Raw genomic sequence first — 57,671 nt, 5'->3', positions numbered from 1 at the left:
TTACGATCGCGCAACTCTGCTTCCATTTGTTTGCGATCGTTAATGTTTCGTGCTATGGCGATCAGGCCGATAATATTGCCCTGAGCGTCCCGCCAAGGGGCTTTTGTGGTTAAAAAAGAAGTATTCTCTTTACCATTGAAAACCTCTTCTTCGTAGCTTTCAGTAAGGCCTGCTTCCATGATCTGGCGGTCTTTTGCCATTATTGCAACGGCGGCAGCCGGAGGAAGGAGTTCCGAATCATCTTTACCGATAATTTCCTCAATGGGTCTACCGTAAAAGGATTTTGCGACCTCGGAATTAAGGGCAACATATCGGCCTTCCCGGTCTTTAACCACAATTATGTCTGGCGTACTTTCCAAAATAGAGCTCAGCAAGACGTTGCGATCGCGCAGCGCAGCTTGCTGTTGGCGCAGAGCTTCTTCTGCTTGCTTGCGATCGGTAATATCTGTATTAGCTCCAATCCATTCCCGAATTGAACCATCCGCGTTCAGAATTGGTACACCACGACAACTCATGTACCGATATACCCCGTCATGACGGCGCATACGAAATTCAACTTCATAGAGCGATCGATTGGCAATAGCAGTTGACCAGGCAGTAACCATAGACGAGCGATCGTCTGGATGGATAGCCTTGATCCCACCCCCTCCTTTGTAATCATCAAATGTCTGTCCTGTAAATGCACTCCAAGTAGGTTGCTCGATCGCCATTTCGCCGTCGGCATTGCAGATCCAAATAATTTGAGCGCTGGCTTCCATCAAAGAACGAAATCTTTCTTCACTTTGTTTCAGGACATCTTCTGCGATTTTGCGATCGCGAATATCCCGCGTAATAGTGGCAATTCCTATGGGTTCATTAGTCTCTGGATCTTTGATCAAAAATAGGGTGTAATCTACCGCGATGGGTTCACCTGTCACGAAATGTCTGAAGCGGAAATCACTCCGCCAACTTCCCTCTTGCATTATTGCAGGCATAATAAACTGCTGTACAAAGTCCAAATCTTCTGCCATGAAAAAGTCGTTCATGTGTTTGGTTTTGGCTTCGTCCAAACTGCTGAGTCCCACCAAATCCAGACCAGCCTGATTCACTAGCATCGGGCGACCATCCATTGAGGCAACGCCAATAAAGTCACGGCTGTTCTCGATCGTTGTAGCGAGCAATTGCCGTTCTTCCTCTGCTTTTTTGCGATCGCGAATATCCCGCGCAATAGTGGAGATAAACTCGACTTCACCCGCTGCGGTTTTGTGAACGATCAAAACCTGGGAGACTGGAATTTCTTCCCCATCGCATGACAAAAACAGAGTTTCACCAGTCCACCGGCCCTCTCGCAAGGCGGTGGGAATTACTTCGTTGTGGAATTTTGCCGTTGCTGAGGGAGCTAACACAGAATCTATACTAAACGAAGCTCGTGCTTCCTCTGGGGACATCCCCAGCATTTCCTGTCCGGCTTTGTTGAGATAGACGCTATGCCCTGTCGTATCAGAAACTCCTACTAAGTCGGAAGTTGCTTCCAAAATGGCCGTCAGTCGTGCCTGCTTTTGTTCTGCCCGCTTGCGATCGGTAATTTCAATCACAAGGGCACCAACACCAAAAACCAGGTCATTTTCATCCCGCAAAGGATAGTAAGATGCTTGCCAGTAGCGCAGGAGGCCCGGTTGTCTCGGAGTTTCACCCACTACTTCATAGTCGAGAATTGGCTTGCCCGTATCCAGAATTTCTTGCAAAATTGGTCCCAGATTCGCAGCCAATTCTGGCAGCACTTCACACAGCGACCTACCAATATGATCTGCCACACAAATGCCATTGATCTCGGCCATAGCTTCGTTAATTTGGACGTACCGGAGTTGGCGGTCTAAAATCATCAGTCCGGCATTCGCAGCAGCAAAAAAAGCCTCGAAGTGAGCCTGTCGCAATACCTCTGCTGTTGTGCTCTCTTGCTGTGGCGGTTGGGTTTTCTCTGGTGGGAATTTGCTCATGTTGGCTCGTGCATTTCAGCTTTTATTCTAGAACTTCTGTCCAATTGTGCGATCGCAAGGTTTTCGTTGCCTCCAATTTGGGTACTGAATAAAACGTTCAGTAGCGCGACTATTAGGCTTTCAATCTGCGAGATATGTATCCCTTGCGACACTATGTTTTTTAATTATTCGGATGTATCGCCAAGTATTTCTATTTCTCATCAATTCTATTGCTAATCAATCCTATCGGTAGAACATTGATGACAACTTAACCTAGGGAAGCATTTGTCAATCAGTAATTATGCTCAGCCTTTACTCAGGTTTTGGGTGGACAACTTTGATTTGGGCGATCGAGCAATCATGTCTCGCGCCATATTGATGTCCACCTACCCTCAAATCGCCAATTTTCCACTCCTAAACAAGCAATATTTTAAGTAAAATTACGGATTGACAAATGCGATTAAGTTATATTTCGTCCCCCATATCGGTAGAATGCCAAGTATTCTTGAAACGTTATCAATTTTAGCTAGATCCGTTAAATTTTTACTTAGATAATACATAAAACGGACGCAACTGGCAGAGTAATAGCAATATCTCTCCCACCAGTTAAAGTCATTGTAATACTTGGATATTTGACTTGTCCACTTAAAGAGTCATTGAATAATCCCTGCTTAACTTGATAACGGGACTTAAAAAAAAAATAGTGGAGAGTATGATAAACTCGAATCGAGTTAAGGTTCACTAAAGTTACTAGAGCGCTTTAATAATAGATGAGTCGGCTCTCGGAACGCGAAAAAGTGGCACACTAACCCCAGGCCTGCGAAGACCAAGTATCCGAAAAATTGGCAATAGGGATAACTGCGTAGTATGAGGAACAACATCTCTATGTAACGACTTAAGTTTTTTTACCATAAAAATAGGTTAAAATTTATGATAACGAGTTCAGTATTTGATTTTTACATTGGGTACTGAGGACTTTATTTTTTACTCCTCTCCTTAAAAATGACCACACAAAAAACCTTATTCCCGGAATTTAAATTGAATACAATACCAGAAGAAGTGTTGACACAGATATCGCAAATATTTACAGCTACCCTATTTAAAATAGGTGACAATCCAGTATCCCTGCAGTCACTGGTAGAACTAATAGTGTTGTTTATGGCTATCCTTGTCATAGCACGCTCATTTACGAATTTCCTGAAGGAACGCTTGCTAGTCAGACTGGGAATTGACGAGGGAAACAGGGAAGCCATCGCAGTAATTATTGGGTATTTAATAGTAGCTTTAGGAGTAATAGTCGCCATCCAAAGCATCGGCTTCAACCTCGCTTCTTTTGCAGTAGTTGCGGGGGGATTGGGAGTCGGAATTGGCTTCGGAATCCAAGATTTAACAACTAATTTTGTCAGCGGCTTAACGCTGCTTTTAGACAGGCCGGTTAAAGTCGGAGACTTTGTGGAATTAGAAGGATTAATGGGAATCGTCAAAAAAATCTCGATTCGATCGACCATCATCCAAACTACTGAAGACTCTAGCGTCATTGTTCCCAACAGCAAAATGATTAGCAACAAAATTGTTAACTGGAGTTACGAAAATTCCCTACTCTGTCTGCGAGTTCCCGTAGAAGTAGCCGAGAATAGTAACCCCCTGTTAGTGACAGAAACTCTGTTAAATATTGCTTACGCAGAAGCTGGAGTATTGTACGAACCGAATCCGAAAGTATTGTTTGTCGAGTTTGGTGATGATAGTTTTAAATTTGAACTTTTAGTTTGGACGGACAAGCCGACTGAAAGAGAAATAATTAAAAGTTCTTTGAATTTTGCAATTGAATACAATTTCCGCCAGCATAAAATCGAATTTCCGTTCAATGACCGTGAAATTTATTTGCAAAATCCCGAAGTTCTGTTGTCCATGTTTAACAAAAAAGAAACTGCAATTGACCTCCCGAACAGTTACTCAGAAAATGAGCAAAAACCGCCTATTTTTGCAGAGAAACTGAAAAAGCCATCGTCGCTTAGCTGTTTGCTACGAGAGGTGGAATACTTTGAAAACCTGACTGACCTTGAATTGCGGCAATTGATTGAAGTTGGATACCGGAAACGGCTGCGATCGCAAGAATATTTGTTTCACGAAAACGACCCCGGAGATGCTTTTTACATGATTCTTTCAGGTTCAGTCGAAGTTTTTGTAGCAGCTATTGACAAACATCTGAATAACCTCGGTAGTGGTCAGTTTCTCGGTGAACTTTCTTTAATGTTGGGAATCCCCAGAACTGCTTCGGTAAGAGCTTTGGAAGAAACAATTTTGTTTGCCATCAATAAAGAAGGTTTCCAGAAAGTTTTAACTGAACGACCGGATTTATCTGAACAGATTATTAAAGAAATAGTCAAACACAAAGAAGAACTCAGCGAGAGACAGCAATTATTGCGAGAAATGGAATTGGTAGATGCAGCAGAAGAGGATGAAAATCCTGTAGAATGGGTGAGAAAACGGCTAAAAGATATATTTACTGTTTGAAATAATTTCTATGACGCGATTTATTCACGATCTCTTTGCCAAAGAATACCTGGAGGAATTGCTGTCACCGCTCGGAACGGTTAATATCGGCCGCGATGTGGCTTCTGAAGTCCGATAAATCGATGTTTACTTCACTTTCTTCAATCTAAAATCTAAAATCTAAAATCTAAAATCGATCGATGCCCACAGCATCGAAAGCATTGGTAGATAGCTTTAATGCGATACCAGACACAGAGAATTGGATGCAGGGAATTTATTTCTTGGGGGAATCTTTGCGAACTGCAATTGTGGCGATTCACCAGTTGCCAGAAACTCCAGAAACTCTGTGGTTGAGGATTTTGGGCAAAGGGGGAGTGCAGCAAAGGGCTATTTCCCAATTAAGCGCTTTAGCAACAGACGATCCGTTGCGGATTATCGCGCTAGAATTGCTGTATCGGTTACAATCAAATTTATTGACATCCTCCCCGCCGTAAACGGTCGGGGATTCTAAACATCACTGTTTAGGCTTCCTCTTTCCACGACTCGACTTACATTGAGGAGTTGCCTCACCAATGCAGCGGTCGATGTCTCCAGAGGCGTTTAACGTTTCCGTGTGCCCCACGGTACGAAGTCCTAACTCAAGTATGTTGATTGCGGCATTCCAGTCACGTAAGAGTACAACACCGCAATGTTGGCAGCGGTGCGTTCTTTGACTCAAAGACTTTTTGACGATTTCCCCACAGTTAGAACAATTTTGCGAAGTGTAGTGCGGTGGTACAGCAACTGTTACCACTCCAAACACTTTGCCGAAATATTCCAACCATTGACGGAAAGCAGACCATGCAGCATCCGAAATAGATTTAGCTAGCTTTCTATTTTTGACCATATTTCGCACCTGCAAATCTTCGTAGGCAACCAAGTCGCTAGACTGGATTACGCATCTTGCCAATTTCACGGCAAAATCTTTACGTTGTCTACTTACTTTGAGGTGTTTTCTACTTAATCGGTTTCTTGCTTTGGCTTTATTTTTGGAGCCTTTTTTTGTTCTCGAAAGACGCCGATTCAGTCGTTTGAGAGCTTTCTCGGACTTTCTCAGATGACGCGGGTTTTCAATTGTTTGACCGTCTGAATCTGTGTAGAAGTGAGTCAAACCAACGTCCAAACCTAGTGTTTTACCAGTTGGCGTTCTCTTTTCTAGTCGTTCTTGGTCGATCAAAAACTGAACGTAGTAACCGTCGGCTCTACGAACAACACGCACGCGCTTAAGCTGCTTTAATTGGTAGAAGTGCAAGTCGCGAGTTCCCCACAACTTAAAACTTCCGGCTTCAAACCCATCAGTGAAAGTGATAGTACGTCTATCATCCGACAACTTATAGCCTGTTGTTTTATATTCAACAGAGTCGTGCGTCTGATGTTTTTTAAAACGCGGGAAGCCCTTTTTCCCTGGTGTGCTTTTTTTGCAGTTGTCGTAGAACCGCGCAATTGCAGACCAAGCTCTTTCGGCAGAAGCCTGACGCGCTTGAGAGTTGAGTTTAGCAGCCCAAGGAAATTCTTTGGCTAGGACAGCGCAGTAGGCGCTTAACTCGTACTTGCCGATTCCCAAGTTGTCGAGCCAGTATCTCAGACAGCTATTGCGAACGAAGCGAGCGGTGCGGATGGCTTCGTCTAGCCTCTCGTACTGTTGCTTCGTCCCCTCAAGTTTTGCCTCAAATACCAACATAGTTACGCTTGTCGTGTCAGCGTAAGTATAACACAGAAAGCCGTCCTACAAGGACGGGGCTTTAAACCCAATTATTTTAGTAACCGATGCGCCACAAGTATTAGAGCCAGAAGAGCGGGAGTTAATTATGGCCATTGCACCACTTTTTCAACAACAAATACAAGCAGCACAGCAACAAGCTAGAGAACAAGGACTAGAACAAGGACTAGAACAAGGACTAGAACAAGGCCGACAAGAACAACAGCGCTTAATATTAGGAATGAGAATTAAATAACTTGCATTTTTTGTAGGTTGGGTTTCGTTCCTCAACCCAACCTACGAAGTTATTTAATCGACGATCCTTAGAAAACTTTCTGCGAGTTAGATTTGGAGAATTAAGTCCAAAAATGGCACTTTTTCTATCTCCAATATCCAAGTTGGCGGCGGCGGAATTTACAGTGCTGTTGCTGGCAATATCGATGTTAACAGTCGATGAATCTGGGCGGGAATCAGCAGTGAAATTGTTGGCTGAAAGTGTCTTGCAAATACGATCGCCTGAATTGGGCGATCTTCTGCCTGCTGCAGTTACTAATTTATTGGCATTGCCTGTGGCAGAATTGACATTGTTTGTAGAACAACTGCCGCAGTTATCGGCGGAGGAATTGAGGGAAAGGTTAGGAAAAACACCTGACTAAAACCTGCGATCGCAGCCATAAAGGGATCTCGCTCTTTATGGCATTTAAATGATTCTCGAAAAAAAATCCTAGATTTTGTCGCACTTAGGAATTGGACTCCGGCCCTAAAATCAAATGCAGCAGACCATCGATCAGTCGATCGCGCTCCATTGGGATAATCTCTTTACCGTGCATCATTTCCTGCATTAACTGAAAATATACCAAAGATCCGATAAAAATTCGCGCCGTTGCCTCCGGATCGGGCAATTTTAACTCTGGATGCGATGCCAAATATTCCGCTAGCCGCTCGATACCCGGTTTAGCTAAGTTTCTCACAAAAGTCTGCGCGAGCTGGGGAAAACGCCCTGACTCCGCAATCACTAACCTCACAAAATTGAGATATTCTGGTTCCTGGGTCGCCTGATCCAATATAGTTGTGGCAGCGAATCGCAGCGCTACGGCAGGTTCTTCATCCAGCACTGTAAAATGGACTTTTTTTCGCGCCAGTCGCTGTACCAAAGCCGCAAACAATCCCTCTTTATCTTGAAAATAGCTGTAAACCGTGGCTTTGGACACTCCCCCCGTCTTCGCTACCTTGTCCATACTCGTGCCCGCGTAGCCGTGGGCTAAAAATTCTTGCATCGCACCTTGCAGGATTTGCTCGCTCTTGTCACCTCCTGCTGCGTCTGGTTCGATCGGTTTTGTCCTTGCCATACCTTGCTTCTGTAATTTTTATTTGGGAGCTTGACATTATTATACTGAACGGTTTAGTATTAAAAGACATCGTAACTAAACCGTTTAGTTTTATTTTCTCACAAAGAGGTATGTCATGGTACACCAACCAACAGCAGACAGCTTATCCTCAAATCCATCCCTAGTTAAAAAACTCCTAGTTGTGGCAGCAGTAGCAACCCTGGGGGCAGCGGGAACCACAGGCTACACGATCTGGCGATCGCGCATACCCGATCCGAACGCAGTAGCCGCAGCAGCAGCCGTCACAGCATCCCAATTAACAACAGTTACAGCCTTGGGGCGACTCGAACCCAGAGGAGAAGTAATTAAAGTCTCCGCCTCCGGTGCCGCGGAAGGAAACCGGATCGATCGACTTTTGGTCAAAGAGGGAGACAGGGTGAAAACAGGCCAAGCGATCGCAATTTTGGATAGTCGCGATCGCCTGCAAGCCGCCCTCGACCAAGCTCAAGAACAAGTGCGCGTCGCTGAGGCAAATCTAGCAAAAGTCAAAGCTGGAGCCAAAAACGGCGAAATTCAAGCCCAGAAAGCGACTATTAGCCGTTTATCTGCCGATCGCAGCAACGAGATCGCAGCGCAACAGGCGATCGTCAGCCGCCTAGAAGTCGATCGCAGCACCGAAATCGCAGCGCAACAAGCCACAATTGCCCGCATCAGGGCCGAACAGCAAGGGGAAATTCAAACCCAAAAAGCCGCAATTGCCCGTCTACAAGCCGAACTCCGCAACGCCCAAAGCGAGGATCGGCGCTACTCCCAACTGTATAAACAGGGAGCAATTTCCGCCTCAACTAGCGACAGCAAAAGCCTCGCCGCCGAAACAACTCAACAGCAACTCAACGAAGGAAAGGCAAAACTAAATCAAATTCAGGAATCCCGCCAACAGCAAATTAACGAAGCCCAAGCCAAATTAAATCAAATTCAACAATCTCGCCAACAGCAAATTAACGAAGCGCAAGCCAAACTCAGCCAAGTTGAGCAATCTCGACAACAGCAGATTAATGAAGCCGTGGCAAATCTCGATCGCATCGCCGAAGTGCGTCCCGTTGACATAGCAGCAGCCGCCGCCGAAGTCAGTGCCGCCGCTTCAGCCGCCAAACAAGCCAAAGCCAATCTGGATCTAGCTTACATCCGTGCTCCCAGAGACGCCCAAGTCCTGAAAATTCATACGCATCCGGGGGAAAAAGTGGGAAACGACGGCATTGTCGAACTCGGACAAACTCGCGAGATGCTGGCTGTTGCGGAAATCTACGAAAGCGATGTGGACAAAGTACGCCTCGGACAAACCGCCAAAATTACTAGCGATGCTTTGACCGGCGAATTGCGGGGAACTGTCGAACATATTGGTTTGCAAGTGCAGCGGCAAAACATTGTTAACACCGATCCTTCTGCGAATATTGATAGTCGAATTGTGGAAGTAAAAGTGCGCTTAGATGAAGCTTCCAGCCAGAAAGTAGCGGGATTAACCAATTTGCAAGTCAAGGTGGCGATCGGGGAAATTAAGGATTAAGAATTTTTTAACCACAGAGAGCGCTGAGGACACAGAGGAAGAGAATAGAGAGATGAATCATTCTGACTTAATTATTAAAGATTAAGAATTGTTCCAACATCAGGTTGCTGTCTTTAATCCAAAATCCAAAATCTAAAATCTAAAATCCTATGATTGCACTAATCAAACCCTTAGAACAATTAAGACGCAGAACTTCCCTCGGATGGCTGCAACTGAGTCACGACAAAGGGCGAATGCTCGTTGCAGTAGCAGGAATTGCCTTTGCTGACGTTTTGATGTTCATGCAGTTGGGCTTTCAAAATGCGCTTTACACCAGCAATACGCGGCTGCACCAAAGCTTGCAAACAGACTTAGTTTTGATTCACCCCCAAGCGCGAAATTTGATTAATTTGTCTTCCTTCCCCAGGCGCCGATTGTATCAAGCAATGAACGTACCGGGCGTGAAATCAGCCGAACCGCTTTACGTGAAAATTGCTAACTGGAAAAATCCCGAAACTCGGCGCGAAACGTCGCTGATGGTGGTGGGTTTCAATCCGAATCGCCCTGCGTTTGCGCTTCCCGAAGTTAACCAAAATTTGAACGCGATTAAATTGCCGGATACCGTGTTGTTCGATCGAGCTTCTAGGGGAGATTACCAAGGGACGATCGCGCAAATCGATCGAGGAAAAGCTGTTAAAGCTGAGGTAGAGCGGCGCAGGATTAACGTCAGCGGTTTATTCACAGTTGGAGCATCTTTTGCCGCCGACGGTATTTTGATGACTAGCGATCAAAATTACCTGCGCCTGTTTGCGAGACAAAACGCCGCGAGTGTTAATGCCGGATTAATTCAACTGCAACCGGGTGCTGACCCCGTGGAAGTTCAACAAGTTTTAAAAGCATATTTGCCGCCGGATGTCAAGGTATTAACAAAACAAGAATTTATCGATTTTGAGAAAAACTATTGGGCTAAGAATACTGCGATCGGCTTTGTGTTTAATTTAGGCGTCGCGATGGGTTTTGTAGTTGGTGTCATTATTGTTTATCAAGTTCTCTCAACCGATGTCAGCGACCACATGGGAGAATACGCTACTTTCAAAGCGATGGGCTACCGCAATGTTTATTTACTGGGCATCGTTTTTGAACAAGCTCTAATTCTTTCTGTCCTCGGTTTTTTGCCAGGAGTAGGAGTTTCTTTCGGACTTTATTCTTTAACTCGCAAAGCTACAAACTTACCCCTTTATATGACGCTGATTAGAGCATTTATAGTATTACTTTTGAACGTGATTATGTGTACTATTTCGGGAGCAATTGCCACTCGCAAGCTGCAATCAGCAGATCCAGCAGATATGTTTTAAGGGAAAATGAAGAATATCATGTCCTCACGATTAACCATAATATTCCGGTCGGAGCGGGTTTTTGAGATGGTCAATTATTGGCCGGTATTGTTGGTGAACCCGCCCCTACAAAAATCGAGGTCGCTCGACCGGACATGATATAAGTGAGTCTGAAGGACACTAAATCCGGGTTATAAAACACTTTATCATACTCGGTGATTGAAACCTTTCCTACACAAATGAAGTCCGCCTCCGCAGACTAAAAAATAAAGGGGTATTAAAGCTAAATTTGGTAGAAATTCCTGAGTGCCAACATATTTTTTGTCAACTTATTTTCTTCTTTTTACTCGGCTATTTAGGCGATGTAAGCGATGAATCATTCAATCTCAAACCTCAAACCAAGAAGTTATGAATTCTACTACTCTCGACCCGACAACCAACGCCTTACAGATTCCTTCACCTATAATTTCCGCGCACAAACTCGACCACTACTTCGGTCAAGGTCAACTGCGAAAACAGGTACTTTTTGACATTAATCTCGACATTAATGCAGGTGAAATCGTGCTGATGACGGGGCCTTCTGGTTCTGGAAAAACTACGCTTTTAACTTTGATTGGCGGACTGAGATCCGGTCAATCGGGAAGTCTCAAAATTATCGGTCAAGAAATGTGCAAAGCGAGCGCAGACGAATTGGTAAAGGCGCGACGCAAAATTGGTTATATTTTTCAGGCGCACAACTTGCACCGCAGTTTGACGGCGCTACAAAACGTGCAGATGGGTTTGGAAGTTCACGGGAATTTGTCGCGTTCTCAAATGCGCGATCGCTCTGCAAAAATGCTAGAGTTAGTAGGACTGGAACAGCGGATTAACTATTATCCAGATGATTTGTCTGGAGGACAAAAACAAAGAGTTGCGATCGCCCGCGCTTTGGTCAGTCAACCGCAAATTGTTTTAGCTGACGAACCAACAGCCGCCCTGGACAGCAAATCCGGTCGCGAAGTGGTGAATTTGATGCAGCAACTAGCCAAAGAACAGGGTTGTACTATTCTGTTAGTAACCCACGATAACCGAATTTTAGATATTGCCGATCGCATCCTTCACATGGAAGATGGAAAATTAGCCTAATTTTTAAATTTCCGAAGAATAGACATCCTATCTAATCCGTTGACATCGGAATTATTATCTCTCTCTTCTCTTTCTCTGTGTCCTCTGTGCCCTCTGTGGTTTAATCATTTCGATACAACCGGAATAGACATCACCCATAACTACCCCATTTTCAATTTTGGATGTCAAAATTTAATCCAAAATTCCCAAACTCGAATCTAAACTCGTCCTTGAACTTTTGACTAATTGCTAACCACCAATCCTTGCCGGTAAATTCCCAAATTTTGCAGGTACATTGCTTCGAGTTTGGGCATCGACGATTCTACAGAACCACCATAACGGCGAAAAGAAGGCCAGATGTAAGCGAGTTTTCTGACTGCTGGCTCCAATCGACCCGCTTCTATATCTTCTAATGCACCTTTTTCTCGGATTAACTCTATAGCCATCCAATCTTGATTTTCTGGGCTGAAATCGCGGACGCCAAATTTTTTGGCAAATCTGTCCCAAGTGGTGCTGAGAAACTGATATCGCCCCGCTGCGTCGGAACAGAGTTTTTTGCCGTAGCGACGGCCGCACCTCATTTCTCTGGGATGATCTTGAAAGCTGACAAATTTCGTGCCGGTGTACTGGGTGCGGTAGCCGTCGGGGCTAGCGGTTCCTTCGGCGGCTGCGATGGTGTCGAGAAAGGCTTTGACTCGACGTTCGGGGCTGATGTTATCGAGTCTGCTATCGAGTCTGGGCTCTGGTGAATTCTGGGTTGGAGTTTCGGGCGATCGATCGCGATCGATGTTATTCTCTCGTTTGTCTGGTGAGTCGATCGTCGCAACTTCCGGCAGCCGTTTCGGGGCGGGCGAGCTTCCTGCCGAGACCGATTGTCCCCACAGTCTCGGCGTCATTCTACCTAAGAAAAAGCACAAACAGATTAAGAAACCCCAAGAGAGTTGAAAACGAAGGCGTTTAGACCGATTCCGGCGCAGAACCGGCCACCGGTGAAGGGGGAGTGTTGCGGGCAAAATTTTCGTTTGCTGGCCGAAGGCGAACAGCGATTTCAGCGCTAGCAAGGTTTGCTTGTAAAAACGCGGTGCAAGTTTCCGAGCTCTCATCGCTGCTGCGAAAGTCTCGACATCAGTCAGAGTAACTTGTGCCAGCGGTTTTGCGACAAACACTCGAAAATGGTTGGCCGCCTGCCAGCTAAAGCGCCGGTTGCGGGGGGATTTGCGGTTTACCCACAGGCGAATTAGCTCCATGTCTGACATAGGGAGCAGGTGGCTTCCCAGATGTTTTGATGCGTACAAAAGTACCTCCTGATATCAGTTCAGGTTGAAATATCCCAGTTTGTGGACTTGAGATTGGTTTCACCTTTGAAATTGGGGACTGGCAAGGAAAAAAATCTCTTTCGGGGCGATCGCAAACTTCAAATTTTTCGGTCATCACCGAAGGGGAGCGACAGGGATCAAGATAAACTGGTTTCAACCATATCCAGTGATACTACTAAGTGTTCGCCCGGTCAAGTTCACGGGCAGATTTGGCGATGGGTTGAGTCTAAAATTTAGTGATTCCACAGGTCTCGCCGTCCCAACTGACATAGGTTTCAAGGTGCTGGCATTCGGCTGACTCAAAAGTGAGCGATCGCATTTTTTGTATCTAATATTAAGAATTCTGTCGGTGTTTGGACCCGGAGGATTCCTCAGCTTGAATGCTGAGCAAATTTTTGCGTTTTGCCAGCATCAGGGAACCGTAGCGGTTAGCCCAAACTTGAGTAAACTCAGCACCTAAGAAGAGAATCTGAGCTGAATAATTGATCCAAAGTAAGATAATCACGAACGAGCCAGCAGCACCGTAGGTAGAGGCAATACCGCTACCTCCTAGGTAAACTCCAATTAAGGATTTGCCGATCGTAAACAGCATTGAGGTGATGGCGGCGCCGATCCAAACATCATTCCAGGCAAGATGGACATCGGGCAAAACTTTGTAAATTAAAGCAAAAAGCAGCGTAACTACGCCAAAGGAGAGAGCAAAGTCCACAATCTGCCAAATACCCACTGGTAAGTGCAGCAAGCCGTTCAACCAAAAGCTGACGGCCGCTAAAACGGCGCTCAGGACTAAAGATACTAGCAGTAGAAAGCCTATGCCTAAAATCATTGCAAAAGACAATACGCGGTCTTGCAGAAATCCCCAGATCCCGCGTCCGGGAGGCGGTGAAACATTCCAAATAGTATTGAGGGCTTCTTTGAGATTAGTAAACACATTGGAAGCCCCCCACAAAAGTGTAGCGATACCGAGTAAAGTAGCAATCATTCCCGACTTTGGTTCGGAGGCTTTGAGGATGAGTTCTTGGATGGTTTCGGCGCCATCTTTGCCGATTAAACTTTGGAGTTGACCGACGATTTGACCTTGGGCTGCGTCTGCACCAAAGACTAAACCGGCGATCGCAATTACGATAATTAGCAGCGGGGCCAGGGAGAAGACTGTGTGATAGGCTAGGGCGGCTGCTAGGGTTGGCGCTCTATCTTCTTGCCATTGAGTAAAAGTTTCTTTGAGCAGGGATATGACTGTTTTTAATTTCACGGCATTTGGTTTCCTTATACTTAGAGTATAAAGAATTATACTAGGTTAAGAGTTTTTTAGCCTCAGCCACAAGATAGATTTATCGATTAGCAAATTCGGAAGATTATTTTTATGTCAGATTCCCACACAACTGTTAACAACACCGAGGTAAAACTGTCCAAAAAAGCAATTTCTTGGGCAAAAATTAGCGCATTAGTAGGGGTGGTCAATTTTTTGCTGGTGCTTTTTCATTTCAGTTACCTTCAGTTGCGCCCTGTTTATCAGAGCTATTTTCCGGGTTTAGTTAAAATTTATGACCCGATTAAAGGCATTGATTCGAGTTTAGCTAATCCCGAATATTTGAAAAGTGCTGACCAGTTTTGGCGAATAGATACGTTTTTTATTGGTTTTTTTGGGGCGGAATTTTTGATTAAAAGTTTGTTCCACACCCGCCGTAAACCGGGGGTAACTTGGTTTGATTTTGTGCTGAGGCGCTGGTACGAGGTGTTTCTGGTGATGCCGATTTGGCAGGGGTGGCGGATTCTGCCAGTATTGGTGCGGCTGCACAAGTCTGGTTTGGTGAATCTCGATCGCGTAGTTGCTCAAGTTACCTATGAACCGGTGGCTTATTTAGCCAATACGATGTCGGAATACATGATGGTGCGGTTTATCAATCAAGCTAAAAGTTCGATCAAACAGGGCGACGTGGCGCAGATGTTGCTGGCGCAGCAGCCGTACCTTCACGTCAATCAGGAAAATACGATCGAACAAATTACCAAACGGATTTTGGATCTGACAATTTACAAAGTTTTGCCACAGGTGCAACCGGATTTAGAAGAATTGCTGCACCACAATTTGGAAACAACAATCAAACAGTCTGATTTCTATCAAATCCTGCAAACTTTCTCTCCGATTAATATTTTGCCGACGGAGATGACTGAACAGCTAGCAAATTATTTAGCTCAAACTGCGGTGGATGTGGTAGCTACTACTTATGAAGACGATAAAGGTAGAAAAATTCTCGATAATTTCAGCCAAGAATTTAATCAAAGTTTACGGCGGGAATTGCAAGATGAGAAAACTCTCGCGGAATTGCAGTCGCTGCTGTCGGATTTGTTAGAAGAAGTGAAGTTGAATTACATTCAAGGCGGGTTGAAGTCCGATCCGGTGCAGACTTTTACGGAAATTAACTCGCTCCGGGGAGTAAGGGAGAGTTGATACTGCAATGAGTTCCGGTGTTGTGAATTAGATTCTTTTTTTTTACTCGCATCTTGCACCATTGTCAAGAACAGGCTTTTCGGCCTGTTCCACAAGAGATGAATTTTCTTGTGGAACAGGCCGAAAAGCCTGTTCCTAAAAAAGTAATTGAGAATGGTGCAATATCTCAGTTAAAACGAACCCCGAAGACGCCAAGGGCGCGAAGGAAGAGAAGAGAAAGAGTTCACAAGTTCTACGGGTAAGGTGTGCAATGCACACCTAGGAATATGGGTAGTGGGGATATCCGAAATGTCGGGGGATAAACCTATCTGAGTCCCAAGCTAAAATAAAAGCATGAACATAAAACATCTATCATATTAGATATCTATCTTGAACAACCTTACTTGCCTGGAAATAGAAGTAGCCCAAACAATGCTGAGTTTAGCAATGTTGGTGGGCTTAACACTTTTAATCGCCTTTTTTGTGGCGTCAGAACTAGCATTAGTATCAGCCGATCGCCATCAAATCCGCCAACTCGCCCACTTGCACGATCGCCCAACCGCCAAAACCGCCCAACTCGTCCACCAAGCTCAAAACAACATACCGCATTACCTGTCTGTGACCCAAACTGGCACAACAGCAGGGAGTTTGCTGTTGGGTTGGTTGGGTGAGGGAGCGACTGTACACTGGATTGAACCGTGGATCGACAAATTGCCGATCGGTCATTTTTCTGCCGTGCTGACTGCTCATTCGATCGCAGTTCCCGTAGCTTTTATCTTAGTAACTTACGTAGAAATAGTCTTAGGAGAACTAATCCCCAAAGTATTAGCAACCCACGCCCCAGAACGTACCGCTTTGCTGCTGATGCCGGCCCTCGAACTCTGCTCAAAATTACTGTGGCCGCTGCTAGTAATTCTCAACGGTACCGTGTGGCTGCTGACTGGTTGGATTACCAGTAAAGAGTCTCAACCGCTGGTGTCATCTTCCCAGGCAACTTTCGTTCAAAAAGATGCTCATTCGGCACTCATTTCTGGCCTATGGGAAGTGACAGCAGTTAACGAAAAACTAGGGTTAAACCTGCCAACTAACCAAGCTTACCAAACAATCGCCGGATTCGTAATCCACAATTTAGGTAAAATGCCCAATCAAGGCGATCGGCTATTGTGGGGTGAGTTAGAAATAGAAGCAGCAAATGTAGTAGAAGGCAGTTTAGAAACAGTGCTAGTGCGTCAGGTAACTCGCCCTTTGTTTGAGACTCAGCAGCCAGAACTTGTGTTAAATTGATCCTAAATCAGGCTTAAATACTTCCTCGCTCTATGTGTGAGGTTGTAATTAGTCGCTCAGTGCGACAATGTACCAGAAATCTGCAAATTGCATAAAGCACAGTTTAGGAGGTGGATATGCTAAAAACACTTTGGGCTACTGTTCGACAAGGGAAAATTGAACTGCTGGAGTTATCCGAATTACCCGAAGGGGCAAAAGTATTAGTAACAGTTTTACCTGATGAAGAAGCTGAGTTTTGGCTTCAAGCGAGTCAAACATCACTAGATAGAGTTTGGGACAATACTGAGGATTCAGATATTGGCTTAATTTAACCTTTTCCAGATATATTCATAGCGCCTATAGACGCTTTTTAGTATTTCCTGGGAAACTTCTGTATCTTTGACACAGGTTATGATAGCGGAATCTTTACAATCCATATCGCCAAGAACATAAATTCTCAGATGTTTTGGAATAGCATTGTAAGCTTCTCGCAAGCTACTTTTATTTTCTTTTGTTGGGAATGTTAGGAATTTAGCAAAGGCTTGAACACAAGTATCTGCAACTGTTTGCTTTCCCTGAAGCTGAGCGATGGTATCTTCTACTTCTTTTACAAACTCATCAATCTCTATATAATAAAACTCTAAAGTCGAATTTCCGTAGTAGAGATGGTGACAGCTTATCCTCGCACCCTTGGGAACTTGGGTAACAACCCATCCCTCGGCAACTTTGGTTTTGAATTCCTCAAAGTTAACCCATTCCCAACAATCGATCATACCGTCTTCAAAAACTCGGATGATGGTTTGGTAGTAGTCGCCGTTGTGTATAAAGGCCGACAACCCTTTACCCCGAATTATTTCTCCATTTTCACCGTTTCTATATAATTGAAGCATTTCTTTTGCCCTTAACAATCAAGCGTATTCCAGTAGGGAAACGGCACTGCCGTCTCCTCTTACGGACACGGCGCCGTGCCCAAGGGGTGTCAACTTAAGGTAAAACCCATAGTCCGGCAAGGGTTGAAACCCCTGCCTCAAAGCGAAAGTCCTCTCAAAGAGGACTAATGAGTTAAGAATTCTTCTTCTCAGTCCTCTTTCAGAGGACTTTCGCTATTAGACAGGGAATTCATTCCCTGGCGGACTGCCGGGTGAGCGGGAGAACTGGCGGACTAAAAGCTTAAGTTGACACTAATGGGCAGTGCCGTTTCCCTACAGATATCGCCTACTCCGCCTTCGTTTAGTTCACAGCCACCTTCACCGCACCCCCAACCAACTGCTCGTAATCCGCCAACAACCACGGAGGCAAACAAGTATTCGCATCCTGAACCTGCAACTGTCCAGGGCGACAATACAGCATCGCCGCCAACAAATTATTCACAGCTTTAGGCGCTCCAAACCCTTTACTCAACTCAACAACCAACGAGTTAAAAAACTCGCGATCGCTCTCATTCAATGGCTCGTTAATAAACCCGCTGCCCAACATTGCTTTGTAACCCTTGCCAAAATCGCTCCGGTACAAAACTTCTACTTGTTCGCCGGAAACGCTCAGCCACAAATCGGCAATTTGCTTGCGAATCTGCCGCAAATCTGCTATTACCAATTCAGCCGTCGGGTCGATTTCATAAAGATTGACGGCAGCAGTTAATTGATTGAGAAACTGCGGCATATAATCTTGTTTGACAACTGTTTGTTCGGTTGTCGCAAATGCGCTCTCAAACACCTTTTCGTAATCTTCAAGCAACCACTGCGGCAAGCGGGTGCGAGCATCGGGAACCCGCATTTTACCCGGAACAAAATACAGCATCGCCCCCAGCAGAGCATTGATAGCTTGAGGCTGCACCAAGCCTTTGCTAATTTCGGTCAATCTCTGCAAAAATTTTTGTTCGGCTTCACTCATTGATTCTGCTTGCAAGCCACATCCGAGTATTGCTTGATATCCCTTGCGAACTTCTCCTCGGTAAAAAGTTTCGAGTTTCTCTGAAGGAACAGTCAGCCAAAAATCTGCCATTTGTTTTCTGATTTGGCGGAGTTCCAAAACAACCGATTCGTCAGACGGATCGATGCGGTAAAGATTGACGCATCCTAACAGTTGATTCGCAAATTGCGGGGATTGAATATATTGAGCGAGCAAGTCAGAAGTGGACTCAGACTTGACGGTGGCTTCCATCTCAAAAACTTGTTCGTAATCCCCAATTAACCAGTGCGGCAAACGGTTGCGAGCGTCGGGAATTCGCATGGTTCCCGGCGGGAAATACAGCATCGCGGCAAGCAAGGCATTGACAGCTTTGGGATGCACTAATCCTTTGCTAATCTGGGTTAATTGCTGCAAAAATATTTGCTCGCTTTCGATCATCGCTTGACGTTGAAAATCGCTCTTTAGCAGGATTTGATAGCTCTTACCTGAAGCGCTTTTGTAGGCTGCTTCGAGGTTTTCGGTGGGAAGGTTCAGCCAAAAATCAGCGATTTGTTTGCGGATTTGACGCAATTCGGATATTGCTGAGATGTTTGAGGAGTTTCTCTGATAAAGGTTGACGGTGTTCGAGAGAATCTCGTCCAAAGCTGGCTGCTTGGGAATGCTATCCTGTAAGTTGCGCGATGCTTCCAGGTGGCTGGTTTGCCAGTTGCCAAAGAGTTCTTGGAATAATTTGCCGATCGCCCCAGAGTATGCAACACTGTCAAAACAAGCCGGATTAGCTTGCATTTTTTGCTGAATTTCCTGCCGTTTTTGCTGCCGCAATTGCGGGTTAGTGCCGAGGGTAACGGCTAGCTGAATGTAAGATGCTTCGCTATTGGCAATTAAATCAGGCATTTGCAGTTCCCGCAGCATCGCCGAACCTTGGCGGAAGCGCAAAGCATTTCCTTCCACAACCACCGCCGGCAATCCTACTTGCAAAGGATCAATTAACGATGTTGCCCCAGCATAAGGATAGGAATCGAGATAAACATCTGCTAGCTGCAAAAATTCTTTCACATCCGCGCGGCTTGGCAGTTGTTTTACGAACCGCAAGCGGTTGTTATTGACGCCGTATTTAGCGCAGGCAGCGTTCAGATTGTTGACAAAAGGTGTCGCCGGATAGGTGCGAGTCCAAGCCGGCCCGAAGGGATATAAAATCAAGATTGAATCGGGTACAGCAGCTAGAATTTTTACCCAACTCTCTCTCAACTCCGGCAGAATTTTGTAGAAGTTGGCGCCGGAGATAAAAACGGTTGTATTGTCTGAAATTCCCAGACTTTGGCGCGTAGGTTTAACTGTAGCAACTTCGGATTCTGTTGCGTATTTGAAACAAAAACCGCTGCCTTCGAGAACAGCCAACTGTTCGCGATATTGTTCTTGATAACTAGCATCTGGCGCGGTAAATTGACCTGCGATGTAGTAATCCATGTGCCGGATTCCCGTGGTTGTCGGGGAACAGAAAGATGTAGTTTGTACCCGCGCTAAACGGTGGATTGCTAGTGAAGTCAGCGGTTTGTTAATAGCTGTTAAATTCGTACCGAAAAACAGGATATCTAAGTCGTCGGCGCGGATTGTTTTGACTTGCGATGCAAAGTCTTTCGGGAGTGCAACCAGTTTGTCGGCGCGACTTTGACAGTATTGTTCTAATTGGTGGCCGCTGGTGTTGAGCGCGTACAGGTATATCTCGAACTGGTTGCGGTTTAAATGCTCGAAAACCGGGATGGTAGCGAAGGTTTCGGTTTGGGGCGTGAAATGGTCGTTGATGATGCCGAGGCGGATTTTTGTCCGATTTGGCGATCGCGCCGGGAAGATACAATCAATTGAACTGCCGCGATTTTTTAGCGAAAACTCAATAATTTCCGCCCGTTTGGTGTAAATATCGCGCAGGTTTGCCGTGGCAAAATACACCGGGATAAAGTTCGCAACTTGCGAGAAAAATAAGGCAATATTTTGCCAAAGTTGCGAATCGGGATTGGTGAATATATTGCTATGAATGTAATTCACCCATCTTTGCATAAATTCATAGTAGTTGTCTGCTTCTCCAACTGTTTGAAACAGGTTGGGACTGCCAAACATAAATTTGAGATAGTCATTGGCAAACCAGTTGGGAATTTGAGCGCGCTCGTACTTAATCTGCAATTGATCTGCACGTCGGTAAAGCATCGCTGCTAGCAGGTAATTGATGGCTTTTGGCTCATTAAATCCTTTGGCAATATTTGCAGCTACTTCATTAACAAAACTCTGTTCTGCGTGGGTTAGCGGTTCATCTTTAATGTCGCTCTTCAGGAGTATCTGATGTGCCTTACCTGCATCGCCAGCATAGGCATTTACCAGTTGAGCGGGGGGCAGATTCAGCCAATAATTGGTAAGTTGCGTACGACATTGGCTGATGTTAGCGAGGCTTACTGGGTTAGACTGGTCTTTTTGATACTCTCCCAAGTATTGAGATAGCGAATTTAAAAGTTGCGCTATTTTGTTTTCGGGAACTAATTCATCAGCTATTAAGTAGCTATGTTGCTGCAAAATTTCCTCTGACCAACGGACTTCTTCGGGTTGGTAAAGTTGAGAGTGCAGGTGAATAATGAGGGCTCTCATTAAGTATAATTTTGCGCGAACGCTAGCCATTTTTTGGGTTCGGCTAGAGCCGTCACCGTGCTGCCTATAATAGAGATAAGGCTTAGGTAATCGATACCCTAACCAGCCTTTTTCATAGGCCGACACCCAAAATTCCCAGTCTTCACATCCCAGCTTCATCACTTTTTTTAACCCGCCTACTTCCTCGAAAATTCCCTTTCTAAATAAAGAACTAACGGGAGCTTGATTGTCTCTCAAAAACCTATTGGGATCGAAATCACCGTGGATAACTAAATCACAGTTGGCTCCGAAGTGCTGCATATCTGTATAGACAAAACCCACCTGCGGTTTTGCTAATAAAATTTCCAAGCACTCCTCTAGAAAATTCGGATGAATTCGATCGTCAGCATCTAGGAATAAAATAAACTTTCCTGACGACTGCTGAACGCCAACATTTCTCGAATCAGCGGGCCCCGTGTTGGGTTTATCTATGAGGCGAATCGATGTTTGAGGATACAGTTGAATTAAATAATTTGCGAAGTTGCTGGTATCATCCGTGCTGCCGTCATTGACAATTATGCACTCCCAGTTTTGATAAGTCTGACTGACAACACTTTCAACAGCTTCTCTGACATATTTCGCGTGATTGTAGCACGGGATAATTACGCTGATAAGTGGCTGTGGGGGTGTGCGATAAGGTAACGCATTCAGTTCCGAGGCAAAAACCGAGACAGGAACCGAAGAAATATGTAGGATCCCTCGTTGGCGGATGCCGTATTCATCCCATATTTGGTAAGCTTCTTGCTGGGATAATTGCGATCCATGTTCCAAACCTTGTTGATTTTTATAGTACAAACCGAGAATTTCGGGCAAGTGCACAATATTTTCGCTTTTGCCAATCCGCAGCCAAAATTCATAATCGCCAGCAGCCGTAAATTCGGTTCGGAAATAGCCGTATTTTTCGTGCAGCGATTTTCTCCACATCGGTTGGGAACCAATAATGCAGCGCCGTTCGAGTTCGCTGTAGTCAAAGGCTGGCCAATTCCAACGCTTTTGGGCTTGGGTTTTTGCAAAAGTATCGTTCGCTGTGTTGGTGATTAATTGGTCAGCATAAACCAGACTTACTGGGGAATTTTCATCCAAGTATTTCGCCATGAATTCTAGGGCATCGGGGCGGTGTCTGTCATCGGTGTTAGCATTAGTTATGTAAGCTCCGCGCGACATCTTAATGCCTCGATTCCAGGCTGCATATAATGTTTCGCGGTCAGAAGTGCGATCGTAAACAATATTCGGATATTTCGCTTGAAATTCCCGCACAACAGACTGTTCATTTTCTTGGGAACCGCTGTCAATTACTATGATTTCGAGTTGACCTTGTTTGTACAGCGTTTGCTCTACCAAGTCCTGTAAGCAGCCGCAGATAAATTTTTCGGAATTGTAAGTAGAAACGATCGCAGATACTTTAAAAGCGGACGGGACAGGCTGGGAGTTCTCACCATTCCCGAATTCCCTCTGCAAAGCTGCATCAGTTTGCTGTTGAACGGAAGCATTCTCCGAATGTGCGCGATCGGCTACTTGAACCAAAGCTGAACTAACAATTGCAGCCATTTTCGACCAGGAAAACTTCTTAGCTTGCTCTAAACCCGCCGCAATTAATGAGTTGCGGACACCGGGATTCTGTATTTCCCGCAAAGCATTGACAAGCCCAATAACATCATCTCCATTTACATAAACCGCTGCTTTTCCTGCTACTTCAGGAATCGAACCGTTTGGACAGGTGATGACTGGACAACCGCAAGCCATTGCCTCAAGGACTGGCAACCCAAAGCCTTCATATTTCGACGGATAAACTAACACTGAAGCACCAGAATAAGCAGCTCTCAGTTCGCTGTCGCTTAGTTGCAGCGTGTGGACAGTATTCCCAGAACAGTACAATTTCAACTCTGGTTCTAATGCAGGTTTGCCACCTGCACAGACTATATCAAAGTCAAACTTGTTGGCAAGTTGAGAAAAGGCTTTGAAGAATAATATTCCGTTCTTGTAACCATGCCAGCCTACCCTTTCGCCTACCAAAAGAAAATAGGGCTTGGTAATGCTGTATTTTGACTTAAAGCCTGAAATTTCTTCTCTATCGGATGGCGAAAAATTGGCATCAATGCCACAGTGCGCTACAGCGACCGAATTTGAAGAAATCTGCGGAAAAACCTTTACTAAATCGCGGGCTGTATTTTCGGAAATGGTGATGTAGGCCGAGGCGTGGCGGATACCGCAATGCTTTTCTCTCCACTCGGAATGACCAATATTTTGCCCCATCAACTCTGGGATCATGTCATAAGCCATGAAGACCGATCGCGTTGACAAAGGCGTTGTATAATAAGTAGAAATAAATAAATCGGCTTTTTCTTCATCGCAGATTTGTTGGAGCATTTGGCGGTCAGCATCGGTTTGGCTGTAGTCGTAGCGAGCTACATTCCGGTACTGAATGCCGGGAATTTTGGGGGCGGTTCCCGCTCTGTCAAGAACTATAATTTGTTTGGCAAAACCATTTTCTGCCCAGTTTTCTAGCAGCGATTTCCAGACGCGACCAATGCCCGTGCTGTTGAGCTGAAAAAATACGCCGTCTATCACAATTTTTCTACTTGTTTTAGTAGGAGGCATGGCTGCGGGAGTTATCATTGATTTGCGGTTCTCTCTGTCTGCGATTTTTCTCAGGGCTTCCTCGTAATCCTGTTGGAGTAATGAGGGTTTTTTCAATTCCGGCTCTTTGTAAGATGATAAGCTATGAAAAAGTTGAGGCTGAATTTTCTTGTCTGAAAAAATATGCAAAGAATCGCCGTTAGAGTAAAAGTTTAAATTAAATTTTTCGGCAATTATCGAGAGTGCCTTGCTGGTATAAATAGAAATGTGCTGACCTTCATCTAGCGCATAGTACCACCATTCGCTGGGCTTGGGATTGTTGGCTGGCAGCAGTTTGGTACTGAATAAAATATTGCGGGAAAATTTGAAGATTTTTTGGATCTCCTCCAGCGGCTTAACAAAATGCTCAAATACTTCAAAAGCTGTCACTAATTCGTAGCTGTAGCTGCTGTTTTCGTCTGCCTCAAATCCTTGAGATAATATATTTTTACAATATTTATCGTACCAATAAAAATCAAATCCAAAATCTCTCATCATCCGAACAAATACACCGTAGCCACCTCCATAATCTAAAAACTTAGCCTGGTGATTAAATAAATTAAAAATAATATTATTGGCGGCGTTTGAGAACATCGTGCTTCTCGATAACATTCCCACGTCGCTGCTAGCTATGGCTTCTGAATAAGCCTCCTCAAGCCAGTAGGGTTCTTCCGTTTGAACAAAGCCGCAATTTGAGCATTGAAAATACTCGACGTTATATTTTTTTAGTACCCTAGCTGCAGCAAAGGTGTTGGTTGGAAAATCACAAATATTGCATTTCATTTTAATTATTTAAACTTACAAATTTATTCAAGTAACTGCCTGTGTTGGAATGCCGAATATTTATGAGACTTAACTAAGTTTATAATAGTCCTAAGTGATTGCAGTGCGATCGGCTAGACTGTTTTTATGCTGACGCTTGAACTCTTCGGACGGTTCCTCAAGGGTTTACCATATGGCTTGTGAATAAACAGGAACATTCCACAACAATATAGCCCTGACTCAGATATCTTATCAGGAATCAGCTCCCTAAAAATTACTGCGACTAAAGGCTTGACAATTTTTTATTTATGGTATAGGTAACTCGTGATTGCAGCACCCGCATCTCCTGACGACGCCCAGGGCTGTTCCGTTCCCACGACCTCACCTGAGACCGCCGCAGCATGGCCGGGAATCCTCACCACACAAAAACAAGTTACAATTACGTTAAGATTGATGAACATAAATAAAAAATCCCAAATCACAGGGACTAAAAATTAGGAGGATCGACCTCGGTGAATAAACGCTGGAGAAACGCTGGCCTGTACGCACTGCTGGCTATTGTAGTCATTGCCTTAGCAACGGCATTTTTTGACAAACAGCCCCCAAGTAGGGAAGTTTGGAAGTACAGTCAATTCATTCAGGAAGTCGAAGGCAAGAGAGTAGACAAAATAAATATCAGTTCCGATCGCAGCAAAGCCCTGGTCACAGCCCAGGACGGCAACAAGGTACTCGTTAACCTGCCCAACGACCCCGAACTGATCAACATCCTGACCAAAAATAACGTAGATATTTCAGTTCTGCCCCAAAGCGACGAAGGCTTCTGGGTAAAAGCCCTCAGCAGCCTGTTCTTCCCGATCCTGCTTTTGGTCGGACTGTTTTTCCTGGTGCGGCGCGCCCAAAACGGGCCCGGCAACCAAGCCATGAACTTCGGCAAATCCAAAGCTAGAGTCCAAATGGAGCCGCAAACTCAGGTGACTTTCGGCGACGTGGCCGGCATCGAACAAGCCAAGCTAGAGCTCGCAGAAGTCGTGGACTTCCTGAAAAATGCAGACCGCTTCACCGCAGTCGGAGCAAAAATTCCTAAAGGCGTGCTGCTAGTGGGCCCTCCCGGAACAGGCAAAACCCTGCTCGCAAAAGCAGTGGCTGGAGAAGCAGGCGTTCCCTTCTTCTCGATTTCCGGTTCAGAATTTGTGGAAATGTTCGTGGGTGTCGGTGCTTCCCGCGTCCGCGACTTGTTTGAACAAGCTAAATCGAACGCTCCTTGTATCGTATTCATCGATGAAATTGACGCCGTAGGCCGCCAGCGGGGCGCTGGTTTGGGCGGTGGTAACGACGAACGGGAACAAACCCTGAACCAGTTGCTGACCGAAATGGACGGCTTTGAGGGCAATACTGGCATCATTTTGATTGCTGCTACGAACCGCCCCGACGTGCTCGATGCGGCGCTGCTGCGTCCGGGTCGCTTCGATCGCCAAGTTGTGGTCGATCGCCCCGACTTCGGAGGTCGCCTAGAAATTCTCAACGTTCACGCCCGCGGCAAAACTTTGTCAAAAGACGTGGACTTGGAAAAAATCGCCCGCCGGACACCCGGTTTCACCGGTGCGGATTTGTCCAACCTACTCAACGAAGCAGCAATTTTAGCCGCCCGTCGCAACTTGACCGAAGTCTCGATGGATGAAGTCAACGATGCGATCGACCGCGTGCTCGCAGGCCCAGAAAAGAAAGACCGCGTGATGAGCGAAAAGCGCAAAACTTTGGTAGCTTACCACGAAGCCGGTCACGCTTTAGTCGGCGCGCTGATGCCCGACTATGACCCCGTGCAGAAAATTAGCATTATCCCCCGCGGCCGCGCTGGTGGTTTGACTTGGTTCACACCCAGCGAAGATCGGATGGATTCTGGCTTGTATTCTCGGTCTTACTTGCAAAATCAAATGGCGGTAGCTTTGGGCGGCCGCATTGCTGAAGAAATTGTCTTCGGCGAAGAAGAAGTAACCACTGGCGCGTCGAACGACTTGCAGCAAGTGGCAAGAGTAGCGCGGCAAATGGTGACTCGCTTCGGAATGAGCGATCGGCTAGGCCCTGTAGCTCTCGGTCGCCAACAAGGCAATATGTTCATGGGTCGCGATATCATGGCCGAACGCGATTTCTCTGAAGAAACCGCAGCCACGATCGACGATGAAGTGCGTTTGTTGGTAGAACAAGCTTACCGTCGCGCTAAAGATGTACTCGTTGGCAACCGCCATGTCCTTAATGCTTTGGCAGATATGCTAGTTGAAAAGGAAACTGTGGATGCTGATGAATTGCAAAATTTGTTAGCTAATAGCGATGTGAAAATGGCGACGATCGCCTAATCAATTTTGGATTTGGGATTTTGGATTTTAGATTAAATCTAAAGTTTGAAATCGATAATGGGGGTGATTCTGGGATTGTCTGGAATCGCCCCGATTTTTTTATGAGTGCGATCGATCGATCGATTTTAGATTTTAAATTTTGGATTTTAGATTAAATCTAAAGAATGATATTATGTCCGGTCGCTTCGCCCGAAATCAGGTAGGGGCGGGTTCACCAATAATATCGGCCAATAATTGACAATCTCAAAAACCCGCCCGGCCGGGATATTACGGTCAATCGATCGGACATGATATCAGACATTCAGCATACCTTTTTCCAGCAGCTAGCGCTTAAATTCTTCCCAGAGAAATCTTGGTTCATCTTTTCTAGATTCAATAATCACACAGTCCTCAACATCCTCCCAGATATCGTCTGGGTACTGGAAGTCAAGCAGCACCACGACTTTTTAGCCTTGAGACTCAACTAATATCAAATCCGTATTATTCATCTCTCTCTTCCCTTTCTCTGTATCCTCTGTGTCCTCTGTGGTTTCATCATTCCGATACAACAGGAATTGATATAAAAACTGAAAATCTGTCGGTTCGCCGCATTCAGCCAGCACGTCAGCTCAAAAATCTCTGTGATTTTTGAGGTCAACAATTGCAGCGGTTTTGTTGCCTAGATTGTCCGTTAAAAATTGAACGCCGCACATATTGTAAATTGCCATATATCGAAGTTAGCAACCTGTATTAAAATTAGATGCGAGTCACAATCATATGAGTTTACAATTTGGGAGCCTTCCCAAATCTAAAATCTAAAATCTAAAATCTAAAATTGTATGAATCATCAATCTTGGTTGACACTACTAAAAAAACACCGGGCGATCGCAGTCATCCGTTCCTCCGAAAAAGAACTCGCTCGGCAGATGGCATCATCGGTAGCAGCAGGAGGAATCCAGTTTATTGAAATTACTTGGAATACCCACAAATCTGCTGAATTAATTGCCGAACTCCGCTCCGAATTCCCTACTTTTAGTATTGGAACCGGCACTTTATTAAACTTAGAAGAGTTGCAACAAGCAATAGACTGCGGCGCTCAATTTCTGTTTACTCCGCACACCGATGTAGCTATGATTAAAACAGCCGTTGACGCCGGAGTGCCGATCGTCCCCGGTGCTTTTTCTCCCACGGAAATTGTAACCGCGTGGCAAGCAGGCGCTACCTGCGTTAAAGTGTTTCCGATATCGGCTTTGGGAGGCGCGGCTTACCTGAAAAGCCTGCAAGGCCCCCTGGGAAACATTCCTTTAATTCCCACTGGCGGGGTGACGCTGGAAAATGCGAAAGTATTTATTGACGCCGGGGCGATCGCCGTTGGTTTAGCCGGAGACTTATTTCCTAAACACTTAGTGGAAAATAGCGATTGGCGGGCGATCGTCCAAATTGCCCAAACTCTCTCCCAAAACTTAACAACTTGTTAAGCCCTGTTTCCAAATCCAACATTTCAAATCTAAAATCTAAAATAGGACAAGCCAATCTAAAATCTAAAATCTAAAATCTAAAATAGTACGAGGTGTGAGAAATGAACAGCATTATCAACTCAACTTACTTCCGCCGCGCTGGAACTTTCTGTGCCGGCTGCGCCCTCACTTTTGCTGCATTCTGCGGCGGTTCAATGACCGCATTTGCCAGCGAACAGCACAACATAATTGCAAATAAAATTATGCTGTTGCAGCAATCCAGCGAACGCTGGATTGAAATAGATTTGTCAAGACAAAGGTTAATAGCTTGGGAAGGAAATACACCAGTTTACGCGGTAATTATTTCCAGCGGCAAATCATCGACTCCCACCCGCACGGGAACCTTTGCCGTTCAAACCAAACACCGCGTTACTAGAATGACTGGGGATGACTACGACGTGCCCGACGTTCCCTATACAATGTATTACGACGGAGGCATGGCAATTCACGGCGCTTACTGGCACAATTTGTTTGGCAATCCCGTTACTCACGGCTGCACAAATGTAGCTGTCAATCATGCTAAATGGCTATTTGAATGGGCTTCGGTGGGAACACCCGTGGTGGTGCACAAATCTCAGGTTTAGGGAATTGGGAATTGGGCATCGGGCATCGGGCTTGGGCATAGTCAAACACTATTAGGAATTACCCACGGGTGGTCAGAAACCGGGTTTTTTTGCGAAATACTGCGTTACAGCCGTAGATTCGGTCAAAAACCCCGTTTCTTCGATTGGAGTTCATCAGTTCTGGTTTTTTTAGCTTGCTTACTTCATTACTGCCTTTAAGCACAATCCCAATTATATAAAACCTCACTAAAATCTAATTGTCTGAGTGCAGATTCATCAATAAAAAAGTTACCTATACCAGTGTCTCCCCACATAATATACACTGTCTCATCTCGATCGGTATCCATTTGGAAGAGAAGAATATCTGCTTTGTGACATCGAGGATGGTCTTGTGTAAAATCAGGATAACCACCTATTTTATGACCTCGAAAAGATGATATTTCTTGGTACTCAAGGTAAATTTTACGAGCGGTGGTAAAAAACTCATCAATTTCTCCTAAAAGTTGGGTAAATTGGCGGTCACTGGTACTAATCGGCGCATATTTTTTAGTAAATTGCAAGCCGCAACAGCCATGAACAGGAAAATATTCTGGTTCCGGCAAAAAATCATAATTGGTAATCATATTTTCAACTGTGAAGTCTGGCTGAGGAAAATAGATTATTTTGAATCTGTCTTCGAGTGCGGGATTATCTACATTGGCGGAATTGCCCAAATCTAAACCATATAGGTCATCGTCGGCTATATAGAACTGTAAAATCCCCCGATCGGGAAAACCATCTAAAGGCGGTACTTCAGAAAAGTTGATTTGTGCTAGCAAAAATAAATATTTACCGTCAGGAGTTTTTGGATACTCAAAGCCTTTAGGTAAATAAGGCAATCCCCCAAATTTACTCTGCCACCAATTAACGTCATCATTATTCTGGGTTTGAATTTCGATGTAAGGTTTAATGGTAGCTTCGATTCTGTCGCGATACTTTTCTAGTTCTGGAGAGAGTGAACATTCTAGTTTGTAGTTCATCTGCTTTTAATAATTTTAGTCTTGGACACACTCCATCAAAGAAACCGGGTTTTTCACTTAATCGGCGGGCTGCAACGAATGATTTTCCTAAAAAACCCGGTTTCTGAGCTCCTATGCGTTCAGGAATGCTTAACTTAGCTGCACCACGGGTTTATCCTCTAACAAAGTTTCATTTGTCAGCAAATCTTCCACGGTAATTCGTAAAAAGCGCTGTTCGTCAACGCGGAAGAAGATTTTGATGCGATCGCTCCCCGGATACCCAGGCGGCGTCAATTGCGCGATGCTGCGGGCTCCTTCTTTATCATTTAAGGGCTGTACCGATGTTTGGCCCGCGAGTTGGCGAGTAATTAGTCTGTCGCCATCAAAATATATCTCCGTGCCGCCAGTTTCCGCTCCCAATTCGCCGATAATTAATTCTATACTTGGCTGACTTTCTAAAGAAGCCCCCAAGACTAATTCTACCGGTTCGCTCATCGGATAAGACTGGCCGGATTTAATTAAACTGTGCCAACTGTGGCAATTGTCGCGGCGGTTCCAGTAGCGAATTCCGTAACTGTGATAGAGAAAATCTTTGATTTCTATGCCTTGACTCAGTTGCAGAGCACCTTGGGCGATCGCCTCAAAGGGTTTGTCGCAGCGAATTTTTGTCGGCTCGAAATATTGCTGCACCCAACGCTGAACAGCGGGAATTTGTACAGTACCGCCAACTAGCAAAACTGCGTCGATGTCGCCAATTTCTAAGCCTTGGCGCCGCGCTTGCTGCAATACTTGATTCATGCACTCGTCGAGTTTGTCAAAAAACTGATGTTCACCGAGGATAGATTCAAAACGAGATCGATCTAATTCTAATTCGTAACTCTCAAAATTTTCATCATCAAAATAAACCTCAACTGCCTGATTTACTAAAGATAACTGAATCTTTAACCGTTCTGCCAATCTCGTTGTAATCGGAGATTTTGCCAGCCCTTTTGTTTGAACAAAATAGTCAACTAGCCAATTATCAATATCAGAACCGCCTAAATTTTGTCCGGCTTTAGCCAAAACCCGGGCAACTTTTGTTTTTTGCGCTGAAGATTCAGCTAATAGCTTTTCGCCCCACTTGAGAATAAAACCGAGGGGCTTTTTGTTGGAGGAAGCGTCCAAACGCACCAAAGAAAGATCGAGAGTTCCGCCGCCGAAATCAATGACTAACAGATTTTCGCGATCGGCTAAACCGTAACCCAAAGCAGCCGCCGTAGGTTCGTCCAGCATCCGCACCTGTTCTACTTGCAGAGATTGTGACACTTTGCCCAACCAATGGCGGTAAGCTTCAAAACTATCTACCGGCACAGTAAAAATCAAAGAATCGATCGGCAAGGGCAGTTCGCGAATTGAGTTCACAATTTGACTCAAATACCACTCACCTACTTGTTCAAAAGTAATAAGTTGTCCGTCAAGTTCCGGCACAAAACCCTGAACAGAAGTGCCAATTCCCCGCTTAAAATTGCGAAAAAACCGAGAATCTCCACTCAAATCCCGGCCTTTGTCGCGGACTTGCTGACCGAGTATGACTTTACTTTGAGCAGCGTCCTCAACGTAGAGTAAACTGGGAATTAGGGGCGGATTTTGAGCCGAGATTGCCGACAATCCCGGTAATTTTAAAGTTTCGGGCTGCTGGAGGACTTGATTCCAGCGAGCGACGACGGTGTTGCTAGTTCCAAAGTCAATTGCGATCGTCATTCAGCCAAAATACACAGCTACTAGGGATTAGATTATAATATGGTATTTGGAGCGGCAAAGACCAACATAATATTATGACTCAATCCACTTTCTTTGAAACCGAGAACGAAGAGCCTGTACAGGGAATTACTGAAATTGCAGTATGCGGCTACAAGTCTATTTACGAAGAGTGCCAGATTGAAGTGCGATCGCTGACAATTCTAGCCGGTGCCAACAGTTCTGGTAAGTCTAGCATCATGCAGCCACTATTGCTGATGAAGCAAACGCTAGAAGCCCCTTACGACCCAGGTGGTTTGAAACTTGACGGGCCTAATGTTAAATTTACATCAGCAGAACAGGTATTGTCTAAACTTTCTCCAGAAAAATACAGGGATGAGTTTTCTCTCAGGCTGAATATAGACACAGATAATTTTTTTATCAGCTTATTCAGAAAGCAGCCAAAGCACGGGATTAAAGTTGTTAAAGCGACTTACTGTATTCCTTATTACGATGGTGAAAATATTACTATATTTCCCGGAATGCAGCATCAAGAATTGTTGAAAACTATTTCCGAATATCTGGCTGAAACTTACAATTTATTGTTAGATAATAACTCCTACGAAGAACCGCCATTATTGAGTGTGAGTAATGTCCGATGTTTTCTAGATTTGAAATTTGGCGACAGTCAGTTTGATTCACTCTATTCGGCGAATTTCCCCAAACATATTCGCCGCATAGTCCACGTTCCCGGGTTGAGAGGCAATCCAGGACGCACCTACAATACCGCAGGAGTTGGCAGTGAATTTCCGGGTCTTTTTGAAAATTATGTTGCTAGTATAGTTAATTACTGGCAAGAAACAAAAGACGAGCGACTGATAAAATTGGGTCAAGCTTTTGAGTTATTAGGACTTAACTGGAAAGTTGAAGCCAGACAGATTAATGACGTACAAATTGAACTGCTAGTAGGTCGTTTATCCCGCAGCGGGAGTGCAAGCGATACTGTTAGTATTGCTGATGTTGGCTTGGGAGTATCGCAAACCTTGCCTGTTTTAGTTGCTTTGCTTGTAGCAGAACCAGGACAATTAGTTTATCTAGAACAGCCGGAAATTCACTTGCATCCTCGCGCTCAAGTTGCTTTAGCACAAATCTTAGTGGATTCTGCAAATAGAGGTGTGCGAGTAGTTCTAGAAACTCACAGCGAATTGCTGCTTTTAGCAGTTCAATCGTTAGTTGCCGAGGGTAAAATACTACCGGATTTAGTAAAACTTCACTGGTTTAAACGGCGCGACGATGGTGTTACAGAAGTCACCAGTGCCGATTTAGACGAGACGGGAGCTTTTGGAGAGTGGCCTGAAGATTTGGGCGATGTTTCTTTGCATCTAGAAAGCCGCTATTTGGATGCAGCAGAAGCTGTTTTGTGGAAGCGTTAATATGGCAGATAAAGTTTCTAAACGCCTGGTAATAGATGCTTCTGTTGCGCGTGCTACTGGTAGAGAAGATGCAACCTATCCCACATCGGTTTACTGTCGGAAATTTCTCCAAGCTGTCTTGGATCTTTCTCACCGAATTGTGATGACTCCAGATATTAGAGATGAGTGGAACAAACATCAATCAAAATTTGCTCGTAAATGGCGGTCCCAGATGGTGGCCAAGAATAAATTATGTTTCTTCGATATCGAGGTAGATAATGATTTGTGGTGTCAAGTTGAAGCAATAGCCGAGAGCGATAAAGAGCGGGAAGTAATGGTTAAAGATTTGCGCTTGGTGGAAGCTGCGATCGCTACAGATCGCACAGTAATTTCACTTGATAACAAAGTGAGACAATGTTTTGCTAAAGTAGCAGTAGATGTTGATCCGCTAAAAGATATTATATGGGTAAACCCAGCCCAAATAGCAGAAAAACCCCTTGATTGGCTGCAAAATGGTGCTGAACCTGAAATAGAACGATCGCTCGGATTTCAGAAAGCAGACAACTGAGTAGATTTAGAGTAATGCCGGGTTAGTAGGATCGTCCGTGCGATCGCCATTTTACCAATTTTTAGTTTCAAGAAATAAACGCAAATTTTATAAACTGCACACAACTCATACCTTTTAGATTAAAAACGTGAGAATGACTGACTGCATAAGGGTTTGGATCGCGGCCCTACAGTTGCATTGTTTCTTGAAAGTGGTATAATCTGTCCGCCTCCACCAAGCTTTTTCATTCGATCTCAATCCAATTTTTTAAGGAATCGTGCAAAATGTTGGACATGGGCGATCGCAAAACAGCACTATTGGCTTTAACATTGCTTGTCCCTGCCGCTAGTATCGGTATCATAGCAGCCTTGTATCTTGCCCCTGGAAGCTGGGGACAAACACTCTCAGTCTTTTGTCAAGTTTGGTTGCTGGTTTTTCCGATCGCGTGGTCTGTTTTTGTCGATCGCAAAAAGCTCAGTTTATCCCTGCCCAAGCCCCAAGAATTGCTGGCTGGATCTATTTGGGGAATATTCATGTTTGCGGTAATTCTGGGTATCTATAGCCTTTTTGGTCAGCAGTGGATCGATCCTGTAGTTGCTAAAGAAAAATCGTACCAGTTAGGTATTAGCAGCCCTACTATTTACTTGATTGTCGAAGCATATTTTGTGCTAGTTAACTCGCTGATTGAAGAATTTACTTGGCGGTGGTTTGTCTGCAACAAGTGCCAGATTCTCATACCGGGTACAAAAGCAATATTTCTGAGTTCGCTATTTTTCACCCTCCACCACATTTTTGTAATCGCAGCTTACAGCGACTGGCAGGCTGTGCTCTTAGGTTCCTTAGCTGTCTTCACCGCCGGGATAATTTGGTCGCATTCTTATCTGACTTACCGTTCGCTTTGGTCGAGTTATATCAGCCACGCGATCGCAGATTTAGCCCTGGCAATTATTGGTTGGCAAATCCTTTTTAACTAGCTGCTTTTTCAGCTACAATCGTCGGCAATTATACAGTAAACATTGACCCTTTTCCCAACTCGTTCTCCCGACTAATATCTCCCCCCATCATCACACAGAATTTCTGGGCGATTGCCCGTCCCAAACCCGTACCGCCGTACCTGCGAGGAGTATAATCGTCCGCTTGCGTAAAAGCTTGAAATACTCTCTCAATTTGCTCTGGCTTGATTCCAATTCCAGTATCGCTGACTGTGAAACTAATCCATTCTTCAGCAGCCGGAATATCCGAACTCGGCTATTGATTGATGCTGTGCAATAATCGAAGTTCATATCTTCCCACCGGAAGATGCTTTCCGTTCAGGCATCTGCTTTTAATTCTAGGTTTGGTTTTGCTGGCGATCGCATAATTTTAGCTGCATAAAAACAGGCCAACATATCGCTACAAGCATCGGCGGCCCGGCCCCCAAGATCACACCGATTGTCATCGGGAATTGCCAACTTAGGAAAAATTATGATTTCATAACATCAAATTTTTTGTAGGCGAAATCGTTTGATACATTCCACGAAGCTGCTGCTACTACTTAGGAGTCAAAGTTTGCACGATATTGACCAATCCACCTTGAGTATTCCTTGGATCTTGATAGGGTCATTTGATAATTTGCTGCTGAATTTTTGTTACGGTAATTACTTAGACTGGAATTGGGCAGGAACGCTACATATACTCTGCCCCCCACTGGCAGTCTCTTGTGGGAACTTTTTCAGGCGATCGCCTTTTATTAACAAATTTAAAACTCATGCCGCTAATTAAATTTATATTGGTGAAACTCTATGTTCTGTAGCACGATTGGGAAACCTATTTTTTCAAACAGTGGACGCATCAACTAGGTTTTTTTATGAACAGACGAAAACTGAGGGCGAGGGGGATCGCTTTAAAAATCCGCTTTATCCCCTCATTCGCGGCTCCACGACGATGATTCGCGCGATCGCGCCCCTGCAGGTTTCTGAGAAAACCACCATCTCTGAATCTTGACCAAATAGGATATTGTGTCAAGCAATACCTACAGCACATTTACCAAAAAATTACAGCCACTGATGGTATTTATATCTGTTATTTTCATGGATCGATCAACATTCTCAAGGTAAGAAGTCCCCTCTTGAATCCAGTATAAAATTTTGCCAAAGGCGATGTCAATCTACTGAAGATTGTTGCAGATGCTACCTTTATCCCTCACATGAAAAGTTTGCTGCTATTCGGTTTACCGTACATTCCTATCTGTTGGCTCAAATGATGTTATCTTGAACAGAGGCTGTTACAGAGCTTGGTGTTTGTCGCGAAACAAGCTTCTATTTGATGAGGTATCTATCTTCGGGCTGAACTTTCGCCGATCTGCAAATTATCCCGATGGGAACTGTTTCTGGCTAACATCAATCCTTATGATCAATGCAACGACATTCAAGTTGTGGCAGATAGATATTGGGGTGTTGCGAACAGTCGATCGGTTCGATTCTATGTAAACACCAGGAAAGCGGTAATTAATATTCACCCGCCCCTCTTTCCTTTTGGGCTCTAACATCAGCGCTGCTAGCAGCGCCGAAAGCGAGTAAAAGTCTTCAGCGGGACTTAAAAATGAAAATCACCTTTGTTCTTCCTACTCTGTCTCTAACTGGTGGAATACGAGTAATATCTATTTTCGCAGAACTTTTGAGAAAGCGAGGACACTCCGTGTTCGTCATCTCTGTACCCAGTCCCCAGCCGAGTATGCGCCAGCAAGTCAAGTCGCTGCTGCGAGGAGGGGGTTGGATTTCCCCACCTGAAAATGAACCCTCATTTTTCGATAACTTAGGTGTAGAACACAAAATTACCGATCGCTACCGCCCCGTAGAAGACAAAGATGTACCTGACGCTGACGTAGTAGTGGCCACCTGGTGGGAAACCGCCGAGTGGGTAGCCAAACTCTCTCCTAGCAAAGGAGCAAAAGCTTATTTTATCCAGCACCACGAAATTTTTGACTATCTACCTCAAGGAAGAGTAGAAGCAACCTGGATGCTGCCCATGCACAAAATTACGATCTCTGAGTGGTTAGTTGACCTAGCTCGGACTAAATATGGCGATCGCGAAGTTTCCTTAGCTCCTCCTACCGTGGACACCAAGCAATTTTACGCCTGTCCTCGCAACAAACAATCGGTTCCTACAGTTGGCCTAATGTACTCTACAATCTACTGGAAAGGAACCGACATCGCCCTCAAAGCTTTTTCCCTAGCGGCAGAAAAGATCCCCAACCTGCGTCTGGTTGCCTTCGGTACAGGGGCCCCATCCTCGGAATTGCCCCTACCGGCCAATGCCGAGTATGTAATTCAACCCGACCAAGACAAAATCAAAGACTATTACAGCAAATGCGATGCTTGGCTGCTGGCGAGCCGCTCAGAAGGCTTCGGCTTGCCAATTATCGAAGCGATGGCGTGCCGCACTCCCGTCATCAGTACCCCAGCAGGTGCTGCTCCTGAAATTTTGAGCGGCGGTACTGGCATACTTGTAACACCAGAAGATCCCGAAGAAATGGCAAAAGCCATAGAGTCTATCTGTCAGATGCCAAATTCCAAGTGGCAAGCCATGTCTGAAGCCGCCTATGCCAAGGTGAACAACTATACTTGGGAAGATGCCACGGATCATTTTGAAGCGGCATTGAAAGTTGCTGTAGACAAATCTAAACAGCGCGACGTTAACGTAGATTCCTTTTCTCCCTACTCTGCGAAGGAAAAAATTCCAGTTCGATGCTAAGTGCCGCGCCGCCATTTGAAACTCGGCGCTACGGGCGTTTTAGGTGCGGGATTCTGGGGAGAAAATCAATATCCTCTGGTGGGTTTCTTCTGCCACAACTAAAATCGCCCGTGTCCTGTTTTCTACGCAGCAGTCTCGACACGAGTTCTGACCGCACTGACGTGGGAATACTGGTTATAAATTGCTCAGCCAAAATCTGAACCAGAGGGCGACGGAGGTTTTCAGGCTGGCTCCGTTACAGGCTAAACTTGTCTAGTCATCAAACATCTGCCCATTTGTAATTGGGACTTGTCCCTGACGACAAAGTAAGATCGGCTAGACTATCAAGTGACGATCGCCTCCTGCAGAGATCCGCACCCCGCAGAAAAGGCAAAAATAGGCTGGTAAGTGCGAACTTGCTGTTATGGACGATGCAACTAATCTCCTCGATGCGGCACTGTACACTGCTTTGGAACGTCAGGCACAATTAACCAACAACACGTAAAATTGAGGTTGATTGAAAAGATTGGGGTTGGGCGATCGTTTAATCAAGAATTTTGAGCGGGCAATTTGAGTTGTCTTTCTAAAATTTTACTGCCAAAAAATACCTATGGTTGCATTAATCCCACTTGCTCTGTTCGGCTTTATTCCAGTCGTTTGTTACCTGTTTGTGAGGTTTCCGGCTCAGCGTGCAGTAATTATAAGTTTTGTGGTAGGGTGGCTGTTTTTGCCGCAAGCTTCTTATCCCATCCCCTCATTGCCATCCTATACCAAAATCTCGGCTGCTTGCTACGGCGTTTTGTTGGGGACTCTTATCTACGATCCTGCGCGCCTCACATCTTTTAAGCCCGGTTGGCTGGACGTGCCAGTGGTAATTTACTGTTTGTGTCCAATTGTTTCACAAGTTAGTAATGGCGGCAGTCCAATTTCTCCGACTATCAACCAAATCGTTACTTGGGGTCTGCCTTATTTTTTAGGACGCTTGTATCTAGGTAGTTTAGACGGGCTGCGACAATTGGCGATCGGGATTTTTGCAGGTGGGTTGGCCTACATTCCTTTTACTTTAATTGAAGGGGTTAGGGGCCCAATTCTGCACCTAATGATTTACGGCGTCAATGCCTTTGAGGACTGGGGTCAAGCAAGGCGCCTGGGGGGGTGGAGACCGGTAGTATTTATGCAGCACGGTTTGATGGTGGGTCTATGGATGATGACAGCCGCCTTAATCGCACTTTGGCTTTGGCAAACTGGGACGCTCAAAAAGTTTCAGGGTCGTAACATCAAGACTTTAGCAATTATATTAACTATCGCTTTTTTCCTATGCCGTTCTACTGGCGCCTACAGTTTATTTGCAATGGGGTTACTCGTATTATTCTCTGCAAAGTGGTTTCGCACCCCTTTGCCCCTGCTATTCATAATTGGATATATAGTGTTTTATCTGTACGTCGCTGCATCGGGTCAATTTTCGAGCAAAGACGTGATGGACTTCATCACTCCAATATTTGGCGAAGAACGCTCCGCCTCTCTGAAGTTTAGATTTGACATGGAAGAGATTTTGGGGGAAAAAGCGCGGCAAAGATTTCTTTTTGGCTGGGGAGATTCCGGCGGAAACCGCGTTTACGACGAGTCGGGTAAAGATATCTCGGTCACCGACAGCTTATGGATTATTGCATTTGGCGTCAACGGTGCAGTCGGTTTAGCTAGTTTATTTTCTTCTTTGTTACTTCCTGTTATCGTCTTTACCCTGTTCAAGTATCCCGCCAGAACCTGGTCAAATCCCAAAGTAGCGCCCGCTGCCGTCCTGGGAGTAGCCTTAACTATGTACGTGTTTGACTGTGTTTTGAATGCTATGACTAACCCGATTTTTGCGCTGATTGCTGGAGGAATATCGGGTCTCGTCTTAAAAGCTCCAGAAAGTCTTAAGGCCAAGAAAACCAGTTCGCCACCAAGAAGACATTCGCTGGTTCACCAAAAATCAGGATGATTTTCAGGAATACGATCGCCACTTCACTTCAAGCTGGAGACTATATTGCCTTCCCTAGAGACCAAAAACTCAAAAATCTACCACTTTTGGATGAAATCCCGTTCGGAAGTTGCCAGATATTTGTCACTAGGTTAAACTCTTAATCTCATAAACTCTTTTTTTTACATTCATTTGCAATGCTTCAACAAGTATTAGCACTGGATGGCTTTTTACTTGAAACTGTCTTGCGACTTATAAACTTAAAAATTGGCTTTATACACTTTTTCTAAAACGAGCTGATTCTTTACATAATCTTTAAAAATCCTGACTAGACAGGTAGGGCATAGGAGGATATACTGAGAAAACTATGTTCACTGAAGCGCCTAGTTACAACACGCAACTGTATTGTGGGCTATAATAGTTTGAGTTGTAGTTTAATATAAACCGGGAAGGGCATAATAAATGAAAACAGTTAATTTATTGAATGTCTCGATAGATAACTTGTCAATCACAGAGTTGTTTGAAAAACTCGACGGCGAAGGTGGTGTCGTATTTACACCAAATGTAGACCACTTGATTAAGTTGCAGTATGACCGCGACTTCTATGAAGCTTACAATACATCTACTTACAGAGTCTGCGACAGTCAAATATTGATGTATGCCTCCAAGTTTTTGGGTACTCCTCTCAAAGAAAAGATTTCTGGTTCGGATTTGTTTCCGGCATTTTATATGTATCACAAAGATAACGAGAAGATTAAAATATTTTTGCTAGGAGCGGCTGAAGGTATTGCTAGGAAAGCCCAGGAAAAAATTAACCAAAAAATTGGTAGACAAATAGTGGTTGAAGCACTTTCTCCTTCTTTTGGATTTGAAAAAAATGAGGAAGAATGTGAAACAATAATTGATGCGATCAATAAATCAGGAGCGACAGTTCTGGCTATCGGAGTGGGAGCGCCAAAGCAAGAGAAGTGGCTGGTTAAATACAGGAGCAAATTAACACACGTCAAAATTTTCTTAGCCGTAGGTGCAACCATTGATTTTGAAGCTGGTTGCAAAGCCAGAGCTCCAAAATGGATGAGCGAAGTCGGCATAGAATGGGCGTACAGACTGTTAAGTGAACCGAGAAGGTTGTGGAAAAGATATTTGATTGAAGGTCTGCCTTTTTTCCGGTTAATCTTAGAACAAAAATTAGGGTTTTATAAAATGCCTTTCATGGAGAGCAAAACCAGCCAGCTAGAATGGAAAGGTGGCTCCTAAAAAGGTGCTCCACCAATATCGAGCGTAAATTAAGCTGAGTATCGGAGAAAGTGGGTTTGACTTCAAGGTAAGACTGATGCAATCTGTGGATAGTCCGATCGCACATCGCACTCGATCTCAAAATAATTCATTTTTGCTTTCAAGTCCAGGTAAAATCGGAAAGAAACCTTTTGTGGAAAATCCTAATTAGGGATGCAACCGATGAATCTGCCTTCTTTCTTGTGGTTGTGGAAAATAGCGGCTTGGTCAATGGGTGTTTCCCTGTTGGCTTACCTGTTGCTGGCCGTTACTGGAACGTGGATGTTTGCCGCTAGGAGTACCAAAAAACCGCGCCCAAAATGGCTGCGTCCCTTTCATTTAGCCACTGGTGCGGGGATGGCGACTTTGGTAATTTTACTGCTGGGAATTGGTGTAGTCGGCACCCTAGGATACTACGGCAATTTGGGTCACTCGGCTCATTTACCGGCGGGGTTAGCTGTTGTGGCTTTGGTGTTGGTTTCTGTTGGAAGCGGGCTGCAAATTGGCCCTAAACATCCTTGGGCACGTCCCCTCCACATCGGCACTAATTTGGCCTTGTTTGGGGGATTTGTGACTGTGTTGCTCACAGGATGGACGATCGTACAAAAGTATTTGCCGAAAGTTTGAAACCTGTCTATTTGACCTCAAACTATACCAAATTTTCCAGGGAAACCATATATGTAAGGTGCGCCGCAGCGCACCCTAGGTTTAATTTTTTTGCGTGAGTCCGCTTTTGGTGATGAATTCTAAAATATGCTGCGCGGTAATCTGTGGCTTTTCTAAGTGGGGAACGTGCCCACAGTCGGGTATCCAAATTAGTTGAGAATTTGCGATCGCCCTTGCAAACTTTTCCGCATCCGCCGTCCCCAAAATCCGGTCTTGTTTTCCCCACAAAATCAGCGTCTGCTGCTGAATTTGCGATAATTTTTCCCCAAAACCACCGTAACCGCCGCTTTTGGTAAACGCAATTAAAGCTTGATTCCAGTTGGGCATTTCCAAGTGCAAAGCAGCACAAGTTTGAGCGTCAACAGAAGCCAAATTTTTATCGAAATAAGCATTGACGCTAATTCGCTGGCGAATTTTGGGATTGCGTAAAAATGAAGTTGCCAGATATCCTAAAGGAGGAATTAAAAACTTCCCCTTATTAGAACTGATGGCAAAACCTGCGCTATCTATTAACACTAATTGTTTTACAGCTTCGGGATAATTGAGAGTAAAATCAATTGCTGCTGCACCTCCCATTGAAGCACCGACTAAGATTACAGGCTGCGAAATTAGCGTTTTCCAAAAATAGTAAAGGTGACTTTCAATTGCCCTCGCGCTGAATGCCAAACCTGCTGCTCTTTCTGTAAAGCCAAAACCCAACAAATCAACCGCCCAAGTTTCATTTTCGGCAGCCAGCAGCGGCAACAGGCGGCGGAATTCAAACAAGGAACTGTCGAAGCCGTGAAGTAGCAAAATCGGTGTGTTGCCGCTGCCTTGGCGCACGTAGGTTGTGGCAATTGGTTCAGAAGATAGGGGAGTTGTAATTGCCTCCCGTTGAATGCTTTGGGCTAAGGCAATTGAGGTAGATTCTGTGAGTTGTGCGATCGACTTTGGCAGAAAACTTGCTGGCATAATTCTTGATAAATTGTGAATCGGTAGGGGCGATGCCACTCTGTCCGCCCTAACATTTAAGTATATATGCTTGCTCGATCGCTATTTTAGGAGTTGGGGCGAGTCATTAAAATTCGATCGATATTTAGTATCGCGGCGTCCCACCAATGGCTGATTCTGTTTCTGGTTAATATATTTGAGAATTGTTGCTAATAAACAATTTTTCAGATAAGATGCTTAAGAGCAGTAAGTTTGACCATCGCGCAATTTAACCGCAAATTGGCATCTAACCTAAGAGAGATTTCAACTCTAGATCGCAAAAAAAGCATCAAATTTCCGATCGCGGGGAACAACTGTATCCGAAATCTTCCCAGAAAACAAGTAGCCTGACAACCGAAGTTTGGCGATGCGTGGACTGCGGTGTAAAGTTTATTGAGAATATATCTCAATTGTTTCCTGGGAGTAACGCCAAAAAACTTGCTGCTAAAACCGATCGACTGTGAGAAGACCCATGAAACAAAACCAAGCATACAGCCAACAGAATCAAGAGTTAAACCCCAAGTCTTTCGGGGGTTTCACCTTTTACGGCGAGACACCAGAAGTCTCTCAAAGCGAAGACAGCAGCACAGAAACTCAGCCTGCTTTGGGTGAAGGTAAATCATTTCCCCTAGCAATGGCAAGCATCGGCGAGACACTGCAGATTGTCAAACTCAAAGGTTCAGAAGGCACGGTACGCCGTCTGATTGGTATGGGATTAGTCCCCACTATAGAAGTTCAAATCGTCAGCACATCTGGCGGTTCCGTCATCGTAGCAATTGGGGACAACCGCATCGGTTTGGGGGCAGGGATGGCACAGAAAATTATGTGTAGGAATTCAAAATTGCCATAGAAAAATTGCATCTACAGCAATCCTATTTTATTGGTGAAAAAGATTTTTTTTATTAACCGCAGAGGGCGCAGAGTCTCCAGAAGAGAGAGATTTTCGCAGATTCTGAAATTTCATTGAATTTTTACCAATTTAGACTGCATTCAAACAACAGATGAACGAGAAAAAACAACTAGGGGATTTAGCTGTCGGCGCAATCTGCCGCGTCATTGGCTATGAGAAAACAGCCCGCGCCTATAAGGGCAAATTGTTGGCAATGGGGCTGACACCGGGAACTGAATTTACTATCACCCGCTACGCACCTTTGGGAGATCCCATCGAAATCCTCGTGCGGGGTTTCAAACTCAGTTTACGCAAAGATGAAGCTAAAACTCTATTTGTAGAAGAGGTTAAATAATGGCTAAGCAAATTATTGGATTGGTAGGCAATCCTAACTGTGGCAAAACTACCTTATTTAATGCCCTGACTGGTGCCAAGCAGCGAGTAGGTAATTGGCCGGGAGTAACTGTCGAACGCAAAGAGGGAAAATACACTCACGATGGTTTAGCAATTACGATTGTTGACTTACCGGGAGTTTATTCTCTTGATGCGGAAGATGGAGATACTGGACTCGATGAATTGGTAGCGCGAGATTATTTGCTATCTGGGGAATCTGACTTAATTATTAATATTGTTGATGCTTCTAATTTAGAGCGCAATTTGTATCTCACTACCCAAATTTTGGAGATGCGCGTACCGACAATTTTGGCGCTGAATATGATGGATGTTGCCAAAGAACGGGATTTCAAAATCAAGGTCAATAAACTTGCAGAACGCCTCGGCTGTACGGTAGTGCCGATGAGTGCTTCCTCGAATGACGGAGTGCCTCTGTTGCGTGATGCGATTAATCGGGCGCTGTCTCAGCCGATCGTACCATCTGCCTATGTCGCTTATCCGGCTACGATCGAAGATGCGATCGTCCAACTCATCCCGCACATCGAAAAACACAGCCCAAATCGCACCGTAGATGCCCGCTGGACAGCCCTGAAGTTGTTAGAATATCAGGATGAAGTCGCCCCGGAACTCGCCAGTACAGAACTCGAAAAAATCGTCGTTCCGCACCGCCGCCGAGTCCATGAAACCCTCGATGACGACCTCGATATTATCATCGCCGACAGCCGTTACACCTTCATCCGCAACCTAACCCAAGGCGTCACCGAATGTTCTAGAGAAGTCAAAACCAACGTTTCTGACAAAATTGACCAAATTGTTCTCAACCGTTTCTTAGGCATTCCCGTATTCTTAGCGGTAATGTACCTAATGTTCACCATTTCGATTAACGTTGGTGCAGTGTTTATCGACTTTTTTGACATCGCCTTGGGGACAATTTTTGTAGATGGTTTCGCTAAACTTTTAGAAAGTATCAGCGCACCAGGATGGTTGATTGGACTTCTCGCAAAAGGTGCTGGTGGTGGCATTCAAACCACATCTACATTTATCCCCCAAATTGGGATGATGTTCTTGTGTTTGTCTGTTTTAGAAGACTCCGGCTACATGGCGCGGGCTGCCTTCGTGATGGACAGATTGATGCGATTTGTCGGACTTCCCGGTAAATCCTTTGTGCCGATGATAGTCGGTTTCGGCTGCAATATCCCCGGAATTATGGCGACGCGAACATTGGAAAATAAGCGCGATCGCACAATGACGATTATGATGAATCCATTCATGTCTTGTAGTGCCAGATTAGCAGTTTACGCCCTATTTTGCGGCGCATTCTTCCAAGTCGGCGGTCAAAACATGGTATTAGGACTTTACCTAATCGGAATTCTAGCCGCTGTTCTCACCGGACTAATCCTCAAGAATACCATCCTCCAAGGAGAAGCCGCGCCTTTTGTTATGGAATTGCCGCCCTACCACATTCCCAAGCTCAAAGGAGTGCTGCTGCGTACTTGGGACAGGCTGAAAGCTTTTATCACAAAGGCCGGAATTGCGATCGTAATCATGGTGGTTATACTAGGATTCATGAGCTCAGTGGGCACCGACGGTTCCTTCGGCAAAGACAACAGCAAAGACTCAATTCTTAGTGCAGTCGGCCACGCGACAACACCTGTATTTACACCAATGGGAATCACCCAAGAAAACTGGCCCGCCACCGTCGGTTTGCTAACAGGAATATTTGCCAAAGAAGTAATGGTTGGAACCTTAGATTCCTTGTACACCCAACTAGCCGACGAACAAAAAGCAGCAAGTGGAGAACCGGAGAAAGAAGAAGAATTTAGTTTCTGGGGAAATATCGGCCAAGCATTTTTTAGCATACCAGATAATCTTACAAAACTTCCCGGTCAACTTTTCGATCCCCTCGGCTTAAATTCTACTAATATTACCGACCAAAAACAAGCGGAAGAAGACCAAGGTATCTCTGGTAGCACCTACGGACAAATGTCCCAGCGGTTCGCTTCCAATCAAGCAGCTTTTGCTTATTTGCTTTTTGTATTGCTGTACTTTCCCTGCGTCTCCGCAACGGCTGCGCTTTACCGCGAAACTAACTTGGGATGGACTGTATTCGCAGGCTTATGGACTACTGGTTTAGGTTACTGGATTGCAGTCCTATATTATCAAGTCGCGACATATGCAGAGCATCCAGAATCTTCTGTTATTTGGGTAGTGAGACTGGTAATAGCTATGGCGCTGACACTTGCGGGATTAAAAATGATCGGTGCAATACGCCCCAAGCGACGCGCAGCAATCAGTAGTTAGTTGACTGTTGACTGTTAACTGTTAACTGTTAACTACGTTTAAGAATCAAACAAAGGAGAAAAGCCATGATTTTAAGCGAAATCCAAAAATTTATTGCTGACAACAAAAGAGCCTCTATCGCGGATCTAAAAATCCACTTTCGCATGGATGGCGATGCTTTGCGCGGAATGTTAAACCGCCTAATTCGTAAAGGCAGAATTAGCAAAATGGCAGAAGCCAAAAAGTGCGGCGGGTGTGGCAGTTGCGCCGACGATGCAACGGAGATTTATGTATGGGTAAATCCTGGCGAGTCGGTGTCAGAAAAAGAGCCAGTTTCTGCAACTTGCCATTAAGTGATATTAATTTCGTAGTAAGGACTTCAGAAATCAGGAAATGGCACTGCCGTTTCCCTACAATTAATCGGGGTAGGGAAACGGCACTGCCGTTTCCTCCTCGCGAGTTCATGATTATTTTGCGGTAGGGATACGGCAATGCCGTCTCCTCTAATCAAATAGCTAACTGATATTCAATTCAAGCAACTGTCTTAACTCTGGCACAAACAAGCGGCTTCTTTGGTGCGGGCTTTAATCGGCAAATAAATCACAAACTCTGCTCCCTGCCCTATTTCCGAATTCACTTCTATTTTCCCTTGATGCTTCTCGATTATCTGGTAGGAAATTGACAGCCCTAAACCAGTTCCTTTACCCACAGGTTTAGTGGTAAAAAATGGGTCAAATAGCCTATTGATTGCATCCGGGTCAATCCCATTACCGTTATCTCTAATCTTCACCACCACTTGATTTACTCCTGCTATTTCTGTGAGGATTTCAATCTCATTGTTTCGCAGATTTGGATTGCTCAACAGTGCATCAGCAGCATTGGCTATGATATTCATGAATACCTGGTTTAACTGCGACGGATAGCACTCTACTAAGGGCAATTTTCCATAATTTTTAATTACTTTAATCGCTGTTTTGATTTTGCTATTTAAAATTAATAGAGTGCTGTCAATTCCTTCATGGATATCGACAGGTTTCATTTCAGCTTCATCTAACCTAGAGAAGTTTCGCAGGGACAAAACAATTTGCTGAATTCGCTCAGTACCCATTTTCATCGAAGATAGTAACTTCGACAAATCTTCTGATAAAAAGTCGAGTTCAATTTCCTCGATGCAGTCTTGAATCGGCGCGCTTGCATTCGGAAATTCCTGCTGGTAAAGTCCTACAAGCCTGAGCAAATCTTGAGTATATTGATTAGCGTGAGAGAGGTTGCCATAAATAAAGTTAACTGGGTTGTTAATTTCGTGAGCAATACCAGCCATCATCAACCCCAAACTGGACATTTTTTCGGCTTGAATTAGTTGAGATTGGGCATTTTTTAAATCGTGAAGCGTTTGTTGCAGTTGGTGCAATTGTAGGTTTAGTGTACGATCGCGATTTTCTACTTGTTCTATCATACAGTTGAAAGCTTCCGCAAGTTGACCTACCTCATCAGAGGAAGGAATGGGTACTCTACCAGAAAAGTATTCATTGCTTGCCATCCAATTCACATTTTGAGTTAAATCTAGAATTGGTTTTCCGATGATTCGGCTAACTACAGCACCAACAATCGTGGCTAGAATTACCCCTGCCCAAAAGAAACTATCTAGCCGTTGAGATAAAGTTAATTGCGTTTGCTGCACTGTCGCCATTGGGCTAAACACACCTAGAGCTATGCTATCGCCTATTTCGGAGATTTCTACCGTTTTCATTATGTAAGACAGGCGCTCAATATCTATTTTAGTAGTCGATGTCTGTGGTGTAGGTTTTTTCCAAGATTTAGAGCGAATTTGGGGAAAATTAGTAGCAATTAATTCTCCTGATTTAAAGATTGCGAAGTAGTTTTTACTCTTAGTATCAATGTTGATTCTATCCAATTTTTCGTCTGTCACTAAGTCACCGACGACTACAGCACCAACTATCCTATTCTTGCTTCTAATCGGTGCAAATCCTACTAGCAATGCTTGCGGTTTGCCATCAATGCTGACAATATTTGACTTTTCTAAGCCTTTAAGTGCTGAATTTATCGCTGCGCTATTGATTAACTTCTTATGTATGAGCGAATCTTCTCGCAACTCTGCTACCATTTCGCCCCGCCCATCTACTACTTTGACTAAATCTAGTTTAAATGTGGTTTTTAGAGATAATATATCTTGACGCAAGATGTCTGTGTTTTTCTTTTCTATAGCGCGAATAAGTTCGGCTTCTTCTGATAGCAGTTTGGCTTGCATTATCAATTGAGTCGATCGACTTTTGAAGTCTCGCACGGCTAAAAATGCTTGGTTTTCAACTTGATCGCGCACTCCTTTTTCGAGAGTGTTGGCAAATCCGATTTTAACTGTGTGTATGACTAATAACAATAGAGTGACGGATACACTTAGAAACGGCACGATAATTTTGAGGCTCAGCGGTACTCGAAAGTACGGCGGGATCTTGATTGAGCTGTTGTCGCCCTCGATCGCACTCCTTATATTTTTCATAATTAATTATTGACAATAAAACTTATTAATATATCATAATACATTAACCGTAGATTTTCATTGCGGGAAGCTGCTAGTGCTGCAAAGTCTTGATATATAAAGAGTTGAATCTGTAGTAAATTTTGGCAGGCTGGCGAGTAGACTGCTTTTAGCACCCCAAAACTTGTTACTTATTTATGTCAATAGTGGCGCAAATCTAGAACCTCAAATCTAAAATCGGTTGGCGACTGTGTAGAGACAGCCAAAAGTTTAGTATTTCTTCCCCAACTTGTTCTGGATAGAAGTGATGAAAAAAATGCCTACCATCTTTACATTCCCAAAGTCGATCGCCCTTTTTCAGAAACTTAAGCCAGGGGCGCATGACAATAGGAGATACTACAAAGTCCGTCTTGCTACTGCATAACAACAAAGGTACTTCTACACCCCCATCGGATAAATTAGTCGTACTAAATAACGAGTGAGGCGAAGGCGAAAGTGCTAAATCTTCTTCAAAATATGATACAAATTTTTGATTAATATACTGATTTTGTTCTCCCAACATATCGCCAACCATTTGAGTTAAAATTTGTTTGCGGCTCCAGGAAAAAGCTGAAAGATGTGTATAGTAATGAGCTTGCCAATTAATAGCAGATGGCAAGCCGACAGCTAAAAGTCCCAAAGAGCTGACTTTGTGAGGATAGCGGCGGGCATACATTAAACCAATTAGTCCGCTGGTACTGTGACCGATTAGATGAATTGGGCTATTCCGCGCTTTCAAATAGTGATGTAGTAGCTCAACAGCGACATCTAAAGAACAAGCTTCATCTTCCGTTTGTTCGTATTCCCATATTTGTATTGGTACTGAATGATTTAAGTAGTTAATGAGAGAAATATCGAATAATTGCAAACTCGGACTGGCACTTAGCCATAGCACATCATCTGAAGTATATCTCATCACTTTTAAGTTAGAAAAGGGAGCTATTAATAATTTTAACTGGTTCCCAGACTCTTCTTGGGAACCGATGTCCAAAGGCTTTGCATCGCTGAGTAAAATTGGAGGCAGATCCTGGTAACGAGTAATTGCAAAACCTGCCCACCATTAATCCTAGATCGCAAATTCTGTCTTGAGTTGAGATACCCAAGATTTTACCCGTGCTTCCGTCAGATCGGATTGGTTGTCTTCATCGATCGCAAGACCAAAAAATTTGCCATTAACTACCGCTTTAGATTCATTAAAATCATAGCCGTCTATCGGCCAATAGCCAACAGTTTCGCCGCCCTGTTCCGTGATTTTCTCAGCCAAAACCCCCATTGCATCCATAAAATTATCCGGGTAGCCCTCTTGGTCGCCAGTTCCCAAATAAGCCACCTTTTTGCCGCTAAAATCAATATCATCAAGTTCTGGGAAAAAGCCTTCCCAGTCGCTTTGCAGTTCGCCGATATTCCAAGTCGGACAAGCGATAATCAGACATTCGTATTCAGCAAAATCATCATTTTCAATGCTGCCTATCTCGTGCAAAGTCACGATATCGCCACCAAATTCATCCCGAATCATTTCAGCCACAGACTCAGTTTTGCCAGTTGTAGTTCCGTAGAAAAGACCAATTGATTTCGACATTGTTACTCCGAAGGTAGAAGTTGACAGGGTTTGAGATTTCTTTTTTTTGAGTCAGGATTTGGCATTTCCTGCCTGCAATTCATGCAAAAACAGTAGACGCGATTGTGGCAAACCTGAGAAATCAGGGAGTCAAGACAGCAAGGACACTGTTTTTTCATTGGGTTAAATTTGAAAATTCATCAACCAAGCTGACTCGCTCATATCTGGGTCTGCTTCTCCGTCAATTAGTAACAGATTCAGCGTCGTTTGTACTTTTAGACTGCGCGGGATGCCTGCGGGTACAAACACAAATACTCCGGGTTTTAAAGTGACTGTTCGATCGCACACCGTGAGAGTTCCCCCTCCTTCTAAGACGGCGAGGGTTACATCTTTGGAGTTATCGAGGTCAGGTATTTCGGAATTTTTACCCAAACTCATCAGTTTTTGGCTGTCGGCGGGTTGTCCGTCGCTGATTCGATCGGCGGATGCGGAAACTATTGCTGCTGTCACGGTGATTGACCTCCAGGTACTGTTAACTTCCGGCACTTATTGCAATTAATATTCAATAAGCTACCATGCAATTTAGATAAATTGTCAAGAGTCTACCATTAAGATTTGTTACATAATGCTGTCAGACTAGGTTTAAACTCAGCACAAGCAGCCCCAAATTCACACGGAGCGGTGTTTGTGGACGCTAAGACAGCGCGACGCAAGGGCTTAACTTAAAAAATAGTTAGTAATTATTTGCAATTAGGTCTTAAAATTATATTTGTAGTGCGATCGCCAATATAGCAATTCTCAATTGCCCGCAATACAGTAAGGATACGGCGCAGTGCCTACGGAATATGTGTATTGCACTCAACAGGATAAGGTGTACCGCTGCGTGCGTACCCTAAAAAATGCAATAGAGGCGGGTTATAGCCGGATTTGTCGATCGCCCAAATCCGTCTCAAACTCGCCCCTAATGACAACAATCAACAATCAACCGACTAATTCTTCGCCCCAACGCCAACATACATAATCGACGTATCCTCATTGATTTGGATTTTAAACAACCCAGACTTTTTGTAATCAATATAGTTAGCGAAATTAACTGTTAAAAGTTGAGCCGCTTGTTTGAAAACTGCCCCGGAAGGAAACAACTGCTTTCCGCGTGTAAAATTCCCCCAAAAACCGTGCATCTGGGCTAAAACAGAACCCATTTCTCCAAACATATCAAAACCTTTAATTTCAATATTGCCAAAACCCGTATCTCGCATTACCGCAGACAGTTCCTCCGGCGTAATAAACTTTTCCCAATCGTGAACCCCCCGCCTAATTTCTTGCAAAATATTTTCCATCAGCCCAATCATCACAACTTGCGACGAAAAAGTTCGATTAATTGTATCAAAAAAGAACAATCCTCCGGGCTTCAGAATTCTGTGAACCTCAGACACAACTTGTTTGTAATCAGCAACGTGTTCTAGAACATCCACGCAAATTACCACATCAAAGGTATTGTCATCGTAGGGCATATTTTCGGCAAAACCTTGCCTGTAGTCAATCTCAAAACCGCTGGTAACTGCGTGATTTTGAGCGGCTACAATACATTTCTCCGATCGATCTATCCCAGAAACAATAGCACCTCTCTCGGCCATAAACTCGCAAGAAAAGCCGCCCCCGCACCCGACATCTAAGGTTTTCAGCCCTTGCCAATTAGTCGCGTGTCTGTCAAAAAACTCAAATCTGGGTTTATTTAGGTGGTAAAGAGCATAGATTTTAGATTTTTCGTCCCACCAATTATCAGCATTTTCGTCGTAAAATTCTAAATCATTTTTTACTTCTGTTTTCTGCACGATTTTTTCATTCCTGATTAGTGGAAAATATAGATGGCGATTGCACTTTTGCGTGATTTTATAGGACTGACGCCAAAAAAACCAATTTCTGTAGAAAATCGGATGTTTCGTGACCAAGAATTTCTTCATGTGGTACCCGCCACGTGATTTACCCGTGGAATCAATCCACAATCGAAAATAGAAAATCCTCAAGAAAGAGCATTTATCTCGCGCAAGTCAATCGAAAATCTACAATCGAAAATCGAAAATCGATTGACGAGTTCGCAGGCCGACACCAGGTTTCTGAATCCGCGCGCGTAAGTTCTATGTTCTCGTTAGTTGTGAATCGCCACAGTTTTTTATTATAATATCTCTGGCATAAATTTCAACCCGATGGATCGCGTTTCTATTATCATCCCAGCCCTCAACGAAGCGACTTGTCTGAAACGCACCCTCCGCCAACTCAGCATCCTTAATCCTCCCGCTTGGGAAGTGTTGGTGGTAGACGGCGGCAGTCAAGACGACACAACGGCGATCGCACTTTCCGCCGGCATCCGCGTTATTTCTAGCAGTATAGCCGGACGTTCCCTGCAAATGAACTTAGGTGCTCAAGTCGCCACCGGTGAAATTCTGTGCTTTCTGCACGCCGATACTTTAGTTCCCGACGACATTGTAGCAGTTATCCAGAAAACATTGTCCGATGCCGAAATTTCCGGTGGCGGGTTTATCTCCCTGATGGCTGGTTCGCAGCAAACAAAATGGGGTTTTTCCCTCCACAATTACCTCAAAACTTATTACGCGCCGCTGTTATTTCGACCTCATTTATTTTTCCAAGGATTGCGCCTGCTGTTTGGCGACCAAGTTATTTTTTGTCGCCGTACCGATTTTTGGGAATGCGAGGGTTTCGATGCTGCGCTGCCAATTATGGAGGAAGCGGATTTGTGTTTGAAGTTAGTGCGACGCGGGAGACTTAAGTTAGTCAATCGGGTAGTGGAAAGTAGCGATCGACGAGTTGCGAGTTGGGGCGAATTTAAAGCTATTGCGATCTATCTTGCGATTGGTTTTTTGTGGGGCTTTGGCGTTTCTCCCCGGTATCTCAAGCAGTTTTATGAAGACATCCGCTGAAACACAAAATTTGATTAAATTCCCAAAATGTACTGGCTGTAATTTTTGGGCAAAACTTTCTGCAACAGGTAAATAATCGCCCAACAACCTAACAAAGTCCCCGTAACTAAAAAGCCGAGCTTCAGCAGGGGATTTACCGCGTCAATAAACTTATAAAACACTAACAACACATATAGCAATCCTAAATGATTCAGATAAATTTGTTGGGGTAGTGCTAAGGATCGCGAATTAAATAACTTACAATTTTAATTGTTATTGTGGGATGGGCTCTTATAGCCCGTCCAAAACGGACGGGCGTCCCGCCCATCCCACTTTCAAGAGTGGAAGTTATTTAATTCTCATTCCTAAGAGTGCCTACCCCCTATCTATCGGGCAACCGGGCGTGGGATTGCCCCTACAATAATTATGCAAATGATGCGAGGAGTGCTATATAGCAATCCTAAAAGAGTCGTAAATTTTTTACCCCATCCCAACCCTCCCCGCGGTTTCGGGGAGGGAGTAAGAAATTCACAAATTATGCGAGGATTGCTATAGAGACTATTGCGAAAAAAAATCTACTGCGAAAAAAAATCTACCTAAATTAGGTAGACTTTTAGAAATGTTCAAGCAATGAGTTCACTGTGGGCTAACCGTTGTTGTGATGAATGTGGGACGCAGAAACACTATCCAACTGATCGCGCCCGTTGCGGATCACGCGCAGCATATCGCTCAACTTGTGCTCGATATTATCGAGCACTTGGTCGGCATAATCATCGGCTCCGTTTTGAATTTCCTCGCATTCAGCCATCGCCCTGACTCTCATCTCTTCCAATTCCTCTTGAGCCTGGTAGCGAATTTGTTCGACTTCCGCCAGCGTCGCCTGCTGAATTGCCTCGCAGTCGAGCAAAACTTGCTGCCGCAACTGATCTGCCTCTATCTTCGCCTGCTGGAGCAGGCCCATATCGTTTAAAATTTCTGCCGCTCTCTGTTCTGCTGCTTCTATCACTTCCTGAGCGTAAAGTTCTGCCTCTTGAAGCAAGTCGTCCTTGTGCCGGATGATCGTCTCGGCTTCCTGAAAGGCGATCGGCAAATTTAGCCTCACCAAGTCTAACTGATCGAGCAACTGTTCTTCATCCACCAGAGTGCGTCTGGTCATGGGAATTCGCGGGCTGTCGAGAACAATTTCCTCAAGCCGATTCAATTCCCGCTGGATGTCTACTCCTGCGGTTCGGGTGGGATCTCCGAAGGTGGCTGTGTTCTGAGGTGATTCGTTCTCAGTGCCGCGTCCGGTAATGTCGGGTTCGATGCGAGTTGGTTCCTGCTGGCGTAACATTTGTAAATATCTAGGGCGACGTGTTTCGGAACAAGATGATCTACGGAGCCACCAAACTTGGCTATTTCTTTAACTACACTACTACTTAAAAAGCTGTACTCGTTAGAAGTTGCCAAAAAAACTGTTTCAATTTCACCCAGAAGGGTTTTATTGGTGTGGGCCATCTGGAGTTCCATTTCAAAATCTGTTAATACCCGGAGCCCCCGCAGCAGCACTTTGGCTTGTCGAATCTTAGCATAGTTTACTGTCAAACCCTCAAAACTGTCTACTTCTACATTTGGCAAGTGTTGGGTAGAGCGCCGGATCTGCTCGATCCGTTCCTCTACGGTGAAGAGAGGGGTTTTGCTGGGGTTTCTGACTACGGTAACAATTACCCGATCGAACAGTTTAGATCCCCGCTCGATAATGTCTGCGTGACCGAAGGTAATGGGGTCAAAGCTGCCTGGATAGATTGCAATCACGAGTTTGGCTCAACGGAGTGGGGGGGAGTGGAGGAGTGGAGGAGTAGGGGAATGGGAGAGTAGGATAGTGGGGCAGTGGGAGAGTGGGGCAGTGGGAGATGTGGAAAATCTTCCTTCTTCCTTCTTCCTTCTTCCTTCTTCTGACGGACATCCGTTACATCCGTTACATCTCGCGCAAGCGAATCCGTTGCCGAACTTCCTTCTTCCTTCTTCCTTCTACTTTTTCATCGAATGAGCTTTGTAGAAAGTTTCGAGGCTTTGCTTGTCGCCCACAAACCGCCAGTGCCAAGGCTCGTAACTGACGCCTTGGCGATTGTTTCTGGGGAAGGACATTTCAAAGCTGAAGGCGACGGCGTTGGCTTCTAACCACTTGAATGCTTCGGTATTTTCAAAACTGGGGCTGAGGTTGTGTTCCGGGGCGCTGCCGTCGCCGATGTCGATCGCATAACCGGTGTGGTGTTCGCTGTAACCTGGAGGGGCGCTGACTTCGGCTCGCTTGCTGGCGTTTTGCCTGCGTTCGGCTTTCACATCAAAAAATACGTGCTGTTGGTCTTGCAGCGAGCGAAAGCCGGATATGGGAGCGAAATAGATGCCTGATGCTGCGGCGGCGTTGACCATTTCCTGATATTTTGCTGCTGCTGAGGTGCGGAGTTTGACGCTACCGTCGGAGGTGACGCTTACCAAGTCTTTGGCTGGTGCTTCTGGGTACGGCAAGTGTCCCAGCAGGTTTTCTGGGAGTGCGGGGACTTTTGGGGTGGTAGCTGGACTCGGGACAGACGGAGACGCGGAACTGGTGGGCGCTGAGTCTTGTTGAGTTTGCTCTGCCTGACTGGTGGCTGGGAACAAGTTAAAGTTGAGGTGCAGCCAGATGCTGACCCCAAAGGCTAAGGCGGCCAACCCTAGCAGTTTCCAAATCAGCCCTTTTTTCTTAGACTGACTCTGCCCTGCTTCTGGGTATGGGTGATCTCGCACTGCTTCTGGAATTTCGTCGGCGACAAGCTCCGAGGCTTGCGGGGGTTTTCTTGACAGACTAGCGTTATCCAAGCCAGCTCCACTCCTGCACTTCAATAAGGCTCAACGTTACAAATTGTAGATCGATATGGGCGATCGAACAGCTACAATTGCCGCTGAGAATATATCATCTCTTTCACACTTCGCCCCGTCCCATCCGCCAACTCTCGCATCTGTTGCTTGGGCCCACAGTCGATCGTCCCTGCGATGTCGAACTGGTTGGCGTTGGTAGCGCTGGTTTATTTTAAGTGTAATTTGTTACTGTTGTTCGACAAAATCCAACAATTCTTCGATCGACACATCAAACGTCCGCGCCAATTTTAGCAGAGCACCGATGTCAGCCATTGCCATACCGGGCGATCGGGCATAACTTTTAACAGTATTGTAGGATACTCCAGAGCGATCGGCTACTTCCTTCAGCGTCCAGCCTTCCCTAGCAGCAAACTCTCTGATCCGCAATTTAACCAATTCGCCTCTTGACATTAGGGTGAAATTTCACCTATAGTATATATGAGATTGAAAGCGCCGACCACCGCAACCGCACTCCCGGGGCCTAATCTTCCACAACATCAAACAAATCTTCAATCAACAGGTCAAAAGTTCGAGCTAATTTTTGCAAATGAGTAACGTCAACCGTTGCTAACCCGGGCGAACGAGCATAATTCTTAAGCGTGCTGTAGTGAACTCCCGATCGCTCAGAAACCTCTGTCAAAGTCCAACCCTTCTCGGCAGCCAGCTCTCGAATCCGCAACTTAATCAATCCCATTCTTGACAACAGGCCAGTATTGGTCTTAAAATATTTACATCATAAATAGCGATCGCCCCCCGGCCTCGAAAACTGAAGAGCGAACAGCTATTTATTCAAATGACCGACAATTTGGCATTCACCAACAAAAAGTAGGATTCACCAACAAAAAGTCGGATTCACCCAAAATCAAGTCGGATTCACCCCAAACAAGTCGCAGTCACCCCAAACAAGTCGGAGTCACCGAGTCACCAACCATGATACCAAAACAAAACTCAGAAGCCAAGCAAATAAATCCACTTGCTCGCTTTGTAACCAAAGAAGCAGTGGCCAAAGTCTTGAAAGTCAAGCCCGAACAGATTCGGGACATTCGCTGCTGGGCTTACGTCATCCACGTTGTGGGAGTTGGGATTAGTCGGTTTGTCAGCTACGGAGATATGCCGCCAATTTTAGGAGTCGAACCGCCGACGCTGCAAGATTGCATTCGGTGGCGGAAACGCTGGAGAAGCAGCCAACACCGAGCACCGATATTTTGGGTAGATTTTTATGAGGGGAAATTTCGGCAGTCTCGCGGTGTGGAAGAACTCTACAACTGGGGTAAGTTGGTAGGTAAGATTAAGCACGGGTTGTCAGAATTCCAGGTAGAGGGGCTGCGGAATATTTATTGTGTGGTGAAAGAGTGTATTCACGCTTTTTGAGGAGATGAGCGGATTTTGTCCCTACTTTTTGTGAGTTGCAAATAACAGTCGCTCGGATTGCAGAGGCAAATTTGTTAAGCAATCGATCGCTTTTACTCAAGGTTAATTTGATGATGAATTTAAAGCCCGCTCTCCCCGAAGATCGCGCTCCCGTCTGGCACAAACTACAATACTCAAGCCTTTGAAAGAGAAGCTGCGCTCTATGGGGCGGTCGTCCTATTAAGCAAAACACCCAAGGTATTTCGTTGCCGCCAACAGTCCAGCGATCGTTAGACTTAGAGAAAAACCCGAACTGACCCCATATATTAACTGGGAGGTGTCCAGGGGGGGCATTTAAATTGTAAGTGAGCTCGTCGCGGTACATCCATTTGCCGTCCGCGCGCCATCCGACGCGATCGCCCAACATATTCCAATCTTTGTAGAGAATCTCCCAAATCCGCTTCTGGACACTAAGACCAAAACGGCCTTTGCTGTACTTTAACCAGAGTTGGTCTATGGTAAGCAGGTCTTCGCAGAAAAAGCCTTTGATGTCTGCCAATAAGATGTCTGCTGGATGTTCTCTTCCTAAAACTTCCTTCAGCTTGTAAACTGTTTCCTCATCAGCTTCTTTCCACTTTTGGGCAGCTAATAAATTCCGCAGATTGCTGGGGAGCATCCCGGTTTTGCGCTTTTGATCATCAAACGGATATTGATCCGTTAAGGTAGGCGCACCGAAGCTTAAGCA

The 57,671-nt window shown here is 44.9% G+C and carries 49 protein-coding genes and 1 pseudogene (1 of these 50 running past the window's edge); 27 read left to right on the top strand and 23 right to left on the bottom strand.

The window, feature by feature from the left end; genetic code table 11:
* Positions 1-1,976, bottom strand: the start of a protein-coding gene (locus tag QUA88_RS18575) for a PAS domain S-box protein (RefSeq protein ID WP_333273071.1). The gene continues 2,497 nt to the left of window position 1, outside the view; only the first 1,976 of its 4,473 coding nucleotides appear in the window; the start codon lies at positions 1,974-1,976; its stop codon lies beyond the left edge, outside the window.
* A 981-nt stretch (positions 1,977-2,957) separates the two neighbouring features.
* Here QUA88_RS18575 and QUA88_RS18570 point away from each other — a divergent pair.
* Together QUA88_RS18570 and QUA88_RS18565 are read left to right on the top strand one after the other, a co-directional pair.
* Positions 2,958-4,469, top strand: a complete 1,512-nt coding sequence (locus QUA88_RS18570) for a mechanosensitive ion channel domain-containing protein (RefSeq protein WP_333209061.1) — start codon at positions 2,958-2,960, stop codon at positions 4,467-4,469.
* Positions 4,470-4,648: 179 nt separating this feature from the next.
* The gene (locus QUA88_RS18565; protein ID WP_333055396.1) at positions 4,649-4,942 is read left to right on the top strand and encodes a hypothetical protein; all 294 of its coding nucleotides are present in this window, start codon (positions 4,649-4,651) and stop codon (positions 4,940-4,942) included.
* 20 nt (positions 4,943-4,962) lie between these two features.
* Here QUA88_RS18565 and QUA88_RS18560 read toward each other — a convergent pair whose 3' ends face one another.
* Complete coding sequence (locus tag QUA88_RS18560) at positions 4,963-6,168, bottom strand: transposase (protein WP_333055397.1); 1,206 nt, start codon at positions 6,166-6,168, stop codon at positions 4,963-4,965.
* A 127-nt stretch (positions 6,169-6,295) separates the two neighbouring features.
* On the opposite strand from QUA88_RS18560, the gene QUA88_RS18555 reads away from it, so the two are divergent.
* Together QUA88_RS18555 and QUA88_RS18550 are read left to right on the top strand one after the other, a co-directional pair.
* Positions 6,296-6,442, top strand: coding sequence for a hypothetical protein (locus QUA88_RS18555; RefSeq protein ID WP_333055399.1), 147 nt, complete (start codon positions 6,296-6,298; stop codon positions 6,440-6,442).
* Between the two features lie 112 nt (positions 6,443-6,554).
* A complete protein-coding gene (locus QUA88_RS18550) occupies positions 6,555-6,842 on the top strand; it encodes a hypothetical protein (protein ID WP_333055401.1) in 288 nt (95 codons plus the stop codon).
* 84 nt (positions 6,843-6,926) lie between these two features.
* On the opposite strand, the gene QUA88_RS18545 is transcribed toward QUA88_RS18550, so the two are convergent.
* Positions 6,927-7,535, bottom strand: coding sequence for a TetR/AcrR family transcriptional regulator (locus QUA88_RS18545; protein WP_333273065.1), 609 nt, complete (start codon positions 7,533-7,535; stop codon positions 6,927-6,929).
* A gap of 115 nt (positions 7,536-7,650) precedes the next feature.
* Between QUA88_RS18545 and QUA88_RS18540 the strand changes: the two genes are divergently transcribed.
* The 3 genes from QUA88_RS18540 (at position 7,651) to QUA88_RS18530 (ending at position 11,516) form a co-directional block, all read left to right on the top strand.
* On the top strand, positions 7,651-9,078 hold the full coding sequence (locus QUA88_RS18540) for an HlyD family efflux transporter periplasmic adaptor subunit (protein WP_333273062.1): 1,428 nt from the start codon (positions 7,651-7,653) through the stop codon (positions 9,076-9,078).
* Positions 9,079-9,227: 149 nt separating this feature from the next.
* The gene (gene devC / locus QUA88_RS18535; protein ID WP_333273060.1) at positions 9,228-10,412 is read left to right on the top strand and encodes an ABC transporter permease DevC; all 1,185 of its coding nucleotides are present in this window, start codon (positions 9,228-9,230) and stop codon (positions 10,410-10,412) included.
* Between the two features lie 387 nt (positions 10,413-10,799).
* Positions 10,800-11,516 (top strand): DevA family ABC transporter ATP-binding protein, encoded by a 717-nt coding sequence (locus tag QUA88_RS18530; protein WP_333273058.1) that lies wholly within the window; start codon positions 10,800-10,802, stop codon positions 11,514-11,516.
* A 221-nt stretch (positions 11,517-11,737) separates the two neighbouring features.
* Here QUA88_RS18530 and QUA88_RS18525 read toward each other — a convergent pair whose 3' ends face one another.
* Together QUA88_RS18525 and QUA88_RS18520 are read right to left on the bottom strand one after the other, a co-directional pair.
* Positions 11,738-12,751 (bottom strand): glycoside hydrolase family 104 protein, encoded by a 1,014-nt coding sequence (locus tag QUA88_RS18525; protein ID WP_333273055.1) that lies wholly within the window; start codon positions 12,749-12,751, stop codon positions 11,738-11,740.
* Positions 12,752-13,145: 394 nt separating this feature from the next.
* Positions 13,146-14,063: a YihY/virulence factor BrkB family protein gene (locus QUA88_RS18520; protein ID WP_333055407.1), complete on the bottom strand. Its 918-nt coding sequence runs from the start codon at positions 14,061-14,063 to the stop codon at positions 13,146-13,148.
* Positions 14,064-14,174: 111 nt separating this feature from the next.
* Here QUA88_RS18520 and QUA88_RS18515 point away from each other — a divergent pair, with 111 nt between their 5' ends.
* The 3 genes from QUA88_RS18515 to QUA88_RS18505 all read left to right on the top strand — a co-directional run bounded on the left by QUA88_RS18515 (position 14,175) and on the right by QUA88_RS18505 (position 16,834).
* A complete protein-coding gene (locus tag QUA88_RS18515; protein WP_333055408.1) occupies positions 14,175-15,260 on the top strand; it encodes a hypothetical protein in 1,086 nt (361 codons plus the stop codon).
* A gap of 369 nt (positions 15,261-15,629) precedes the next feature.
* Positions 15,630-16,523, top strand: coding sequence for a CNNM domain-containing protein (locus QUA88_RS18510; RefSeq protein ID WP_333055409.1), 894 nt, complete (start codon positions 15,630-15,632; stop codon positions 16,521-16,523).
* A 116-nt stretch (positions 16,524-16,639) separates the two neighbouring features.
* The gene (locus QUA88_RS18505; protein ID WP_333209049.1) at positions 16,640-16,834 is read left to right on the top strand and encodes a hypothetical protein; all 195 of its coding nucleotides are present in this window, start codon (positions 16,640-16,642) and stop codon (positions 16,832-16,834) included.
* Here QUA88_RS18505 and QUA88_RS18500 read toward each other — a convergent pair.
* Both QUA88_RS18500 and QUA88_RS18495 read right to left on the bottom strand, forming a co-directional pair.
* Positions 16,826-17,392, bottom strand: a complete 567-nt coding sequence (locus tag QUA88_RS18500) for a DUF7638 domain-containing protein (RefSeq protein ID WP_333055411.1) — start codon at positions 17,390-17,392, stop codon at positions 16,826-16,828. The two genes, QUA88_RS18505 and QUA88_RS18500, sit on opposite strands and share 9 nt — an antisense overlap.
* A 340-nt stretch (positions 17,393-17,732) precedes the next feature.
* Positions 17,733-24,482, bottom strand: coding sequence for a glycosyltransferase (locus QUA88_RS18495; RefSeq protein WP_333273050.1), 6,750 nt, complete (start codon positions 24,480-24,482; stop codon positions 17,733-17,735).
* 491 nt (positions 24,483-24,973) lie between these two features.
* Here QUA88_RS18495 and ftsH3 point away from each other — a divergent pair, with 491 nt between their 5' ends.
* From ftsH3 to QUA88_RS18475, 4 genes are all read left to right on the top strand, one after another.
* Positions 24,974-26,812 carry an ATP-dependent zinc metalloprotease FtsH3 gene (ftsH3, locus tag QUA88_RS18490; protein ID WP_006633639.1) on the top strand — a complete coding sequence of 613 codons (1,839 nt, stop codon included), beginning with the start codon at positions 24,974-24,976 and terminating at the stop codon, positions 26,810-26,812.
* A gap of 287 nt (positions 26,813-27,099) precedes the next feature.
* Positions 27,100-27,279: a hypothetical protein gene (locus QUA88_RS18485; RefSeq protein WP_333055413.1), complete on the top strand. Its 180-nt coding sequence runs from the start codon at positions 27,100-27,102 to the stop codon at positions 27,277-27,279.
* Between the two features lie 351 nt (positions 27,280-27,630).
* Complete coding sequence (locus QUA88_RS18480) at positions 27,631-28,269, top strand: bifunctional 4-hydroxy-2-oxoglutarate aldolase/2-dehydro-3-deoxy-phosphogluconate aldolase (protein ID WP_333273047.1); 639 nt, start codon at positions 27,631-27,633, stop codon at positions 28,267-28,269.
* Positions 28,270-28,370: 101 nt separating this feature from the next.
* On the top strand, positions 28,371-28,892 hold the full coding sequence (locus QUA88_RS18475) for a L,D-transpeptidase (protein ID WP_333055415.1): 522 nt from the start codon (positions 28,371-28,373) through the stop codon (positions 28,890-28,892).
* 194 nt (positions 28,893-29,086) lie between these two features.
* On the opposite strand, the gene QUA88_RS18470 is transcribed toward QUA88_RS18475, so the two are convergent.
* Both QUA88_RS18470 and QUA88_RS18465 read right to left on the bottom strand, forming a co-directional pair.
* Positions 29,087-29,890: a DUF1963 domain-containing protein gene (locus QUA88_RS18470; RefSeq protein WP_333273042.1), complete on the bottom strand. Its 804-nt coding sequence runs from the start codon at positions 29,888-29,890 to the stop codon at positions 29,087-29,089.
* A gap of 129 nt (positions 29,891-30,019) precedes the next feature.
* Complete coding sequence (locus QUA88_RS18465) at positions 30,020-31,609, bottom strand: Hsp70 family protein (protein ID WP_333273039.1); 1,590 nt, start codon at positions 31,607-31,609, stop codon at positions 30,020-30,022.
* Positions 31,610-31,683: 74 nt separating this feature from the next.
* Between QUA88_RS18465 and QUA88_RS18460 the strand changes: the two genes are divergently transcribed.
* The 3 genes from QUA88_RS18460 to QUA88_RS18450 all read left to right on the top strand — a co-directional run bounded on the left by QUA88_RS18460 (position 31,684) and on the right by QUA88_RS18450 (position 34,518).
* Entirely contained in the window at positions 31,684-33,018 is a 1,335-nt protein-coding gene (locus tag QUA88_RS18460) for an AAA family ATPase (protein WP_333055418.1), read from the top strand.
* Position 33,019: 1 nt separating this feature from the next.
* Entirely contained in the window at positions 33,020-33,565 is a 546-nt protein-coding gene (locus tag QUA88_RS18455; protein ID WP_333055419.1) for a hypothetical protein, read from the top strand.
* Between the two features lie 263 nt (positions 33,566-33,828).
* Complete coding sequence (locus QUA88_RS18450) at positions 33,829-34,518, top strand: CPBP family intramembrane glutamic endopeptidase (protein ID WP_333273034.1); 690 nt, start codon at positions 33,829-33,831, stop codon at positions 34,516-34,518.
* 28 nt (positions 34,519-34,546) lie between these two features.
* On the opposite strand, the pseudogene QUA88_RS18445 reads toward QUA88_RS18450, so the two are convergent.
* Positions 34,547-34,774, bottom strand: a pseudogene (locus QUA88_RS18445) (ATP-binding protein); the annotation flags it as partial.
* Positions 34,775-36,124: 1,350 nt separating this feature from the next.
* On the opposite strand from QUA88_RS18445, the gene QUA88_RS18440 reads away from it, so the two are divergent.
* The 4 genes from QUA88_RS18440 to QUA88_RS18425 all read left to right on the top strand — a co-directional run bounded on the left by QUA88_RS18440 (position 36,125) and on the right by QUA88_RS18425 (position 41,117).
* Entirely contained in the window at positions 36,125-37,276 is a 1,152-nt protein-coding gene (locus QUA88_RS18440; protein ID WP_333055421.1) for a glycosyltransferase family 4 protein, read from the top strand.
* A gap of 589 nt (positions 37,277-37,865) precedes the next feature.
* Positions 37,866-39,236, top strand: coding sequence for an O-antigen ligase domain-containing protein (locus QUA88_RS18435; RefSeq protein ID WP_333055422.1), 1,371 nt, complete (start codon positions 37,866-37,868; stop codon positions 39,234-39,236).
* Between the two features lie 441 nt (positions 39,237-39,677).
* Entirely contained in the window at positions 39,678-40,472 is a 795-nt protein-coding gene (locus QUA88_RS18430) for a WecB/TagA/CpsF family glycosyltransferase (RefSeq protein ID WP_333055423.1), read from the top strand.
* A 201-nt stretch (positions 40,473-40,673) separates the two neighbouring features.
* A complete protein-coding gene (locus QUA88_RS18425; protein WP_333055424.1) occupies positions 40,674-41,117 on the top strand; it encodes a DUF4079 domain-containing protein in 444 nt (147 codons plus the stop codon).
* Positions 41,118-41,198: 81 nt separating this feature from the next.
* Here QUA88_RS18425 and QUA88_RS18420 read toward each other — a convergent pair whose 3' ends face one another.
* Positions 41,199-42,107 (bottom strand): alpha/beta hydrolase, encoded by a 909-nt coding sequence (locus tag QUA88_RS18420; protein WP_333055425.1) that lies wholly within the window; start codon positions 42,105-42,107, stop codon positions 41,199-41,201.
* A 490-nt stretch (positions 42,108-42,597) separates the two neighbouring features.
* Here QUA88_RS18420 and QUA88_RS18415 point away from each other — a divergent pair, with 490 nt between their 5' ends.
* The 4 genes from QUA88_RS18415 (at position 42,598) to QUA88_RS18400 (ending at position 46,040) form a co-directional block, all read left to right on the top strand.
* On the top strand, positions 42,598-42,975 hold the full coding sequence (locus tag QUA88_RS18415) for a FeoA family protein (RefSeq protein ID WP_333055426.1): 378 nt from the start codon (positions 42,598-42,600) through the stop codon (positions 42,973-42,975).
* A gap of 151 nt (positions 42,976-43,126) precedes the next feature.
* Positions 43,127-43,369 carry a FeoA family protein gene (locus QUA88_RS18410; protein WP_333209033.1) on the top strand — a complete coding sequence of 81 codons (243 nt, stop codon included), beginning with the start codon at positions 43,127-43,129 and terminating at the stop codon, positions 43,367-43,369.
* A complete protein-coding gene (gene feoB / locus QUA88_RS18405; protein WP_333273028.1) occupies positions 43,369-45,708 on the top strand; it encodes a Fe(2+) transporter permease subunit FeoB in 2,340 nt (779 codons plus the stop codon). The genes QUA88_RS18410 and feoB overlap by 1 nt, the downstream gene beginning before the upstream one ends.
* A gap of 65 nt (positions 45,709-45,773) precedes the next feature.
* A complete protein-coding gene (locus tag QUA88_RS18400) occupies positions 45,774-46,040 on the top strand; it encodes a FeoC-like transcriptional regulator (protein WP_333055429.1) in 267 nt (88 codons plus the stop codon).
* Positions 46,041-46,231: 191 nt separating this feature from the next.
* On the opposite strand, the gene QUA88_RS18395 is transcribed toward QUA88_RS18400, so the two are convergent.
* From QUA88_RS18395 to ubiG, 5 genes are all read right to left on the bottom strand, one after another.
* Entirely contained in the window at positions 46,232-48,205 is a 1,974-nt protein-coding gene (locus QUA88_RS18395) for an ATP-binding protein (protein WP_333273025.1), read from the bottom strand.
* A gap of 196 nt (positions 48,206-48,401) precedes the next feature.
* Entirely contained in the window at positions 48,402-49,139 is a 738-nt protein-coding gene (locus tag QUA88_RS18390) for an alpha/beta hydrolase (RefSeq protein WP_333209027.1), read from the bottom strand.
* 150 nt (positions 49,140-49,289) lie between these two features.
* Entirely contained in the window at positions 49,290-49,802 is a 513-nt protein-coding gene (gene fldA / locus QUA88_RS18385) for a flavodoxin FldA (RefSeq protein WP_333209025.1), read from the bottom strand.
* 162 nt (positions 49,803-49,964) lie between these two features.
* Entirely contained in the window at positions 49,965-50,291 is a 327-nt protein-coding gene (locus QUA88_RS18380; protein WP_333055435.1) for a cupin domain-containing protein, read from the bottom strand.
* A gap of 479 nt (positions 50,292-50,770) precedes the next feature.
* Positions 50,771-51,616 carry a bifunctional 2-polyprenyl-6-hydroxyphenol methylase/3-demethylubiquinol 3-O-methyltransferase UbiG gene (gene ubiG, locus QUA88_RS18375; protein WP_333055436.1) on the bottom strand — a complete coding sequence of 282 codons (846 nt, stop codon included), beginning with the start codon at positions 51,614-51,616 and terminating at the stop codon, positions 50,771-50,773.
* A 372-nt stretch (positions 51,617-51,988) separates the two neighbouring features.
* On the opposite strand from ubiG, the gene QUA88_RS18370 reads away from it, so the two are divergent.
* Positions 51,989-52,720, top strand: a complete 732-nt coding sequence (locus QUA88_RS18370; RefSeq protein WP_333055437.1) for a TIGR04283 family arsenosugar biosynthesis glycosyltransferase — start codon at positions 51,989-51,991, stop codon at positions 52,718-52,720.
* 14 nt (positions 52,721-52,734) lie between these two features.
* Here the strand turns inward: QUA88_RS18370 and QUA88_RS18365 are convergent, their stop codons facing one another.
* From QUA88_RS18365 to QUA88_RS18340, 6 genes are all read right to left on the bottom strand, one after another.
* Positions 52,735-52,890 (bottom strand): hypothetical protein, encoded by a 156-nt coding sequence (locus tag QUA88_RS18365; protein WP_333055438.1) that lies wholly within the window; start codon positions 52,888-52,890, stop codon positions 52,735-52,737.
* A gap of 455 nt (positions 52,891-53,345) precedes the next feature.
* On the bottom strand, positions 53,346-54,032 hold the full coding sequence (locus tag QUA88_RS18360; protein WP_333055439.1) for a DivIVA domain-containing protein: 687 nt from the start codon (positions 54,030-54,032) through the stop codon (positions 53,346-53,348).
* A complete protein-coding gene (gene coaD, locus QUA88_RS18355) occupies positions 53,915-54,493 on the bottom strand; it encodes a pantetheine-phosphate adenylyltransferase (RefSeq protein ID WP_333055440.1) in 579 nt (192 codons plus the stop codon). The genes QUA88_RS18360 and coaD overlap by 118 nt, the downstream gene beginning before the upstream one ends.
* 216 nt (positions 54,494-54,709) lie before the next feature.
* On the bottom strand, positions 54,710-55,537 hold the full coding sequence (locus QUA88_RS18350) for a M15 family metallopeptidase (protein WP_333055441.1): 828 nt from the start codon (positions 55,535-55,537) through the stop codon (positions 54,710-54,712).
* 225 nt (positions 55,538-55,762) lie between these two features.
* Positions 55,763-55,987 (bottom strand): helix-turn-helix transcriptional regulator, encoded by a 225-nt coding sequence (locus QUA88_RS18345; RefSeq protein WP_333055442.1) that lies wholly within the window; start codon positions 55,985-55,987, stop codon positions 55,763-55,765.
* 70 nt (positions 55,988-56,057) lie between these two features.
* Positions 56,058-56,270: a helix-turn-helix transcriptional regulator gene (locus QUA88_RS18340; RefSeq protein ID WP_333055443.1), complete on the bottom strand. Its 213-nt coding sequence runs from the start codon at positions 56,268-56,270 to the stop codon at positions 56,058-56,060.
* A gap of 236 nt (positions 56,271-56,506) precedes the next feature.
* Here QUA88_RS18340 and QUA88_RS18335 point away from each other — a divergent pair, with 236 nt between their 5' ends.
* Positions 56,507-56,947: a hypothetical protein gene (locus QUA88_RS18335; RefSeq protein WP_333273020.1), complete on the top strand. Its 441-nt coding sequence runs from the start codon at positions 56,507-56,509 to the stop codon at positions 56,945-56,947.
* Here QUA88_RS18335 and QUA88_RS18330 read toward each other — a convergent pair.
* The coding region (locus QUA88_RS18330; RefSeq protein WP_333273017.1) for a GUN4 domain-containing protein at positions 56,865-57,671 on the bottom strand (807 nt) is incomplete at its 5' end. The genes QUA88_RS18335 and QUA88_RS18330 overlap by 83 nt on opposite strands.

Origin of the sequence: Microcoleus sp. D3_18_C2 (genome assembly GCF_036702395.1) — a bacterium.
Lineage (GTDB): Bacteria > Cyanobacteriota > Cyanobacteriia > Cyanobacteriales > Microcoleaceae > Microcoleus.
This window is presented reverse-complemented; position numbering and strand designations above follow the sequence as displayed.

Bases quoted from the DNA above. Each gene is read 5' to 3' on its own strand.
- QUA88_RS18430 (WP_333055423.1), top strand. From the start codon at position 39,678: ATGAAAACAGTTAATTTATTGAATGTCTCGATAGATAACTTGTCAATC.
- QUA88_RS18395 (WP_333273025.1), bottom strand. From the start codon at position 48,205: ATGAAAAATATAAGGAGTGCGATCGAGGGCGACAACAGCTCAATCAAG.
- QUA88_RS18425 (WP_333055424.1), top strand. From the start codon at position 40,674: ATGAATCTGCCTTCTTTCTTGTGGTTGTGGAAAATAGCGGCTTGGTCA.
- QUA88_RS18470 (WP_333273042.1), bottom strand. From the start codon at position 29,890: ATGAACTACAAACTAGAATGTTCACTCTCTCCAGAACTAGAAAAGTAT.
- devC (WP_333273060.1), top strand. From the start codon at position 9,228: ATGATTGCACTAATCAAACCCTTAGAACAATTAAGACGCAGAACTTCC.
- QUA88_RS18455 (WP_333055419.1), top strand. From the start codon at position 33,020: ATGGCAGATAAAGTTTCTAAACGCCTGGTAATAGATGCTTCTGTTGCG.
- QUA88_RS18335 (WP_333273020.1), top strand. From the start codon at position 56,507: ATGATACCAAAACAAAACTCAGAAGCCAAGCAAATAAATCCACTTGCT.
- QUA88_RS18435 (WP_333055422.1), top strand. From the start codon at position 37,866: ATGGTTGCATTAATCCCACTTGCTCTGTTCGGCTTTATTCCAGTCGTT.
- QUA88_RS18500 (WP_333055411.1), bottom strand. From the start codon at position 17,392: ATGCTTCAATTATATAGAAACGGTGAAAATGGAGAAATAATTCGGGGT.
- QUA88_RS18505 (WP_333209049.1), top strand. From the start codon at position 16,640: ATGCTAAAAACACTTTGGGCTACTGTTCGACAAGGGAAAATTGAACTG.
- feoB (WP_333273028.1), top strand. From the start codon at position 43,369: ATGGCTAAGCAAATTATTGGATTGGTAGGCAATCCTAACTGTGGCAAA.
- QUA88_RS18550 (WP_333055401.1), top strand. From the start codon at position 6,555: ATGGCACTTTTTCTATCTCCAATATCCAAGTTGGCGGCGGCGGAATTT.
- QUA88_RS18540 (WP_333273062.1), top strand. From the start codon at position 7,651: ATGGTACACCAACCAACAGCAGACAGCTTATCCTCAAATCCATCCCTA.
- QUA88_RS18340 (WP_333055443.1), bottom strand. From the start codon at position 56,270: ATGGGATTGATTAAGTTGCGGATTCGAGAGCTGGCTGCCGAGAAGGGT.
- QUA88_RS18565 (WP_333055396.1), top strand. From the start codon at position 4,649: ATGCCCACAGCATCGAAAGCATTGGTAGATAGCTTTAATGCGATACCA.
- QUA88_RS18420 (WP_333055425.1), bottom strand. From the start codon at position 42,107: ATGCCAGCAAGTTTTCTGCCAAAGTCGATCGCACAACTCACAGAATCT.
- QUA88_RS18465 (WP_333273039.1), bottom strand. From the start codon at position 31,609: ATGACGATCGCAATTGACTTTGGAACTAGCAACACCGTCGTCGCTCGC.
- QUA88_RS18570 (WP_333209061.1), top strand. From the start codon at position 2,958: ATGACCACACAAAAAACCTTATTCCCGGAATTTAAATTGAATACAATA.
- QUA88_RS18410 (WP_333209033.1), top strand. From the start codon at position 43,127: ATGAACGAGAAAAAACAACTAGGGGATTTAGCTGTCGGCGCAATCTGC.
- QUA88_RS18390 (WP_333209027.1), bottom strand. From the start codon at position 49,139: ATGAGATATACTTCAGATGATGTGCTATGGCTAAGTGCCAGTCCGAGT.
- QUA88_RS18370 (WP_333055437.1), top strand. From the start codon at position 51,989: ATGGATCGCGTTTCTATTATCATCCCAGCCCTCAACGAAGCGACTTGT.
- QUA88_RS18545 (WP_333273065.1), bottom strand. From the start codon at position 7,535: ATGGCAAGGACAAAACCGATCGAACCAGACGCAGCAGGAGGTGACAAG.
- QUA88_RS18555 (WP_333055399.1), top strand. From the start codon at position 6,296: ATGGCCATTGCACCACTTTTTCAACAACAAATACAAGCAGCACAGCAA.
- QUA88_RS18460 (WP_333055418.1), top strand. From the start codon at position 31,684: ATGACTCAATCCACTTTCTTTGAAACCGAGAACGAAGAGCCTGTACAG.
- QUA88_RS18560 (WP_333055397.1), bottom strand. From the start codon at position 6,168: ATGTTGGTATTTGAGGCAAAACTTGAGGGGACGAAGCAACAGTACGAG.
- QUA88_RS18345 (WP_333055442.1), bottom strand. From the start codon at position 55,987: ATGTCAAGAGGCGAATTGGTTAAATTGCGGATCAGAGAGTTTGCTGCT.
- QUA88_RS18450 (WP_333273034.1), top strand. From the start codon at position 33,829: ATGTTGGACATGGGCGATCGCAAAACAGCACTATTGGCTTTAACATTG.
- QUA88_RS18475 (WP_333055415.1), top strand. From the start codon at position 28,371: ATGAACAGCATTATCAACTCAACTTACTTCCGCCGCGCTGGAACTTTC.
- QUA88_RS18360 (WP_333055439.1), bottom strand. From the start codon at position 54,032: ATGTTACGCCAGCAGGAACCAACTCGCATCGAACCCGACATTACCGGA.
- QUA88_RS18525 (WP_333273055.1), bottom strand. From the start codon at position 12,751: ATGTCAGACATGGAGCTAATTCGCCTGTGGGTAAACCGCAAATCCCCC.
- QUA88_RS18485 (WP_333055413.1), top strand. From the start codon at position 27,100: ATGATATCAGACATTCAGCATACCTTTTTCCAGCAGCTAGCGCTTAAA.
- QUA88_RS18495 (WP_333273050.1), bottom strand. From the start codon at position 24,482: ATGAAATGCAATATTTGTGATTTTCCAACCAACACCTTTGCTGCAGCT.
- QUA88_RS18530 (WP_333273058.1), top strand. From the start codon at position 10,800: ATGAATTCTACTACTCTCGACCCGACAACCAACGCCTTACAGATTCCT.
- QUA88_RS18400 (WP_333055429.1), top strand. From the start codon at position 45,774: ATGATTTTAAGCGAAATCCAAAAATTTATTGCTGACAACAAAAGAGCC.
- QUA88_RS18515 (WP_333055408.1), top strand. From the start codon at position 14,175: ATGTCAGATTCCCACACAACTGTTAACAACACCGAGGTAAAACTGTCC.
- fldA (WP_333209025.1), bottom strand. From the start codon at position 49,802: ATGTCGAAATCAATTGGTCTTTTCTACGGAACTACAACTGGCAAAACT.
- QUA88_RS18415 (WP_333055426.1), top strand. From the start codon at position 42,598: ATGAAACAAAACCAAGCATACAGCCAACAGAATCAAGAGTTAAACCCC.
- QUA88_RS18480 (WP_333273047.1), top strand. From the start codon at position 27,631: ATGAATCATCAATCTTGGTTGACACTACTAAAAAAACACCGGGCGATC.
- QUA88_RS18440 (WP_333055421.1), top strand. From the start codon at position 36,125: ATGAAAATCACCTTTGTTCTTCCTACTCTGTCTCTAACTGGTGGAATA.